Source organism: Aromatoleum evansii (assembly GCF_045689615.1).
GTDB classification, from domain to species: domain Bacteria; phylum Pseudomonadota; class Gammaproteobacteria; order Burkholderiales; family Rhodocyclaceae; genus Aromatoleum; species Aromatoleum evansii.
This window is the reverse complement of sequence record NZ_CP141259.1, coordinates 1,364,963-1,422,633: the sequence shown is the minus strand read 5'-3', so window position 1 is coordinate 1,422,633 and position 57,671 is coordinate 1,364,963. Positions and strand designations below refer to the sequence as shown.

49 protein-coding genes (2 of these 49 running past the window's edge) are annotated in these 57,671 nt (G+C 66.2%); 20 read left to right on the top strand and 29 right to left on the bottom strand.

All coding sequences use genetic code 11. From position 1 onward, the window contains the following. The 7 genes from U5817_RS06500 to U5817_RS06470 form a co-directional block, all read left to right on the top strand. Positions 1-556 carry the 3' portion of a DUF3365 domain-containing protein gene (locus U5817_RS06500; RefSeq protein WP_407280091.1) on the top strand. Its footprint begins 20 nt before the window's first position, so the window shows 556 of its 576 coding nt (coding positions 21-576); its start codon lies off the left edge, out of view; it ends in the stop codon at positions 554-556. A gap of 48 nt (positions 557-604) precedes the next feature. Next, entirely contained in the window at positions 605-1,045 is a 441-nt protein-coding gene (gene trxC, locus U5817_RS06495) for a thioredoxin TrxC (RefSeq protein ID WP_407280090.1), read from the top strand. Positions 1,046-1,114: 69 nt separating this feature from the next. Next, positions 1,115-1,564, top strand: coding sequence for a D-aminoacyl-tRNA deacylase (dtd, locus tag U5817_RS06490; protein ID WP_407280089.1), 450 nt, complete (start codon positions 1,115-1,117; stop codon positions 1,562-1,564). A gap of 91 nt (positions 1,565-1,655) precedes the next feature. Next, positions 1,656-1,970 (top strand): MliC family protein, encoded by a 315-nt coding sequence (locus tag U5817_RS06485; RefSeq protein ID WP_169131609.1) that lies wholly within the window; start codon positions 1,656-1,658, stop codon positions 1,968-1,970. Positions 1,971-2,024: 54 nt separating this feature from the next. Beyond that, complete coding sequence (leuE, locus tag U5817_RS06480; RefSeq protein WP_407281028.1) at positions 2,025-2,678, top strand: leucine efflux protein LeuE; 654 nt, start codon at positions 2,025-2,027, stop codon at positions 2,676-2,678. Positions 2,679-2,825: 147 nt separating this feature from the next. After that, positions 2,826-3,899, top strand: coding sequence for an HD domain-containing phosphohydrolase (locus U5817_RS06475; RefSeq protein ID WP_407280088.1), 1,074 nt, complete (start codon positions 2,826-2,828; stop codon positions 3,897-3,899). Continuing rightward, a complete protein-coding gene (locus U5817_RS06470) occupies positions 3,889-4,227 on the top strand; it encodes an Hpt domain-containing protein (RefSeq protein ID WP_407280087.1) in 339 nt (112 codons plus the stop codon). Before U5817_RS06475 ends, U5817_RS06470 begins: the two co-directional genes overlap by 11 nt. Before the next feature lie 7 nt (positions 4,228-4,234). On the opposite strand, the gene U5817_RS06465 is transcribed toward U5817_RS06470, so the two are convergent. The 4 genes from U5817_RS06465 to U5817_RS06450 form a co-directional block, all read right to left on the bottom strand. Next, positions 4,235-6,454, bottom strand: coding sequence for a response regulator (locus U5817_RS06465; protein ID WP_407280086.1), 2,220 nt, complete (start codon positions 6,452-6,454; stop codon positions 4,235-4,237). A 141-nt stretch (positions 6,455-6,595) separates the two neighbouring features. Then, the gene (locus tag U5817_RS06460) at positions 6,596-8,029 is read right to left on the bottom strand and encodes an NYN domain-containing protein (protein WP_407280085.1); all 1,434 of its coding nucleotides are present in this window, start codon (positions 8,027-8,029) and stop codon (positions 6,596-6,598) included. Between the two features lie 84 nt (positions 8,030-8,113). Beyond that, positions 8,114-8,353, bottom strand: a complete 240-nt coding sequence (locus tag U5817_RS06455; protein WP_407280084.1) for a hypothetical protein — start codon at positions 8,351-8,353, stop codon at positions 8,114-8,116. 10 nt (positions 8,354-8,363) lie between these two features. Then, the gene (locus U5817_RS06450; protein WP_407280083.1) at positions 8,364-9,332 is read right to left on the bottom strand and encodes a 2-hydroxyacid dehydrogenase; all 969 of its coding nucleotides are present in this window, start codon (positions 9,330-9,332) and stop codon (positions 8,364-8,366) included. 288 nt (positions 9,333-9,620) lie between these two features. On the opposite strand from U5817_RS06450, the gene U5817_RS06445 reads away from it, so the two are divergent. Beyond that, positions 9,621-10,445, top strand: a complete 825-nt coding sequence (locus U5817_RS06445) for a hypothetical protein (protein WP_407280082.1) — start codon at positions 9,621-9,623, stop codon at positions 10,443-10,445. A gap of 526 nt (positions 10,446-10,971) precedes the next feature. On the opposite strand, the gene U5817_RS06440 is transcribed toward U5817_RS06445, so the two are convergent. Next, entirely contained in the window at positions 10,972-11,883 is a 912-nt protein-coding gene (locus U5817_RS06440) for a LysR substrate-binding domain-containing protein (protein WP_407280081.1), read from the bottom strand. A 164-nt stretch (positions 11,884-12,047) separates the two neighbouring features. On the opposite strand from U5817_RS06440, the gene aspA reads away from it, so the two are divergent. Beyond that, on the top strand, positions 12,048-13,466 hold the full coding sequence (gene aspA, locus U5817_RS06435) for an aspartate ammonia-lyase (RefSeq protein WP_169131630.1): 1,419 nt from the start codon (positions 12,048-12,050) through the stop codon (positions 13,464-13,466). Positions 13,467-14,297: 831 nt separating this feature from the next. Here the strand turns inward: aspA and U5817_RS06430 are convergent. The 14 genes from U5817_RS06430 to U5817_RS06365 all read right to left on the bottom strand — a co-directional run bounded on the left by U5817_RS06430 (position 14,298) and on the right by U5817_RS06365 (position 32,303). Beyond that, positions 14,298-15,344, bottom strand: a complete 1,047-nt coding sequence (locus tag U5817_RS06430; protein ID WP_407280080.1) for a U32 family peptidase — start codon at positions 15,342-15,344, stop codon at positions 14,298-14,300. A 2-nt stretch (positions 15,345-15,346) separates the two neighbouring features. Beyond that, positions 15,347-16,249, bottom strand: coding sequence for a hypothetical protein (locus U5817_RS06425; protein ID WP_407280079.1), 903 nt, complete (start codon positions 16,247-16,249; stop codon positions 15,347-15,349). After that, positions 16,246-16,941, bottom strand: a complete 696-nt coding sequence (locus tag U5817_RS06420; protein WP_407280078.1) for a S8 family serine peptidase — start codon at positions 16,939-16,941, stop codon at positions 16,246-16,248. Before U5817_RS06420 ends, U5817_RS06425 begins: the two co-directional genes overlap by 4 nt. After that, positions 16,938-18,656, bottom strand: coding sequence for an ABC transporter ATP-binding protein (locus U5817_RS06415; RefSeq protein ID WP_407280077.1), 1,719 nt, complete (start codon positions 18,654-18,656; stop codon positions 16,938-16,940). The genes U5817_RS06420 and U5817_RS06415 overlap by 4 nt, the downstream gene beginning before the upstream one ends. A 284-nt stretch (positions 18,657-18,940) precedes the next feature. Then, complete coding sequence (peaD, locus tag U5817_RS06410; protein ID WP_407280076.1) at positions 18,941-20,029, bottom strand: quinohemoprotein amine dehydrogenase subunit beta; 1,089 nt, start codon at positions 20,027-20,029, stop codon at positions 18,941-18,943. A 3-nt stretch (positions 20,030-20,032) separates the two neighbouring features. Beyond that, complete coding sequence (gene qhpC / locus U5817_RS06405; protein ID WP_050416581.1) at positions 20,033-20,353, bottom strand: quinohemoprotein amine dehydrogenase subunit gamma; 321 nt, start codon at positions 20,351-20,353, stop codon at positions 20,033-20,035. After that, the gene (peaB, locus tag U5817_RS06400; RefSeq protein WP_407280075.1) at positions 20,350-21,777 is read right to left on the bottom strand and encodes a quinohemoprotein amine dehydrogenase maturation protein; all 1,428 of its coding nucleotides are present in this window, start codon (positions 21,775-21,777) and stop codon (positions 20,350-20,352) included. Before peaB ends, qhpC begins: the two co-directional genes overlap by 4 nt. A 184-nt stretch (positions 21,778-21,961) precedes the next feature. Next, positions 21,962-23,569, bottom strand: coding sequence for a quinohemoprotein amine dehydrogenase subunit alpha (gene peaA, locus U5817_RS06395; RefSeq protein ID WP_407280074.1), 1,608 nt, complete (start codon positions 23,567-23,569; stop codon positions 21,962-21,964). Positions 23,570-23,633: 64 nt separating this feature from the next. Continuing rightward, positions 23,634-25,136, bottom strand: coding sequence for an aldehyde dehydrogenase family protein (locus U5817_RS06390; RefSeq protein WP_407280073.1), 1,503 nt, complete (start codon positions 25,134-25,136; stop codon positions 23,634-23,636). Positions 25,137-25,184: 48 nt separating this feature from the next. Beyond that, a complete protein-coding gene (locus tag U5817_RS06385) occupies positions 25,185-25,664 on the bottom strand; it encodes a TerB family tellurite resistance protein (protein ID WP_169131651.1) in 480 nt (159 codons plus the stop codon). 26 nt (positions 25,665-25,690) lie between these two features. Beyond that, on the bottom strand, positions 25,691-26,659 hold the full coding sequence (locus U5817_RS06380; RefSeq protein WP_169131653.1) for a YCF48-related protein: 969 nt from the start codon (positions 26,657-26,659) through the stop codon (positions 25,691-25,693). Positions 26,660-26,671: 12 nt separating this feature from the next. Continuing rightward, on the bottom strand, positions 26,672-29,035 hold the full coding sequence (locus tag U5817_RS06375; protein ID WP_407280072.1) for an efflux RND transporter permease subunit: 2,364 nt from the start codon (positions 29,033-29,035) through the stop codon (positions 26,672-26,674). A gap of 61 nt (positions 29,036-29,096) precedes the next feature. Beyond that, on the bottom strand, positions 29,097-30,899 hold the full coding sequence (locus U5817_RS06370; RefSeq protein WP_407280071.1) for a DUF1302 domain-containing protein: 1,803 nt from the start codon (positions 30,897-30,899) through the stop codon (positions 29,097-29,099). A 27-nt stretch (positions 30,900-30,926) separates the two neighbouring features. Continuing rightward, positions 30,927-32,303: a DUF1329 domain-containing protein gene (locus U5817_RS06365; RefSeq protein WP_407280070.1), complete on the bottom strand. Its 1,377-nt coding sequence runs from the start codon at positions 32,301-32,303 to the stop codon at positions 30,927-30,929. A gap of 298 nt (positions 32,304-32,601) precedes the next feature. Between U5817_RS06365 and U5817_RS06360 the strand changes: the two genes are divergently transcribed. Next, on the top strand, positions 32,602-33,624 hold the full coding sequence (locus tag U5817_RS06360) for a helix-turn-helix domain-containing protein (protein WP_407280069.1): 1,023 nt from the start codon (positions 32,602-32,604) through the stop codon (positions 33,622-33,624). Positions 33,625-33,639: 15 nt separating this feature from the next. Here U5817_RS06360 and U5817_RS06355 read toward each other — a convergent pair whose 3' ends face one another. After that, positions 33,640-35,655: a methyl-accepting chemotaxis protein gene (locus U5817_RS06355; RefSeq protein WP_407280068.1), complete on the bottom strand. Its 2,016-nt coding sequence runs from the start codon at positions 35,653-35,655 to the stop codon at positions 33,640-33,642. Positions 35,656-35,944: 289 nt separating this feature from the next. Between U5817_RS06355 and U5817_RS06350 the strand changes: the two genes are divergently transcribed. From U5817_RS06350 to U5817_RS06310, 9 genes are all read left to right on the top strand, one after another. After that, a complete protein-coding gene (locus U5817_RS06350) occupies positions 35,945-36,358 on the top strand; it encodes a GlcG/HbpS family heme-binding protein (RefSeq protein WP_407280067.1) in 414 nt (137 codons plus the stop codon). 132 nt (positions 36,359-36,490) lie between these two features. Further along, positions 36,491-37,819, top strand: a complete 1,329-nt coding sequence (locus U5817_RS06345; RefSeq protein ID WP_407280066.1) for an HD-GYP domain-containing protein — start codon at positions 36,491-36,493, stop codon at positions 37,817-37,819. Between the two features lie 32 nt (positions 37,820-37,851). Further along, positions 37,852-38,712 (top strand): HDOD domain-containing protein, encoded by an 861-nt coding sequence (locus tag U5817_RS06340; RefSeq protein ID WP_407280065.1) that lies wholly within the window; start codon positions 37,852-37,854, stop codon positions 38,710-38,712. 8 nt (positions 38,713-38,720) lie between these two features. Then, a complete protein-coding gene (locus tag U5817_RS06335) occupies positions 38,721-40,295 on the top strand; it encodes a B12-binding domain-containing radical SAM protein (RefSeq protein ID WP_407280064.1) in 1,575 nt (524 codons plus the stop codon). A gap of 60 nt (positions 40,296-40,355) precedes the next feature. Beyond that, entirely contained in the window at positions 40,356-40,571 is a 216-nt protein-coding gene (locus tag U5817_RS06330; RefSeq protein WP_169131680.1) for a DUF465 domain-containing protein, read from the top strand. 37 nt (positions 40,572-40,608) lie between these two features. Further along, a complete protein-coding gene (locus U5817_RS06325) occupies positions 40,609-41,913 on the top strand; it encodes an O-acetylhomoserine aminocarboxypropyltransferase (RefSeq protein ID WP_407280063.1) in 1,305 nt (434 codons plus the stop codon). A 3-nt stretch (positions 41,914-41,916) separates the two neighbouring features. After that, positions 41,917-42,726 (top strand): alpha/beta fold hydrolase, encoded by an 810-nt coding sequence (locus U5817_RS06320; protein ID WP_407280062.1) that lies wholly within the window; start codon positions 41,917-41,919, stop codon positions 42,724-42,726. Between the two features lie 53 nt (positions 42,727-42,779). After that, positions 42,780-43,592 carry a DUF2189 domain-containing protein gene (locus U5817_RS06315; protein WP_407280061.1) on the top strand — a complete coding sequence of 271 codons (813 nt, stop codon included), beginning with the start codon at positions 42,780-42,782 and terminating at the stop codon, positions 43,590-43,592. A gap of 23 nt (positions 43,593-43,615) precedes the next feature. Beyond that, on the top strand, positions 43,616-44,485 hold the full coding sequence (locus U5817_RS06310) for an HDOD domain-containing protein (protein WP_407280059.1): 870 nt from the start codon (positions 43,616-43,618) through the stop codon (positions 44,483-44,485). On the opposite strand, the gene U5817_RS06305 is transcribed toward U5817_RS06310, so the two are convergent. From U5817_RS06305 to U5817_RS06285, 5 genes are read right to left on the bottom strand one after another with little or no spacing between them, the layout of a single operon-like run. Beyond that, positions 44,434-44,937, bottom strand: a complete 504-nt coding sequence (locus tag U5817_RS06305) for a hydrogenase maturation protease (protein WP_407280058.1) — start codon at positions 44,935-44,937, stop codon at positions 44,434-44,436. The genes U5817_RS06310 and U5817_RS06305 overlap by 52 nt on opposite strands. A gap of 13 nt (positions 44,938-44,950) precedes the next feature. Beyond that, on the bottom strand, positions 44,951-46,411 hold the full coding sequence (locus U5817_RS06300) for a Ni/Fe hydrogenase subunit alpha (protein ID WP_407280057.1): 1,461 nt from the start codon (positions 46,409-46,411) through the stop codon (positions 44,951-44,953). Between the two features lie 8 nt (positions 46,412-46,419). Continuing rightward, positions 46,420-46,962: an NADP oxidoreductase gene (locus U5817_RS06295; RefSeq protein ID WP_407280056.1), complete on the bottom strand. Its 543-nt coding sequence runs from the start codon at positions 46,960-46,962 to the stop codon at positions 46,420-46,422. An 8-nt stretch (positions 46,963-46,970) separates the two neighbouring features. Further along, on the bottom strand, positions 46,971-47,675 hold the full coding sequence (locus U5817_RS06290; protein WP_407280055.1) for a 2Fe-2S iron-sulfur cluster-binding protein: 705 nt from the start codon (positions 47,673-47,675) through the stop codon (positions 46,971-46,973). Positions 47,676-47,677: 2 nt separating this feature from the next. Further along, positions 47,678-49,471: an NAD(P)H-dependent oxidoreductase subunit E gene (locus U5817_RS06285; protein WP_407280054.1), complete on the bottom strand. Its 1,794-nt coding sequence runs from the start codon at positions 49,469-49,471 to the stop codon at positions 47,678-47,680. A gap of 344 nt (positions 49,472-49,815) precedes the next feature. Here U5817_RS06285 and U5817_RS06280 point away from each other — a divergent pair, with 344 nt between their 5' ends. After that, positions 49,816-52,683 (top strand): adenosylcobalamin-dependent ribonucleoside-diphosphate reductase, encoded by a 2,868-nt coding sequence (locus tag U5817_RS06280; protein WP_407280053.1) that lies wholly within the window; start codon positions 49,816-49,818, stop codon positions 52,681-52,683. Between the two features lie 162 nt (positions 52,684-52,845). On the opposite strand, the gene U5817_RS06275 is transcribed toward U5817_RS06280, so the two are convergent. From U5817_RS06275 to nuoL, 4 genes are all read right to left on the bottom strand, one after another. Next, complete coding sequence (locus tag U5817_RS06275; RefSeq protein ID WP_407280052.1) at positions 52,846-53,430, bottom strand: NUDIX domain-containing protein; 585 nt, start codon at positions 53,428-53,430, stop codon at positions 52,846-52,848. Next, entirely contained in the window at positions 53,408-54,976 is a 1,569-nt protein-coding gene (gene nuoN / locus U5817_RS06270) for an NADH-quinone oxidoreductase subunit NuoN (protein WP_407280051.1), read from the bottom strand. The genes U5817_RS06275 and nuoN overlap by 23 nt, the downstream gene beginning before the upstream one ends. A 37-nt stretch (positions 54,977-55,013) precedes the next feature. After that, positions 55,014-56,495, bottom strand: a complete 1,482-nt coding sequence (locus U5817_RS06265) for an NADH-quinone oxidoreductase subunit M (protein WP_407280050.1) — start codon at positions 56,493-56,495, stop codon at positions 55,014-55,016. Between the two features lie 69 nt (positions 56,496-56,564). After that, positions 56,565-57,671 carry the 3' portion of an NADH-quinone oxidoreductase subunit L gene (nuoL, locus tag U5817_RS06260; protein ID WP_169125170.1) on the bottom strand. It continues 915 nt past the right edge of the window, so only the last 1,107 of its 2,022 coding nucleotides appear in the window; its start codon lies off the right edge, out of view; its stop codon occupies positions 56,565-56,567.

Here is a 57,671-nt window from a genome sequence, read left to right as displayed (position 1 = left end):
CGTGGCAGCGACGATTGCGGGGGCAGCCTTGCCTGCCCTGGCGGAGGAACTGGCGCTGATGACCGAGGCGCGCGCCGCTGCGACGAGCCTGCCGCCGCGGCTCGTGACGGCGCTCAACGAGGAGATCGCCAGGAGCGGCCCGGAAGGCGCGGTTCCCGTATGCCGTGACATGGCGCCGAAGATGGCCAAGGAAATCGTCGCGAGCACCGGCTGGCAATTGAAGCGCGTCACCCTGAAGGCACGCAATCCGCAGCGCGCGACGCCTGACGCATGGGAGCGCAAGACACTGGAGGAATTCGACCGCCGCGCCGCGACGGGCGAGAATCCGGCGAAACTGGAGAAGGGTGAACTGGTCGAACAGGCGGACGGCACACGCGCATTCCGCTACGCCAAGGCCCTGCCGACGCAGCCGCTATGCCTCAACTGTCACGGAGCCGAGGACAAGCTGACGCCGGCAGTCAAAGCACGCCTGGCCGAGCATTACCCGCAGGATCGCGCGACAGGCTACAGCGAAGGCCAGATCCGTGGCGCCATCGTCGCGACGAAGCCGCTGTAAGTGCATGTGAACACGCCGGCGGGGATCCAGCCGGCGACGGAGTCGATGATGTCCCCCGATACCCTGACCCTGCCCTGTCCGCACTGCGACGCACTCAACCGGGTGCCGGCGGCACGCATGAGCGACGAGCCGAACTGCGGCAAGTGTCATGCCCCGCTGTTCGCACGCAAGCCGCTGACGCTGGACGCGACGAATTTCGCGCTCCACACCGAGCGTAGCGACCTGCCGGTGCTGGTGGATTTCTGGGCGCCGTGGTGCGGGCCCTGCCGCATGATGGCTCCGGCCTTCGAGGAGGCCGCACGCATGCTCGAACCGCAGATGCGCCTGGCTAAGGTGAATACGGAAGAGGAACAGGCGCTTGCGGCGCGCTTTGGCATCCGCAGCATCCCGACGATGATCCTGTTCCACAATGGACAGGAAGTGGCGCGGCAGTCGGGTGCAATGAACGCGGGTGCCATCGCGCACTGGGCACGCAGCCACGAACTGTAGCGCACGGCGCGTGCAGCCAAGGTGGGGCTTGAGGCGCAGAGGCAGGCCGGGATCAAGGGAGCGAAACTGATGTTGGCAGTGGTGCAGCGCGTCGCGGAAGCGCGCGTGGAGGTGGACGGCAGGATCACCGGCGCGATCGGCCGCGGCCTGCTGGTGCTGGTGTGCGCCGAGCGCGGCGATCGTCGCGCCGAGGCCGACAAGTTATTGGGCAAGCTCCTGAAGCTGCGGATCTTTTCCGACGAAGCCGGCAAGATGAACCGTTCCGTGCAGGACGTGCAGGGCGGGCTGCTGATCGTCAGCCAATTCACGCTTGCGGCCGACACGACGGGCGGAAACCGGCCTAGCTTCACGAACGCGGCGGCGCCGGACGAAGGCCGCACGCTGTACGAGCATTTCGTCGCCGAGGCGCGCAAGGCTCACGCGCAGGTCGGAACCGGAGAATTCGCGGCGGAAATGCAGGTACACCTCGTCAATGACGGGCCGGTCACCATCCCGATGCGCATCGCGCCGGCGACCTGAACCCGGGGCCGCGGCGGGGTGAACGACCGCGACACGCAGCCTCGTTTTTCCATCCTCCACGCCGCCGGCGTGCTCCCCGCAGGAAGTGCTCATGAACACCCGCACGATTGCCCTCCCCGTCCTCCTCATTGCCACCCTGCTTGCTGGTTGCGCCCAGACCCCGCCCGCAGCGCGCCCGGTCGCCTACGCGTGCGACGCGGGGAAGCGCTTTTCGGTGACCTACCATCCGTGGGGCGATGCGAGCATCGAAATCGAGCGGATGCGCTTCGCACTGATGAGAGAGGCGGCCGATGGCGGCGGCGAACGTTACGCCTGCGGGGCCCTGACACTGTGGCGCAGCGGTGATACGGCGCGCGTGGACATGCAGGGAGCCGGCCAGTACGAGAACTGCCGCGCCAGCCGCTGAATACGGCTGCGCGAACGCGTTATGATTGATGATCTACCGGCGGAGACCTGGATCATGTTCTATGGCGTAACCGACCTGACGACTTTCATTCTCGGCACGATCTTCATCGTCCTGCTGCCGGGGCCGAACTCGCTTTACGTGACGGCGGTCGCCTCGCGCCTCGGCGTCGCGGCGGGCTATCGCGGGGCGTGCGGAATCTTCCTCGGCGACACGGTGCTGATGGTTCTGTCGGCCACGGGTGTCGCATCCCTGCTGCAGACGACCCCCGCCCTGTTCATGGTGCTGAAGTACGCCGGAGCTGCCTATCTCGCATGGGTCGGGCTCGCGCTGCTGCGTTCGGCCATCGCCGGCTGGCGCGACAAGACGGCCGGCACGGCGGCGCCCGAGCAACCAGCCTCCGATGCGACGCGCCCCTTCCGCACGGCGCTGGTGATCAGCCTGATGAACCCGAAGGCGATCCTGTTCTTCGTGTCCTTCTTCATCCAGTTCGTCGACCCCGCCTATGCCTACCCCGCACTGTCGTTCGCGATCCTCGGCACGATCGTGCAGGTGTGCAGCGCGATCTACCTGTCGGCGCTGATCTTCGGCGGCGCACACCTCGCGGCGCAGTTCCGCCGGCGCCGCCGCTTGTCGGCGGCGGCAACCGGGGGAGTCGGCGGGCTGTTCATCGGATTCGGCGCAAAGCTGGCGAACGCCACGCTAGGGTGAGGCGCTGACCGGCACCATACGGTGCCGCCCACGCTATTCATAAGGAATCATCCATCCGCCATCGAGCGTGAGGCGCTGCACGGCGGCAGTGACCGGTTCACGGTAGTTTGTAACTTGTTGCAACGCCACTCCACCCAGGATTCCACCATGAACGTCGTCATCGTGGACGACACGCCGACCAACCTCGCGTTGATGCGCATGCTCATCCAGCGACTGGACGGCTGCCAGCCCATCCCCTTCGCCGATTCGGGCTCGGGCCTCGACTGGTGCCTCGAGAATGACCCCGACCTGGTGATCGTGGATTACATGATGCCGAAGCTCGACGGGCTGGAGTTCATCCGTCACGTGAGGCGAGAACCCCGGCATGACAGTCTGCCGATCCTGATGGTGACTGCAGACCATCAGAAGAGCGTCCGTTACGCGGCACTGGATGAAGGCGGCGTGGACTTCCTCAACAAGCCCGTCGACCGCATGGAATTCCTGGCGCGGGTCAGGAACATGCTCGCGCTGCGGCGCAGCCAGAGGGCCTTGGCCGACCGCGCCACGTGGCTGGCCGAAGAAGTGCGGCGCGCCGTCGCGGAGATCCACGACCGCGAGCGCGAGACCATCGTGCGGCTGGCACGCGCGGCGGAGTGTCGCGATCCGGAGACCGGCACGCACATCCTGCGCATGGCCCATTACGCTCAGCGCATCGCGGTGCAGATGGGTCTTCCGGCCGATTTCGCCGAGATGCTGCTGCATGCGGCGCCGATGCATGACGTCGGCAAGCTCGGAACCCCGGACCACATCCTGCTCAAACCCGGTCGACATAGCCCGGAAGAGTTCGAGATCATGAAGCAGCACACGCAAATCGGGTACGAAATCCTGCGTGAAAGCAGCTCGCATGCGATCCAGCTGGCCGCGTCGATCGCGCTGCATCACCATGAGAAGTTCGACGGTTCGGGCTATCCCCGGGGCCTCGCGAAGGAGGCGATCCCCATCGAAGGCAGGATCGTTGCGGTAGCCGACGTGTTCGACGCGCTGACCTCAGCGCGCCCGTACAAGCGTGCGTGGTCACTCGACGAGGCGCGTGACTATCTGAGCGAGAACCGGGGCACGCATTTCGACCCGGCGTGCGTGGATGCCTTCCTCGCCGTCTGGGACGAGGTGCTGGAAATCCGCGTGCGCTACGTTGACGAGGTAGAGCCTGCCTCGGCCCCGGAACCGGATGATGGACAGTGAGCCGCTGTTCGACCTTCGCGCGACGCTCGACAACCTCGACAACGATGTCGAGATCCTGCAGGCCATTGCCGCAACCTTCGTCGCGGATGCACCGCGTCTGCTTGCGGACCTTCGCACCGCCCTCGCCGACCACGACGTCACGGCGGTGATCCGCGCGGGTCACAGCCTCAAGGGGTCGGCGGAAAACTTCGGTGCCGCTGCGCTGATTCGCGCGGTAAAGGCACTGGAGGACGCGTCGAGGACAGAGGACTTCCCGTCTGCAGCCGCGTGGCTGGGCGAGGTCGACCGCCTCCTCGCACAGTTGTGCGCAGAGCTGCGGACCATTTAGCGGCGTCTCAGCCCGTCCAGTTCTGCAGCAGAACGCTCAGCTCGCCCTTGGGGGCACGGCGATGGTCGATCGCGCGCTTGAGCAATGCGTTCAGGGCCTGACGGCGGATGGGCTTCGAGATGTAGTCGTCCATTCCGGCAGCAAGGCAGCGCTCGCGGTCCCCCTGCATCGCGTGAGCAGTCATTGCAGCGATGTAACATTGCCGCGGCCCCTCGCCAACGGCCCAGCTCCGGCTGGCTTCGCGAGCGCGGATCTTCGCGGTGGCTTCCATGCCGTCGATGAGAGGCATCTGCAGGTCCATCAGGATGAGGTCGAACGGCTGCTGCTCGAACCATTCAAGCGCCTCGACACCGTTGTTCGCAACGGTGACGCGGTGCCCGGCCTTGGTCAGCAACTGCACGGCAAGTGCCTGGTTGACGAGCGTGTCTTCGACCAGCAGGACATTGAGCGGCTCGGCAGCATCGAGCCCGAGCACGGCCGCTTCGTCGACCTCGAAGCGCGCCAGTTCCAGCCGCCGCAGGTCCGCGACATCGAACGCGGCGCGCAGTGCATCGAACAGGTTGTCCTCGAACACCGGCTTGACGAGATGGGGGCGCGACGGAACTGCAGCGCTGCGCGCGAGCTCCTGTCTCTGGGCATGATTTGCCAGCAACAACAACACGTTGTCGAACGTCTGCAGGAGCGCGAGACCGCCTGGCGCGGGCATGCCGCCATCGGCCAGGATGAGGTCATAGGGGCGGCCGACACGGGCGCGCTCGGCGACGAGGGCCGGAACGCGGGACGCATCGTCAGTCGTGTCGACCTCCAGCCCGAGCTGCTGCAGCATGCGCGCGATGAGCGCAAGGGCGTGGGGGCAGTCGTCGATGACCAGGACGGCGCGGCCCTGCAACCCAGTCGGCAATTCGAACGACGGCGCGGCGGCATTGGGTTCGGCGGCCACGCGGGCCGTGAAGTAGAAGGTGCTGCCGCCACCCGGCTCGCTCTCGAGCCAGATCTGGCCGTCCATCAGCTTGACCAGCCGGTTCGTGATCGCGAGTCCGAGACCCGTGCCGCCGAAGCGCCGCGCCGTAGACGGGTCGCCCTGCATGAAGGCATCGAATATCTGCTCGTGAAGCTCCGGGGCGATGCCGACGCCGGTGTCGCGCACGACGAACTGCAGGTACAGGGACATGCCGCTGTGCCGCAGCTTGCTGACCTCCACGGCGACCTCACCCCGTTCGGTAAACTTGATCGCGTTGCCGACGAGATTGGAGAGAACCTGGCGCAGACGCGTGGGATCGCCGTAAAGTCGATCGGGAAGGTCGGGTGCGACGTCGAGCAGCACCTCCAGCCCCTTGCGATGGGCCGAGACCGCCAGCCCGCGCATGGTGTCACCCAGGACATTGCGCAGCGAGAACACGACGGATTCGAGTTCGAGACGCCCAGCTTCGATCTTGGAGAGATCCAGGACGTCGTCGATGATCGTAAGCAGCGCGTCTGCGGACGACTTGACGGTTTCCAGGTAGCCGCGCTGCACGTCGTCGAGCGGGGTATCGAGCGCAAGCTCGGTCATGCCGACGACCGCATTCATCGGCGTGCGAATCTCGTGACTCATGTTCGCGAGAAAGGCTCCGCGCGCACGGTTGGCGGTTTCCGCTTCTTCCTTTGCGCGCACGAGGGCCGCCTCGGAGCGCTTCTGGTCGGTGATGTCGCGATGCAGGACAAGAAGTCGTTTGGGCTTGCCCTCGCCGTCCCGCACTGAGACGCGGCAGCGCAGCAGCCACCAGCGCCACCCGTCGTCCGGATCCAGCATGCGGTGTTCGATTTCCATCAGCGGGGCACGCCGCTGCAGCACGGTGTTGAGCCGCTCGCCCACCATCGCACGATCGTCGGGCAGTATCCATTCAAGCCAGTCGTCTATGCTGCGCACCGGCGCACCGCCGATGGTGCCGAAGCGCCTCTGCCACGCGGACGATTGCTTGATCTTGCGCGAAACGAGATCCCATTCGCACAGCACATCGCCCGTCAGATCGAGACAGGCGACGAGTCGCCGCGCCTTCTCGGCCCGCCGTTCGATCTCGGCATGGCGATCGTAGGTATCCTCGATCTCGACCAGGAGATTGACGAGGTTGGCCGCAAGGTCTGAAAGGCCGGCCGACTGCAGCGCATCCAGCGCGCCCTTGAGAGGGGCCTCCTCGCAGGTACCGAACGCGGCGGCAATCTGGCGGTTCAGGAGAACAGATGTCATCGGGATGATCAGCCTCTGCGCAATGGGCAGGTCACCCCGTCGGTCGCCCGCGGGGCGATAGCCATTGTATTTGCCCCGCCCGCGCCATCGCGTGAGGAATTACCGTACGCCGGACGCCCTGGTCGCGGCGGCGGCGCAGGGTCAGTTCTGTTGCGGCTCGGTCTTGCGCGGTCGGCGGCCGCGCGCTGCGGTCTTGCGGAGGGGCTTGGCCGCGCCATCATCCCCGGCGACGCTAGCCGGCTCCGTCGCGGGCACCGCTTCGACTGCTGCCGGAACGGCTTGCGCCGCTTCCGGCATGGCCGCTTCCGGTTTCGCGATCTCGGCCTTCGCGACCTGGGACTTGCCGCGACGCGAACGACGGGCGCCCGCCTTGGCGGGCTCGGCCGGCGACACTTCGGCCGCTTCGACTCTGGGTTCAGCGGCTACGGGTGCGGGAGCGACCACGAACTCCTGCTCGGGCTGAGCCGGTATGCGTGCCGGAGCTTCCGCCTCGACGGTCTTCGGCGCCTCCGCCCTGCCCCCTTCCACCAAGGCCTCGGCCACGGCCTCCGCCTTTTTCGCCGCGGACTTGCGTCCGCCCCGCTTGCGGCGGGGTTCGTGCCGGGCGGAAGGCTCTTCGCCCGTCGGACGCTCTACCGGCGTCGCCGACACCGCTTCACCATGCGCCGCTTCGCCCGCCGCCGTCATGGCCTCGACCGCAGTGCCCAGCTCCGCGGCTGCGGGCGCCTCGGCAATCGCTTCCGTCACGGCCGCACGGTTGCTGCGATAGACGTAGGCGCCCGATTTCTCGTCACGGCCGAACTCGAGCAGGCCGCGCGCCTGAGCCTCCTCGAGCAGGTTGCCGAAGGCGCGGAAGCCGTAGTAGGACTCGTTGAAGTCGGGCTTGCGGCGCTTGATGGCCTCCTTGAGCATCGATGCCCAGATGCGCACGCCGCTGTCGCCGCGCTCTGCCACCAGGGCATCGAAGGTCTCGACGGCGATGTTGATGGCCTTGAGCTTGCGCGCTTCGACCTCGTCCTTGCGGTGCTTTTCCTCTTCGGGCGAGCGCTTCGTCGAGGGCTGGGTTTCGCGCGTTTCGCGCTTGGCGGCGCGCTGGCTCTCGCGCACGAGGTCATCGTAGAAGATGAACTCGTCGCAGTTGGCGATCAGCAGGTCGGAGGTCGATTGCTTCACACCCACGCCGATGACCTGCTTGGCGTTCTCGCGCAGCTTGGACACCAGGGGCGAGAAGTCGGAGTCGCCGCTGATGATGACGAAGGTGTCGACATGCGATTTCGTATAGCACAGGTCGAGCGCATCGACGACGAGGCGGATGTCGGCGGAGTTCTTGCCCGACTGGCGGACGTGCGGGATCTCGATCAGCTCGAAGTTGGCCTCGTGCATCACGGCCTTGAAGCCCTTGTAGCGCTCCCAGTCGCAGTAGGCCTTCTTCACGACGATGCTGCCCTTGAGCAGCAGGCGTTCGAGGACCGGCTTGATGTCGAATTTTTCGTATTTGGCGTCGCGCACGCCGAGGGCGACGTTTTCGAAGTCGCAGAACACCGCCATGCTGACGCTGTCATGGGCTGAGGCCATTAGGTTCTCCGGTGGTGTGTCGGGCGCGGTCGCGGGGACCGCCCAAGGCGCACATGATAGCGATTCCTGCCGCGACGATGCGCGTCACATGCCGCGGCCGCGGGCCCTTTCGTCGCCTGCAGGGGCGTCGTCGCGCACCAGTCGCCATGCGAACCACATCCCGAGCAGCGCGTTCGCGAGGGCAACGCCGGCGAGCACGACAAGGGCCGGCGTACTCAGCGGATAGCTGCGCAGGATCCACGCGAACACCGACGACAGGACGTTCAGCGCGATCATCATCCAGAAGGCGGGGTTGCGCGGCTGGTAGAGGCGCGAGAGTTTCACGGCAGCCTCCTCAGGCGACGCGGTCCGGCGGCGTGCGGCCGGCGAAGAAGGCCTCGACGTTGTCGAGCACGCGCATGCCCATGCCGACGCGCGTCTCGCGCGTGGCGCTGCCGAGGTGCGGCAGCAGGACGACATTTTCCAGGGAAAGCAGCCCCTCGCTGAGCTTGGGTTCGGCTTCGAACACGTCCAGGCCCGCGCCGGCGATCGTGCCGTCGCGCAGCGCATCGACGAGCGCGGCCTCGTCGACCACTTCGCCGCGCGCAGTGTTGATCAGGAAGGCGTCGGGCCCCATCAGGGCGAGGCGTTCGCGGTTGATGAGGTGGCGCGTCGCCGCACCGCCTGGGCAATGCAGGGAGACGAAATCGGCCTGGGCCAGCACTTCCTCGACCGAGTCGCACTGGTGCGCGTCGAGCCCGGCAAGCGCGTCCGCACCCACGCGGCTGCGGTTGAAGAACACGATCTTCATGCCGAAGCCGTGCTGTGCGCGCATCGCGACCGCGCGCGCGATGCGGCCCATGCCGATGAGGCCCAAGGTCTTGCCGCTCAGCTTCGTGCCGATCATGTGCGTCGGGCGCCAGCCGGTCCAGTTGCCGCTGCGCACTTCGCGTTCGCCCTCGCCGGCTCGCCGGGCGACCATGAGCATCAGCGTGATCGCGAGGTCAGCGGTGCAATCGGTGAGGACATCGGGCGTGTTCGTGACGGCGATGCCCCGCGCCCTGGCGGCGTCGATGTCGATGTGGCTGAAGCCGACGCCGTAATTGGCGATCAGCTTCGCGCTCGGGGCGGCGCCGAGCACGTCGGCATCGATGCGGTCGGACACCGTCGGCAGCAGTGCGTCGCACGAGGCGAGCGCCGCGCGCATCTCGTCGCGCGTGAAGGGGTGATCGTCGGCGTTGAGGCGGACGTCGAAGCGCTCGGCGAGCTCACGCTCGACTTCGGCGGGCCAGCGGCGGGTGACGATGAGGCGGGGTCGGGTCATGTTCTTCATCCTGCTCGTGATTCGCGGTGATCTCGGTCCGGCTAAGGGTGCAGCGCGCAGACTGTGCGGACATCTGCGGCGAAGAATGCCGTGGCAATGGGCCAGCCACCACTGCCGCGGACATACCCCGAACGATACCCGCAGGTGGCGCAGGAGGGGATCGGGCGCAACCCCAACGAGACGATCTTTTGTCCTCGGCGGCGTGCTCGCGGGAAACCTCGGGCCGACGCGAGCACTCCAAGGAATGCGATCGACCACGGATCGCAGCCGCGCGCGGGAGTCCGCCACGTGAGCATCCTGCCCCTGAGCTCGACGCTCGGCCTCTTCGGCACGAGCGCCCTTCGCCCCGTTTCGACGAATTTCGCCGCGACGGCGGGCAGTTTGTCGCTCTTCTCCGGCTCGTCGACGATCGTCGATCTGTCGAGTTTCGGCCAACTCCTGTCGGCCGTCGCGACCTTCGGGAACCGCCTCGCCGTGCTGCGCCCCGGGTCGTCCGACAGCGGAATCGGACAAAACTTCGGCACGGACTTCGGCAGCCTCGCAGCCGAGGCGCAGTTTTTCGTCGACAGCTTCAACAGCCTGCAGAGCAGCCTCGGCGAGGTGAATGTCCTGTTCGGTACCGCCCCGGCCTCCTCCCCTGCTGCCCAGCTGTCGGCGGACCTGCGGGCACGCGTCGAAGAGGCTTTCGACAATGGCGATTCGGCCCTCACGCAGTTGTCGGACCTCGGCATCGAACTGCAGCCATCGCTGCTGCCCGGCACCGGCGGCCGCCTGGGCATCGACATGGCGGCATTGCGCGCGGCCTTCGAGGCGGATCCCGAAGGCAGCTTCTCGCTGCTCGCGCGGGCCGCCGAGGCATTCGCGACGGTGGCGACCGAATTCACTTCGTCAAACGGCGACGTGAACTCGCTTCTCGCGACCCAGCTCCGGTTCTCGTCCCTGCAGCTGACGCTCGGCCTCTTCGACAGCGGCAGTGATTCCTCGCAAGGCGGCCTGCAGAACCTCACCGACCTCCTCATGCTGGCCTCGCTCGGCAATGGCGGGCCGGAGTCGCAGACGCGCGTGGTGGCCGCGCTCAATGAGTTCTCGCTCATTTCCGCCCTGCTGCGCTGATCACCGCGCGGTCGGCCATCGACGAGAACCTGGCCGAGTCGGGCTGTAGTTCGCAGATGGGGCCGATCGGGACGATCATCGTCACGACCACGACCGCCGGACCGTCTGCGCGGCGGCGGCCTTCATACGGCATCGCAACATGCCAAACAGATCGCCATGCAATTACAACTCATTGATTAAACTGTTTCATTTATCGTAATAATCGTGATATAAAAAAATTTTCAGGCAGAAGATGTTGCGTTGCACAAGTTCTTCCAATAAAGTTTGAACCGTCTCCTCCACCCTCCTCCTTTGGTGTGGATTTAGCCCGGACCGTCAAACGTCCGGGCTTTTTCTTTTCTGCAGCCCCGCCAGTCCATAGGGGATTCTGATCGCGCGATAAAAACATTTGTAGGACAAACTTATTGCGCCGCATCATACGGTACCGTATGCTTTGAACCGTCTCCTCCACCCTCCTCCTTTGGTGTGGATTTAAGCCCGGGCCTCAGTTGCTCGGGCTTTTTCTTTTCTGCGCCCGCGAGCGACCTCAGGCAGTTCCCCGCGGCGTGTTCAGCAGCGCCCAGATCTTGTCCACCATCGGATTGCTGTTGTCCGCCGCGCGATGCAGGCGGACTTCCAGCGGGCAGGTCCACTGCGCGGGGCCGGCCTCCACCAGCCGACCTTCGGCGAGTTCGCGGCCCACGCAGCTCTCGGGCAACCAGCCGAGCCCGTGCCCTTCGAGCACCATCGCCTTGAGCGCCTCCGACATGTGGGTATCGAAAGAACGGTCGAAATGGCAGCGCTCGTTGGCGCCGAGCAGGATCATCTCGACCACGTGTCCGAGGTAGGTGCCCGACGAGTAGGCGAGGAAGGGCACGACCGCCTCGGCCCGCCCCGGCAGCTTGTAGCGCGGCCGGCCGTCCGTGCGCGGCGCCGACAGGGGCAGCATGCGGTCGGTGGCGAGCGCGATGTAGGGAAAGCGCACGGGGTCGAGCAGCATCGGCAGCTGCGGGTGGTGGTACGCGATGAGGAGATCGGTGGCGCCCTCGATCAGCGCGCTCGCCCCTTCGGGCACGTTCACCGCACCGACGCGCGCGACGACGTTGCCCAGCGCTTCCTTCAGTTGCCCCAGCCAGCGCGGGAAGAAGGTGAGCGACAAGGTATGCGCGACCGAGAAGCGGACGGTGTCGATGTTACCGGGCGACTGTCCGCGTAGCACGGTGCGCATGTCGTAGGTGCGCCGCAGGATGTCGGCCGCGAAGCCGCGGAAGATCCGTCCGGCGGCGGTGAGATGCACGCCCTGCGCGCGGCGGTCGATGAGCTCGACGCCGAGCCAGTCTTCCAGCGCCTGGATGTGGCGGCTGAAGGTCGGCTGGGAGACGTTGCGGCGTTCGGCGGCGCGCGAGAAGGCGCGCGCGTCCGTCAGCGTCAGGAAGTCCTCGATCCACTTGATCTGCATGTTGCACGCTCCTGCGGTGTCCGTGCCGCGGCATCCGGCGAGTTGTCGCGATGCGCGGTCCTATTCGGGTTCCTTGGGGATGTTATGCGTTTTTTGCATGGCGCGGCACGCAATCCGTTTTCGGTCCGTAGCATCCATGCGTCACACCACACATCGGAGGAAACATGACGCAGACGACCGAACGCATCGAACACGATCTCCTGGGGGACCGCTCCCTGCCCGCCGACTCCTACTACGGGGTCCATACGCTGCGCGCGGTGGAGAATTTCCCGATCACCGGCACGCCGATTTCGATCTATCCCGATCTCGTGCGTGCGCTGGCCGCGATCAAGCAGGCCGCCGCACTGACCAACAACGAACTCGGCTTGCTGGATCGCGAACGCACGGACGCGATCGTGCGGGCCTGCGAGGAGATTCGCGCCGGGGCGCTGCACGAGCATTTCGTCGTCGACGTGATCCAGGGCGGCGCCGGCACCTCGACCAACATGAACGCGAACGAGGTGATCGCGAACCGTGCACTGGAGCTGCTCGGTTGCGCGAAGGGCGACTACGCCCGCCTGCACCCGAACGAGCATGTGAACATGAGCCAGAGCACCAACGACGTGTATCCCACGGCGCTGAAGCTCGCGGGCTATGCGGGAATCTTCGAGCTGATCGAAGCGATGGAAGTGCTGAAGGCGGCGTTCCACGAGAAGGCGGTCGAGTTCGCCGACGTGCTGAAGATGGGGCGCACGCAGTTGCAGGACGCGGTGCCGATGACGATGGGGCAGGAGTTCTCGACCTACGTCGTGATGCTGGGCGAGGACATCGAGCGGCTGAAGGAGGCGGTGCTGCTGATCTGCGAGATCAACCTCGGTGCGACGGCGATCGGCACCGGCATCAACGCCCACCCCGACTACGCCGCGCTGGTGCGCCGGCATCTGGCCGAGATCACCGGCATCCCGGTGCTGACGGCGCCGAACCTGGTCGAGGCGACGCAGGACTGCGGCAGCTTCGTGCAGCTGTCGGGCGTGCTCAAGCGCGTCGCGGTGAAGCTCTCCAAGGTGTGCAACGACCTGCGCCTGCTATCCTCGGGGCCGCGTGCAGGCTTCGGCGAGATCAACTTGCCGGCGCGCCAGGCGGGGTCGTCGATCATGCCGGGCAAGGTGAACCCGGTGATTCCGGAAGTGGTGAACCAGATCGCCTACGAGGTGATCGGCAACGACATGACGATCTCGTTCGCCGCCGAGGCCGGCCAGCTGCAGCTGAACGCCTTCGAGCCGATCATCGCCCACAGCCTGTTCAAGAGCGTCACCCACCTGCGCGCGGGCTGCCTGACGCTGGCGGAGCGCTGCGTCAAGGGCATCACCGTGAATCGCGAATTCCTGCGCAGGAGCGTCGAGAATTCGATTGGCCTCGTGACCGCGCTGAATCCCTACATCGGTTACGCCAACGCGACCGGCATCGCCCAGGAGGCGCTGGTCGGCGGACATAGCGTGTATGAGCTGGTGCTCGACAAGGGCCTGCTCACCCGCGAGCAGCTCGACGAGATCCTGCGGCCCGAGGTGCTCACGCAACCGCGCGCGCTGGTCGGCCTGGCCTAAGGCCGAAGGTCCGCGTGAGACCTCGAGATGCTGCAATGCACAATTCCAGTCTTGTATAAGACATGATTAGGAATCCCCTTCACCGCCTGGCCATTCGAAGATCTAATCGCTGGATATAAAAATTTGAAGTGCATTATTATTGCGTCGCACAAGCCGGTTCGATAGTATTTGAACCGTCTCCTCCACCCTCCTCCTTTGGTGTGGATTTAAGCCCGGGCCTCAGTTGCTCGGGCTTTTTCTTTTCCGGCTCTGGCTTTTCGCCGACGGTGCCGGAACACGAGCACCGACCGCCCCCCCCTGGAACATCGCACACCAAACTCGGCGGCTCCCGAGTGCATCGATTGCGCGTATTGCCCGTGCATTGCAGCCCCGGGTCTGCACATTCGGATGCCTGATCGAGCGATAAAAAAATTTGTCGTACAAATTTATTGCAACGCACAAGCGCTGCCATTAAGATTTGAACCGTCTCCTCCACCCTCCTCCTTTGGTGTGGATTTAGCCCGGTCCCTCACAGGTCCGGGCTTTTTTCTTTTGTGCCGGTTCGATGTACTCGTTAGGGTCGCGCGATCCCCGGCTTGCTCGTGCGCGCGGCGCGCAACGGTCTCGGCAACCGGAGGCACATGCAATGGTGTCGGCGCACCAAGAATCTGCATTGCCGGTCATTTGCCGTGTAAATCACCGCATGAGAACTTCTCACAGCGACATTGTTGAATTACTCAACCATTTCGTTTAGTATTTCAACTGTCTCCTCCACTTCCTCCTTTGGTGTGGATTACAGCCCGAGCCCCTCCAGAGCTCGGGCTTTTTTTTGCGAATCCTGCCTGCCTCGCCTCAGACGGCCGTCAGCAGCTGCCCTTCGGTATCGCCAAGCTCCTGCCGGCTCCGCACCTCGGGGTAGTAGCACATGTAGCCGCTCGCGCAATGGCTCGGCGCGTCGCGCAAGCCGACCGCGAACTTGCGCACCGCGTCGGCCGGCTCGCCCGCCTCGATGCGCTCCAGTACGCGAGCGACCAGTTCGACGCTCTTGATCTTGCGTTCGCTCGCGCCCTCGCGGCCGGCGATCTTCACCGAATGCACGCCCGCCGCGTGCATCGCCGGCATCGCGCAGACGCCGCAGGGGCCCCAAGGGTAGCCGTTCGGTGCGGATGTGAAGCCGTTGCCGAAGCGGTACCAAAGCCAGCGTTTGTAATCGAGATCGTTCTGTTCCAACCGGCGCAGCGCGCGCTCCTGCGGTTGGCCGCCGCCGGTCGCCTGATACTCGAACTGGTAGTTGTCGATGCAGATCGGGCCGCCCTTGTTCATCGGCAGATGGACGGTGTGGCAGGCGCCCTCCTCGAACACGCAGCCGTCGTTGAGGACGAAGGCTTCGATGTCGAGTTCGGGCAGCTCCGTCGTGATCGCGGCGATTTCGGCGACCGTCACGTCCCTCGGCAGGATGATGCGATTCGCGCCGAGCGCGGCGAAGAAGCGCGCGGATTCGACGTTGCGGCAGGTCGCCACCGAGCTCACATGGATGTCGAGGTCGGGCACGTTCGCCGCGAGCGAGGCGATCAGCGAGATGTCGGCGACGATCGCGGCCTTGCCGCCGATGCTGCGGAAGCGCGTGCCGATCTCGGTCAGTGCGTCGAGGTGCTGTTCGCCGTACTGCTGCGCGTTGAGGACGAGGAAGACTTCGGCGTCGAGCGCGGTGGCCTTGTCGACGACGCGTTCGAGATCGGCGTAGCCGTTGAGGTTGCCGAACACGCGACGATTGACGCCGGAGGTGTTGAAGCGCTGGATCCAGTCCGGCGGGACGACGCCGCAGTAGAGTTCGCGGGCGCCGGCGAGCACGAGCGGTTCGACTTCGGCGGGGGTGCTGATGGGGGCGGTGATCTTCATGTTCAGGCTCCCGAGAGGACGATGCGGCTGACCCAGCCGTTGTTGACCGCTTCGGCAACCGCCGCGGCCATGCCTTGGGCGTGGCGGTAATACATGGTGTTGCCGCGCTGCGAGGTGGGGAGTTCGTGCGTGCCGGGGCGTGCGCCGACTTCGTTGAAACCGAGGCATTCGCGGCGGCACTTGTGCCCGGGCGAGAACTTCTCGGGCGTGTCGAGCGACAGCGAGCCGAGCTTGCAGATGCGGCCCTTCGCGATGTAGCCGTAGGGCGCGCGCACGCCGACGGGGAAGTCGATGCCGGCGTACATGTCGGCGGCGCCGAAGGGCGGGAAGTCGAGTTCCAGGCGGCCGATGCCAAGCCCGTCAAGGATGTCGCGGAAGGGGCCGGCGCGCAGGCCGTTGGGGTACATGCGCGCCCAGGTCGCGGAGGGCAGGCGCGGGTCCTTCAGCATCTTGCCGAGGAGCCGCCCGGCGACCGGCTTCAGCTCGGGGAACTCGCGTTGCACGAGGCGCGCGACGCCCCAGTCGTTGACGGTGACTTCGGATCCGGCGGGCAGGCGCGCAAGCGCGGCACGCAGCGGATCGAAGAGGCCGTCGCAGGCGATGGGCGTGACGAGGCCGAAGGTGAGGCCCCAGCGTTCGCACAGCGCGACGGCGCGGTCGATGGCTTCTACGCTGGGCAGCAGGTGCTCGCAGAACTCGCTGCCGAGGAAGAAATGCGTGGGTTCGGCGTCGTCGGGCAGCGTGACGCAATCGCGGGCCTCGCCCAGCTGGGCGAGGTAGTCGTCGCGCGTGAGCCGCTCGTGACGCGCAAATCCGGCCAGTTCGCGTTCGTCGACGAGGGCGAAGCCCAGTTCGATGGGTCGGGTGGCGCTGTCGGGGGTGGGGGTGTGCTGCATGCTTGTCATGAATCGATCTCCGCGATTCTCTTGTGTTCCCGCCCATGCCAGGCGGCGCGGGCGGCGAGGTGTTCCACGAGCCCGGGGGGACTCATGGAGGGATGGTCGGCGAGGACGCCGGCGACGATGCCGCTGAAACGGGCCGTCGCCATGCTCGCGCCGCCGGGCGTCCGCCCCGTGCCGGCCGGGGAGCAGCCCCAACCGGCCCCGCCGGAAGTCTCACCCTGGAGCGACGACCACTGCCCCGCCGCGCAGCGCGCATCGCCGCTGATGGCGAGCACGCCGGGATAGGCTGCGGGAAAGACCGGCGTTCCGCGGGCGGGGGCCGCAGCGACGACTACGATGCCGCGGGCGAGGGCCTGCGCGCAGGCGTCGCGCAGCACGCCGCGGTCTTCGAGCAGGCCGAGGCTCAGGTTGATGACGCGGGCGCCCTCCTCCACGCACCACGCGATCGCGGCCGCGACCATGGCGGGCGTCGGCGCATGGCGGTGCGAGGCGATGCGTGCGTCGATGAGGCGGGTTGCCGGCGCGGCGTCGAGCACCAGGGCGGCGACGGTTTCGCCGTGTGGCAGCGGGCGGCCGACCGCAGGGGCGCGCTGCACGTCGCCATCCGCCGAGGGGACGAAGCTCGCAGCGCGATGCAACGAGCGCGTCGGAATGCCGGTGAAGCCGCCGTCGATGATGCCGACCATCACGCTCATACGACCCTCAACAGCGGTGCCGCGGACCGGACCGGATCGGGTTCGACGAGGCGTCCGTCGCGCAGCTCGACAATGCGGTCGACGGCGCCGACGGACGCGAGGTTGTGCGTGATGAGGATGCGCGTGCGGCCGGCGAAGACGCGGTCGACGGCGCCGATGATGGCCTGCGCGACGGGAAGATCCAGCCCGGAGGTGGTCTCGTCGAGGATCAGTACCGCCGGGTCCTGCAGGATCGCGCGCGCCAGCGCGAGGCGCAGGCGCTCGCCTCGCGACAGGGTCGCGGCCATCGCGCCGACCGGCCTGTCCAGCCCGCCCGCATGCGCGAGCTTGCCGAGGCCGGCGAGGTCCAGCGCGCGCATCAATGCCGTTTCGTCGGCATCGGGCGCGACGAAGCGCAGGTTGTCGCGGATGCTGCCGGGCATGAGCACTGGCTCCTGGTCGACGACGACGAGCTGGCGACGCAGTTCGGCGAGATCCACCAGGTCGAGGCGCACGCCGTCGAGCAGCAGGCGCCCGGCCTGCGGGTCGTAATGGCGCTGCAGGAGGTCGATGAGCGTGGATTTTCCGGCGCCCGATGCGCCGACGAGTGCGAGCTTGGTGCCGGACGGGATGTCGAGCGTCGCGCCTTCCAGCACCGCCTCCGTACCGTAGCCGAAGCGCACCGCATCGAGGCGCAGTTCGCCACGAACAGGATGCGCGAGCGGCACGGGCTGGGCGGGCGATTGCACCGTCGGCCGCTCGGCCGCGAGCTCTCGGATGCGCTCGAGGCTCACCTTCGCGCGCTGCCAGCCCATGAACACGCCGGCGAGGGTCTGCAGCGGCCCCGCGGCGCGCGTCGTATAGGCGATGAAGGCGACGACGACGCCGACCGACAAGTCACCTGCCGCCGCGAGTGCCCCCCCGACCGCGAACACCAGCAGCACGCCGAGGCCGGACAGCACGCGCTGCAGCCCGCCTGCGCCGAGGGATGCGAGCTGCGAGCGGCGCAGGGCGGCGAAGTAGTCGCCGTGGTGGGCGCGCAAGCCGGCTTCCTGGCGCCGGGCAGCATTGGACGCCTGGATGAATTTCATCGCGCGCAGCGATTCGACGAAGAAGCTCGACATCGCGGCGCTTTCCTTGCGCATTGCATGCGTGCTCCGTTCGAGCCAGGGACGCGAGAGGATCAGCGCGGCGACCTGCAGCGGGACCAGCGCGAAGACGAGCGCGGTGAGCAGCGGGCTCAGCGACAGCATCAACACCAGCGCGACCGCCAGCGAGAAGACGCCGTTGAGCACCGCCATCGGCGCGTCGAGCGCGAAGCGCTGCACTTCGGCGACGTCGCCGTCGAGCCGCGACAGGATCTCGCCACCGCGGGTGCGCGCGTAATACGTGGGCGCGAGCGTCTGCAGGTGGCGCCACACCTGTTCGCGCAGGCCGAAGAGGAGATGCGCGGAGAGCTTCAGGTAGCTCAGGCGCGACAGCGTCTCGATGAGCACGCCGCCGACCATCAGCACGAGGAAGACAGCGCACAGCTGCAGCACGAGCTCGACCTTCCCGCCGACGATGCCATCGTCGACGAGGCGTTGCGTGAGGTAGGGCGGAAGCAGCGCCGCGGCCGAGCCGAGACAGGACAGGATGACGACGGCGGCGAGGGTCGCGCCGCGCTCGCGCACGAGCGGGAGCGCCCACGCGAGGGCTTGCAGCGGCAGGGAGCGGGTGCGGTCCGGCGTGATCATCGGGAGAGCATCCGAACCCGCAGGTCGGATGAGCGTAAGGTCGCATTTGCGGAATAAGCCGCCGGATGTGCGGCCGAAAGCGGATGCCCGGACGCCGCGTGGCGGGATGCGCTTCGCTCCTCCCGCCCTACGTCCGTCGCCCTACGTCCGCCATCGGCACGGCGCAGCCCCCGACGGGAGGCACTTCGTGCCGAGGCGTCCGCCACGCGTCCAACGAGGCGCGGAGTGCCTCCCCTCGGGGGCGGGTTCGGGGCAAGAAAACGCATATCGATCACGCAACGACGTCAGCGCTTCACCACCCGCATCCAGCCGATAGACTGGTCGGCGCCGCCGGGCATCTGGATCTCGCCCTTCTTCTCGAACGAATCGGCGTCGTAGATCGCGATCTTGTCCAGCGCACCGCCGACGTAGATCTCCTTGCCGTCGCCCGAGATGTTGATCGCATAGAAGGTCTGTTCGAGGTCCTTGCGCTTGAGGAGCTGGCCGGAGTCGACGTCGACCTTGGTGAGCTGGTTCATCACGAGGAAGGCCTCGTTGCGCGCAGCCGGGTTGATCACCGACGAGAACATCGCCGTCGTCGCGTTCTCGAACTCCTTGACCTTCAAGGTTTCGCTGTCGAGGTCGAACACCGCGATGCCCGCCTTGAAGGCTTCGGGCGAGTCGGGCGCAGCGGCGGTGTTGGCGACGAAATACGGCGTCGACAAGGCGCGCGCCTGCTCGAAGGTGCCCCACATCGCGAGCACATCCGGTTCGCCGATGCCGGGACGGTTCCAGTGGCGGATCGGGAAGGTCTTCTCCAGCTTGCCGGTCTTCGTGTTGAAGAGGTACATGTCCCAGCCCAGCGCGATGATGTGGTCCGGGTTGCCGGTGGCGGCCATCAGGCTGATGCGGCGCGGCGCGGGGAAGGTGCGGCGCGGTTTGGCCGTCATGCCGTCGGCGGTGTCGAACACGGCGATGTAGGTATCCTCGACCTTGTACTCGGAGCGGCCGAGCTGCACCGGCGCCTGATGCACGTATAGCTCCTTGCCGTCCTCGCTCACCGCGACGGCAAAGAACCCCTTCACGCGGCGCTGCGGCGTCGAGAAATCGGCGCGGAACACAGTCTTGCCGCTGTCGAGGTCGACGCCGACGACGCTTTCCATGCGGTTCGTCAGCACATAGGCGGTCTTGCCGTCCTTGGGCACGGCTATCGCGCCGGGGATGCCGTCGCCGGGCAGATTGATCGAGCGGACGATCGCCCGCTTGGCCGGATCGACGATGTGCAGGTTGTTCGGTCGCGTAACGGTCAGCAGGTACTCCGCGGCGAGCGCCGGCAGCGACGCGGCGGCGCAGCATAGCGCAACGACCGCCTTCTTGATGGGCAGCATCCTCATCGCTCAGTCTCCCGGGAACAAGGTCTGCAGTTCACGCCAGTCGCGCAGCGCCGAGTTCTTGCCGTCGGTCCAGTCGCGTGCCGTATTGAGGCTGTCGGCGAGCTGCGCGGGCCACCAGCAGGGGTCGGTGCAGCCGTAGAGGTCGGCCTCCATCGGCTGGCACAGGCTCGCCAGCCCGCCGAAGGCATCGACTTCCCAGCCGGGGTCGAAGGTCGTCGTGCAGCCGACGACGCTGCTCATCAGCTGCACTTCCTCGCGGTGGCCGTCGCTGGCGGCCTGTTCGATCAGGTGCGCCTTGTGGTTCAGGGCTCGCAGTCGTTTCATTGCAGGGCACTCCTTTGTTCGATGGCGGCGTTGAAGAACGCCGGATTGGCGAGCGCGATCTCGCCGAAAGCCTCCAGCCCGAAGGCCGTCCATTCGCGAATCTGGTCGCAGTATTCGAAGGTCGGCTGGAAGGGGTCGCCGCTCTGCGAATACGATTCGTGGTAGCAGCCGCCGGCGCACAAGCTGCGCGCCGGGCAGACCTGGCAGGCGCCGTGCGGGGCCTGGGCGCGGGTCATGAAAGCGGACAGCGACTCGCGCGCGATGCCGTTGTCGACGTCACCGAAGGTCTCCAGCTCGGACCCGGTGAAGCGGTGGCACAGCGAAATCTTGCCGCTGGTGCCGACCGCCAGCAGGCCGACGCCTGCGCCACAAGGCAAGACCTTCCTCGTGCCCATCCACAGGTCGGTCATCAGCTGCTGCATGTTGCCGAACCCGTGGCGGCGGCCGCGCTTGGCCTCGCTGATGTACTCGCGGCCCAAGGCCTTGAAGGCTTCGAAGACGATGTCGAGCTCTTCGCGGCTGAGCCCGACCGGGGAGTCGGGGCCAGCGGTCGCCGGTGCGAAGCCAACTTCGAAGAAGCCCAGTTCGTCGTGCAGGTGCTTGTAGATGCCGGCGACGTCGAGGTTGCCGCTTGCGAGCGTGACGCGCGCGCCGACCGGCTTCGACTTGTACTTATCCAGCAGCCGCTTCACGCGCATCGCGACCGTCTTGTAAGTGCCGCCGCCAGCGATCGTGCGACGATGGCGGTCGTGCTGCGCCTGGTCGCCGTCGATACTGACGGTGATGCCGAAGCGATGCACGTCGAGGAAATCGATGATGTCGTCGGTGAGCAGCGTCGCGTTGGTCGTGAGCGAGAATTCGACTTCCTTGCCGGCCGCCGCGGCCTTCTCCTCGGCGTACTCGACGAGGTCGCGGATCACCGCGATGCGCGTGAGCGGTTCGCCACCGAAGAAGACGATGCCGATGCGCTCGTGCCCGCTCGCCTCCTCCATGAGGAGGTCGATCGAGCGAGCGCCGGTCTGGAAGTCCATCACCGAGGAGTTCTTCGGCGAGGTGAGATCCTCGCGGTAGCAGTAGCTGCAGCCGAGGTTGCAGCCGGTGGTCAGCGTCAGCACCAGCGTCTTCAGCGGCGAGCGCTCGACGACGCGCGCCGGGATCTCGTAGTGCTTGGCCTGCGGTGCGACGATGCCGAGATCGATGAAATCGCTCAGGCTGTCACACAACTCGGCCGGCGTGTAGCGGCCGTCGAAGCGGCTCTGGATGTCGTCCGCGCTGACCGCCGGGTTGGCCTCGAACAGGCCGAGCAGGTCGGACGCGGCCGGGTCCAGCTCGAAGATCGAGGTCGTCGGCACGTGCAGCAGCACCTGCCGGTCGCCCTTGCGGATCGCGCGGTAGTTGTGGGGTTGGATCTGGAGTGTGCTCATTGTCTCTCTCCTGGTGCTAGCACTGTGCGGCACGGTGTATGGCGCTCGGGTTGGCACCGCGCAGCTCCCTCCCCTTCAAGGGGAGGGTTGGGGTGGGGATGGGTGGACTCCGGGGCGCCCGTGAAACCCATCCCCATCCTGTCCTTCCCCTTGAAGGGAAAGGGACCTGCTAATCAGCTCCTCTCTAGCGCAGCGGCGGCGTATTCCAGCGCTGCACGGTCACCATCAGCTGGCCCTTCGCGTCGAGCGTGCGCTCGCCGTCCTGCACGGTCGCGAGAACCGCGAGGTTGCCGACGTTGTTGAGGCCGCGGCGGTTGGGGTTGGGGCCGGCGAAGGACGGCAGGAACTGGCCGTGCGGCTCCATGTGGCCGGCGAACTTGAGGTCCTCGTCGTGCTTGGCACGCTCGTCGAAGGGCTCGGTGCTCCACTTCGCCGGCACGCTGCCGAGGCGCACGTCGTCGTCGGTGCCCGGCTTGCCGTCCGCGCCGTTGAGGAAGGCGACGGCGTCGAACTGCGCTGTCATCGGCGGATTCGTGCCGCCACCGACGCGCGCGATGCCGAAGGCCGGCTCGACGCGGACCGAGTCGATCTGGCGATACACGGCGATGGTCTTGTCCGACCCGCGCCCGCCCACCGCCAGCTTGCGCACACCCGGCGCCGCATCCGCCGCCACCTTGACGCGCACCTTCAGCTGCTCCGCGGACTTGCCAAGCCACTCCACCACCTCCACGCCCGCGCCGAGGTCGAGCTTGGCATCGAGACCCGCGCCCGCCACCGTGACGGTCGCGGTCTCACCGGCGCGCAGCATCTGCGGAGTCACCGTCGCGACCGCGTTCTTCGCGGCCTTGTCGGCGCGCACCGCCTCGAAGGTCGCCCCGATCTCGTCGGCATTGCGCAGGAACCAGCGCCCGCTCATGCGCGCGCCGTCCTCGCTCAGCGCGAAGATCGACTGCGTCTGCTCGTTACCGAGGTGTGCCGATCCGCGCCATTCGTAGCCCGTGTAGACGAGCGACTCGCCCTGGCCGCGCACCGTGTTGCCCGGCCCGAAGTGCAATTCGTAGCCCACGTCGTAGCGGTCCTTGCCCTTCGCCGTCACGGTCATCGTGCCGGTATAGGCGCCCCAGCCGGGCCGCTCGCCAGCGACGATCCAGCGCCCGTCCGCCGGGCGGTGCTTCGCGCGGCTCCAGTCGCGCCAGGCGTCGGTGTTCTTCGGGTACATCTCCGCGAGCCGTCCCGGCATCTTGTCGCGCGCGATCTCCCACCAGTTGCGGTCACGCCCGAGCGCCGAATATTCCGCGCTGGGGAACTGGCCGAGGTGGGTATGCATCAGCTTGCGCCACTCGTCCTCGTCGCGCCGCTGCAGCGCGACCCGGCCGTAGCTGTGGCAGCGGCCGCACATCTGCGCCATCTCGTCGTCGGGCGGCGTGTCCTGCATGTTCGGGCGTCGCTCGGTCAGGAAGCGGAAGGGGGCCGCCTCGGACGGCGCCAATCCCTGGCGGTCGGCGAGGTACTTCACCACCGCGCGCCGCTCGTCGGCCGTCAGCTCGACCTTGTGCCAGATGCCCATGCGCACGAGGGTCATGTCCCAGCCTTCGGGGGATTTCCGCATCTCGGGGATGCGCGTGAGCTTGCCGTCCTCCAGGTGACAGCTCGCACACTTCTTGTCGATCACCTCGCGGCCGGGATCCTGCGCCGCCGCGGCCGGCAGCGTGCCCGCCATTCCCAGCGCCAGCGCCACGGCGCCGGCAATGCGCAGTCGTCTGCGCGTGTGTTGTGTGGTCTGCGCCTTCACTTCTGTCTCCACTCTCCGGTGAGGAAAAGCGCCGCTACGGCTACCCCGAAGCGGCGCGCCGCACTCACAAAGCCATGATCACGGACTTCGATTCGGTGTACAGATCGAGCACCGCCCGCCCCATCTCGCGCCCGATGCCGGACTGCTTGAAGCCGCCGAAGGGCATCGCGTTGTCGAGGATGTTGTGGCAGTTCACCCACACGGTGCCGGCCTGGATCTTGGGGATAAGGCGATGCACGCGCGACAGGTCGTTCGACCAGATGCTCGCCGCGAGCCCGTAGGGCGTGTCGTTCGCGCGCCGGGCGACCTCGTCGAGGTCCTCGTAGGGCATCGCGACGACGACCGGCCCGAAGATCTCCTCGCGCACCACCTTCATGTCGTCGGTGGTATCGACCAGCACCGTCGGCTTGACGAAGTAGCCCGCGCCCGCGCCCGCCGCGCCGCCGGTCGCCGCGCGCGCGCCTTCGGCAAAGCCGCTCTCGATGTAGCCCAGCACGCGCTTTTGCTGCGTGGCCGACACCAGCGGACCGATCTGCGTCGTCGGGTCGATGCCGGCGCCGAGCTTCATGCCCGCGGCGATGCCCGACAGGCCTTCGACCACCTCGTCAAAGCGGCTCTTATGCACGAACAGACGCGAACCGGCCGTGCACACCTGCCCCTGGTTGAAGAAGATCGCCTGCGCCGCGCCGGCCGCGGCCGCGCTCACGTCCGCGTCGTCGAGCACGATCACCGGGCTCTTGCCGCCCAGTTCCAGCGACACGCGCGTCATGTTGTCGAGCGCCGCCTTGCCGACCAGCTTGCCGATCTCGGTCGAACCGGTGAAGGCGACCTTCTCGATACCTTGGTGCGACGCGAGCGCCGCGCCCGCGGTGTGGCCGAGGCCGGTCACGACGTTCAGCACGCCCGCCGGATAGCCCGCCTCCAGCGCCAGCTCCGCAAAGCGCAGCGCGGAGAGCGGCGTCTCCTCGGCGGGCTTCAGCACCATCGTGCAGCCGGTGGCGAGCGCCGGCGCCACCTTCCACGCCGCCATCAGCAGCGGGAAGTTCCACGGGATGACTGCGCCGACCACGCCCACCGGCTCGCGGCGCGTGAAGCCGAAAAATTCGCGCTCGCGGATGATGGGCACCGACACGTCCATGGTCGAGCCCTCGATCTTGGTCGCCCAGCCCGCCATGTAGCGCAGGAAATCGACCACCAGCGCCACATCGACGTGGCGCGCCATCGTCACCGGCTTGCCGTTGTCGAGCGACTCGATCTCGGCGAGTTCTTGCCCGTTTGCCTCGACGAGGTCGGCGAACTTCAGCAGCAGCCGCTCGCGATCGACCGGGCGCATCTTCGGCCAGTCGCCCGATTCGAAGGCCCGGCGCGCCGCCGCGACAGCACGGTCGATGTCGGCCGCGCCGCCCGCCGGCACGCTGGCGAATTTCTCGCCATTGGCCGGATCGACCACCGCCAGCGTCTCGCCGCTCGCCGCCTCCACCCACTCGGCGCCGATCAGCATGCGCCGCGGCCGCTCCAGAAAGCGCCGCGTGCCTTCGCTCAGCAGTTGTCCGTGGTAACGCTCCATGTACTTGTCTCCTCTGTCTTATTGGTTGGTTTGTTTATCCATTTGGAATCACGCGTCCGGTCCGCCGTCGATCAGCCCCGCGCGCGCCACCGCCGTCGCACGTGCCGCATCCACGCCTTCCGCATCGATGTCCAGCTGCTGCCCCAGTCGCGACACCAGGCGCTCCTCCAGCCGCTCGAGGTCGCCGTCCGCGTAAGCGACCTCCCACAGCATCGTCAGCACCTCGCGCCGTTCGGCGGCGTTGAAGCCGGTGCGCACCGCTTCGGCGAATTCCCAGTCGTCGAGCACCTCGGCAAAGCGCTCGTCCGCCACTTCGACGAGCTTGCGGGCCTCCTCCTCGGGCAGCGCGAAGTGCTCGCACAGCAGGCGTCGGATAGCCGCCTGCTCGCGCTCGCTCGCGCGGTGGTCGATGTGCATGGCTTCGAGCAGCAGCGCGGCCACCGCGATATGGCGGCGCTCGAACGGGCCCGTATCCAGCCCTTCCGCCTGCAGTTCGCCGGACAGCAGGGCCATCAGTTTGGTCAGCATGCGTCGGTCTCCGGTGTTGTCGTTTCTTATTTGGACGAGCCGAGGCGTTCCACGCCCAGCTGACCGGCCACGACCAGCGCTCCGGTGGGGCCGGCCGCGACTGCGGCGAGGTTCTGCCTGTCCGGGCGGACCTCCAGCTGCAGCGGCGCATTGCCGTCCCCGCGAAGGACCGCGCCGCCAGCGCCCACGACGATGAGCCCGCCGTTCGGCAGCGCGATGCCCGACGTCAGCGACTGCTCGGTCCCGGTTTCGAGCGCGCGCCAGCTCGTGCCCCCGTCGCGGCTGGCGATCACGCGCCCGCTCATGCCGAGCAGCACGACCTCGCCATCCGCGCGCTCCAGCCCGCTCCACAGCGAACCGGTGACGCCCGTCGCGAGCTTCGCCCAGCTCGCGCCGCGGTCCGTCGAGCGGAAGGCGAGGCCGGTTTCTGCGGCAATGAAGAGCTTCCCGTCGCGCGTGCCGAACACATGGTTCAGGTGCAGGTCCGCGTCGTGCCCGCTGCCTACGGCCATCGACTTCCACTCGCGTCCGCCATCGGTCGTCCCGAAGGCCGTCCCGTAGGCACCCACTGCGTAGCCGCGCTTCGCATCGGCGAAGTACACCGACAGCAGCACCGGCTTCTCGTCCAGCGTCGCCTGCACCTGCCAGTTCGCGCCGCCGTCCGTCGTGGCGAGAATCAGCCCGCCATGCCCGACCGCCCAGCCGCGCATCTCATCGACGAAATTCACCGCCGTCAGAAGCGCGCTCACCGGCACCTCGGCCTGCTGCCAGGTCTTGCCCTCGTCGGTCGAACGCACGATCGTGCCGTAGTCGCCCACGGCAACGAGCGCGTTGCCCGCCCGCACCAATCCGGTCACAGGCACCTTCGCGGCCAGACGCGCCTTCATCGCCGGTGCGGGCACTTTGGCCGCGTCGGCCGGGGCGGCCGCGAACACTGCGGCACTTGCCGCCAGGCACAGGCCGACCAGGGTCCGCCTGATCTGCATCGATTTCATCGCGGACTCTCCTCAGTGGGCCATCAGCGGCGCGCGGACCGGACCGCGGCGCGGGATCAGCACGTCGATCGTCACCGCCAGCGCGGGCAGCAGCGTGATCGCCATGATCATGTTCACCATGAACATGAAGGTCAGCAGCATCCCCATGTCGGCCTGGAACTTCAGCGCCGAGAACGACCAGGTCGCCACGCCGATCGACAGCGTCACCGCGGTGAACACCGTCGCCACACCGATCTCGCGCAGCGCCTGCTTGAACGCGGTGACGATGTCCTCGCCGTGCGCCAGATGCATCTGCAACCGGTTGTAGATATAGAACGCGTAATCGACGCCGATCCCCACCGCCAGCACCATCACCGGCAGCGTCGCCACCGTCAGGCCGATGTCCAGTTCCTTCATGAACCAGTAGCCGAGGAAGGTCGCCAGCGTCAGCGGCAGGCAGCACGCGATCATCGCGCGCCAGTCGCGATACACCGCGAACACCAGCACCAGGATCGTCGCATACACATACAGCATCATCGGCAGCTCGGAATGCTCGACCACCTCGTTGGTCGCCGCCTGCACGCCGGCATTGCCGCTGGCGAGCCGCACGGTCACGCCCGGGAAGGGCTGCATCTCGCGGAAGTGCTTCACCGCGGCAACCACCTCCTTGATCGTCGAGGCCTTGTGGTCGGCGAGGTACAGGTTCACCGGCAGCAGCGTGCAGTCCGCGTTGAAGAGCCGCATGCCTTCCGGCACCTGGCGCACCGCCTCGCCCAGGGTCAGTTCCTCCTGCGGCAGCGCGGCCCACTTCGGATTGCCTTCATTCACGCCCGATGCGGCGAGCTTCGTGAGGCTGGGCAGCGACTGCGCCGAGAGCACGCCCGGCACGTTCGCGAGGTACCAGGTCAGCCGGTCGACATGGCTCATGACGTCGTGGCGATAGCAGCCGTCGGCCGGCGACTCGACCACCACGGTCAGCAGATCCAGCCCCAGCGCGTAGCGCGCGACCACGGCTTCGACGTCCTGGTTGTAGCGCGAGTCGTCGTGCAGCTCCGGCGCGCCGGGCAGCACGTGGCCGACATGCCGCCCCTGGCTCTGCCACACGGCGATCGCCAGTAAAGCGAGGCACACCAGCGTGCCGATCGCCGCATTCCTCGGATTCGCGATATGCACGCCCAGCGACGCCATCGTGCGATTGCGCAGCCCCTCCATCTTCGTCGCTCGCAGCACGAAGCGCTCGTCGAAGCGGAAGTAGCTCGCCAGCACCGGCAGCATGATCAGATTCGTCACGATCTTGTACGCAACGCCCACCGACGCGGTGATCGCCAGCTCGCGGATCATCGGGATCGGCACCAGCACCAGCGTCGCGAAACCGACGAAGGCCGTGATCAGCGCCAGCGTCCCCGGCACCAGCAGGCCGGTGAAGCTGCGGCTCGCCGCGGTATAGCCGTCCGCACCGTTGATGACTTCCTTCGCGATGTAATTGACCTGCTGGATGCCATGCGACACCCCGATCGCGAACACCAGGAAGGGCACCAGGATCGCCAGCGGGTCGAGGCCGAAGCCCAGCAGCGTGATCGTGCCGAACTGCCACACCACCGACACCAGCGAGCACGCCAGCGGCAGGAAGGTCAGCAGCCACGAGCGCGTATACCAATAGACGGCCGCGGCGGTCAGCAGGAAGGCCAGCGCGAAGAACTCGATCACGCTCGTCGCCCCCTCCGAGATATCGCCCATCTGCTTCGCGAAGCCGATGATGCGGATCTTCACGTCGGCATCGCTGAAGGTGTTGCGCACCTCGGATTCCAGCCTCTGGCTGAACTCCGCGTAATCGAGCCGCTCGCCGGTCTGCGGATCGGGGTCCGCCAGCTCCGCGACCACCATCGCCGACGACGAGTCGTTCGCGACCAGCGAGCCGATGAAGCCGCCGACGATCGTACGCTCGCGGATCGCGGTGATGTTGTCGGGCGTGAGCGCCTTCACGGTCACGTCGCCGCCAATCACATCCTCGGCCTTCATGCCCTCCTCGGTGATCTGCACCGCACGGGTGTTCGGCGTCCACAAGGACGTGACCGTGCGCCGGTCTACGCCCTTCATGAAGAAGAGCGCCTGCGTCACGTCATAAAGTTTGGTCAGCGCCTTCTCGTTCCAGATGTCGCCCTTGGCGGCCTCGACGGTCACGATGATGCGGTTCGCGCCGAACAGCACCTCGCGATACTGGTTGAAGGTCTGGATGTATTCGTGGTCTTGCGGCAGCTGCTTGTCGAAGCCGGCGCTCATGTGCAGTCGCGACGCGAACAGCGCCATGACCACCGTGAAGCCGAGCAGCGCCAGCAGGATCAGCAGGCGGTGCCTGAAGCACACGCGCTGCATCGCCAGCACGAGTTTCTCGATCATGTCGGGGTATCCATTGGGCCGGCGCCGCGGGAGACTGCCTCCCCCGGCGCCGGCAAGTACATCAGAACGAGTACGAAACGCTCGCCGACAGGAAGTCGCGGTCGCGCATCAGGTTGTTGGCGCCGCCGCCGTAGAAGGTCACCCACTGGATCGCGCCCTTCCACGCGTCGCGGTAGTTCGCGAACAGGGACAGCGTCAGCGCCTTGCGACCCTCAACGAAGGGCAGCCCGTTCGGCGTCGTGCCATGGACGTCGTGATACCAGTCGATCTGAGGCGTCAGCGTCACACCCGTGCCCCACACGTTCGGGTAGTTCAGCGCCCCTTCCACCACGTAACCCCACGAGGTCTTGTCCGGCAGCGCATAGTTCGGCAGGAAGTACGGCGTCACGCCGCTGGTATCCAGCCCCGGGTAATGCGCCACCGCAGCTTCCGCGAGGATGAAACCGTCCGTCGCCCCCAGCGCCTTCGCGACCCCGCCCAGCGGGTCGTTGTGCGAGAAGGTGTAGAAGCCCGTCAGGTGGAACTGGTACTTCTCCTCCTCGACGAATCCCGGGTTGCTGCCGTGCTCGTAGATGCTGTACTTGCTCGACGGCCCACCGAAGATGTTGCCGAAAGGCACGGTGGGGTCGATGCCGACGCTGTCGTTCGGGCGGTACGACAGCTCCGCGCCGACCGCGACGTTCGCGATCTTCGTGTTCGCCGAGATCGCGTACAGGTCCTTGTCCTCGCCGTAGGCAATGAAATAACCCGTCACCGCGCCAGCGGCGTTTCCCGTGAAGCCGAGGAAAGGCAGCTTGTCGTGATAGCGCTGATAGGTGAAGGCGAACTCGGTGTCGATCTCCTCCGCGTTGTAGCGGAAGTTCACCCCGTACTGGCCGGTGTTCTTGGGCGCATCCGTGCGCAGGTAAGGCACCGCGATGCCGGCGGCGATCGCGTCCGCATCGGAGATGCCCGGATTGTCGCCGCAACGCCCGTTCGGCAATCCCGCACAGGCTCCCGGCCCGGCGAAGTCCTCGATGATGCTGGTCGGCACGTACGCCACCCGCCGCCCCTTGCCCAGCACGTCCGCGGCCGAGAAGAAGGTCCCCACCGGGTCGAACTTGAAGCCGTTCCAGCCGAACTGGTAGTAGGCCTCCGCGCCGAGGTTCTCGGTCAGGCCCAGCGAAGCCGACAGCATCGGCGCCGGGATGAAGATCTCCTTCAGCTGCGTGCCCGGCACGTGGAACTTCTGCAGGTCGATCGCGTTGATCTGGTTCACGCCGCCGATGATGAAAATGTCCTCGCCCCAGGAGATCACCTGATTGCCGAGCTTCACCTTGCCGCGCCGCTCGCCGACGTTGAATTCCTTGGCGATCCACAGATCCAGCAGTGTCGTCTCACCCGAGGCCTCGCTCGCGACATCCGTACGGCGCGTATCGTCCGACTTCGTATCGACGAACCAGTTGAAGCGCGCCAGCGCGCTCCAGCCACCCGGATACTTCAGCGACAGGTCGTGCGTGCCCTTCAGTACCGCCGAAACGATGTCACCCTTCTTGTAGTTCAGGTTGCCGTCATCGAAGTTCGTGTAGTTGAAGTCCGCGTTCGCATAGCCCAGGCCGTTGCCCAGGTTGTACACCTGCGACAGCTCGTTGTTCGTGCCGTTGTTGCAACCGCCGCTGTCGTTGCCGACCGTCTTGCAGCCAGCCGACTGCAACCGGCTCATCACGCCGTACGACACTGTGCTGTCGAAGCTGCCCGACAGCCCCTCTTCCGAACCGAAACGGAACGCATGGCTCGCTGGCGACCAGCACGCCGCCGCAACCGCAACTGCCAGGATCGAAGGCGCGAGCGTGCCCCGACGATCCGAAATCGTCCTTTTCTTCATGGAGATTCTCCCTGGGTGGAGTGCGGATCAGCGCTCGCCGCGGCGGCGCATCTCGTCCTGCGTGAAGTTGGCCGCCGTGACCCGGCCGTCCTTGGCGGCGGTCAGGTCCAGCACCTCGCCTTCGGCCGTCCAGTTGTCGACCACGTAGCGGCGCGCGACCAGGTCGTACATCTGCGTTTCGTACGTGATGCACGCCCCGACGTCCGGTGCCGCCCACACGCTGCCTTCCTGCACGCGCCACAGGTTGCCCTTGGCGTCGTACATATCCACCTGCAGCAGCGCCCACGAATCCTCGTCGAAGTGGAACACCCGCTTGGCGAAGGAATGGCGCTTGTCCGCCTTCACCGTCGCCTCGACGACCCACACGCGATGCGGCTCGTAGCGCATCAGGTCGCGATTGACGTACTCGGGGCCGAGCATGTCCTTGAATTTCTGCTTCTTGTCGATCAGCTTGTAGGAGTTGTACGGCACGTACATCTCCTTCTTGCCCACCAGCTTGTAGTCGTAGCGGTCCAGCGCCCCGGTGAACATGTTGATCTGGTCGACGAAGTACAGGTTGTCGAAGCCCGCGATCGGGTTGTCATAGGCGAAGGTCGGCGAGCGGCGCACGCGGCGCTGGCCCGGGAAGTAGATCCACGCATCCTGCGGCTTGTCGATGTAAGCGTGGATCAGGTAGCCCTCGCCCGCACGCGACGGCGGCGTCAGCACGTCGTACAGCAGCTTCGACTCCACCCCGCCCACGTCAGCCGGCCCGGAGACCTTCGGATCGTTGAACGGATACATCTCGTACGCCCACTGCTTGTTCTCGACGTAGCTGCCATCCTTCTCGGGCATCAGCGCCGAGATCTGCGCGCGGCGCCCCAGGCCCGTATAGCGCAGCTTGTAGTTCCACATCGCCTCCGCGCCCGTCTTCGGGATCGGGAAGGGCACTCCCGCGCCGAACACCTGCTCGAGTTGCCAGCCGTCGGCACCCAGCTTCGCGGCGGTCGCGTTCTTCTTCGTTTGCGCGGCGACGAAATCCGGCACCGGACAGCTGCGCCGGCTCGGATACACGTCCATGCGGTAACCCTTGTACGCCTTGATCAGCGCAATCTGGCCCGCCGAGAGCTTGTCCGCGTACTTGTCGACGTTGGCCGCGTCGATCGAGAACAGCGGCTTGTCGTCCTTGAAGGGATCGAGGTGTCCCGGCTTCCAGCCGGCGGGCGCCTGGGTCATCCCGCCCGTCCATGCCGGAATGGCGCCATCCTTGCTCGCAGCCGCCTCGCCCCCCACCGGCGTCAGGCTCTTGCCCAGCGCGGCCGCTTCCGCCTCGGTCGCTGCCGCACGCGCGCCACCGCTGCCCAGCACCGCCGCGAGCATGATGCAGATAAGCGCGCGGCGAGGCGAGCTCGTCGTCTTGGTCATGTTGTCGTCTCCTCACTTGATGTGATGTGCCGTTCGGTTCGGCTTTTTTTCCGGCTGCCGCCAGCCGCGTCCTCACGCGGCGGCACAACCGATGGAGGCGATTGTAGGAAGCGGGCTCCGGAGGCGTTATCCGAAATCGGCAATCCGCCGCGAGGTGCCCGGAGCAGCTTCAGGCAGGACAAACGACGCGTTCATTAGAAAGATTTCACTGTTCGGCGTGCGACTTTTGTATTAGTTTTGAAAAACAATCAAAGCGATAACTACAAACGGCCCATTCCGGTCAGGAGACAATCGGAAAATGGATGCTCACACCCTCGCCGGACGCGACGGCATCACGCGCACCGCCGGCGACGACGCGTATTCCGTCGTCCATCTCGACACACGCGACGCAGACGACCACGCAGCCTGCCTGCAACACTGGCGACAGCGCTACGACCAGCTTTCCGCCGGCACCTTCACGGGACGCTTCGACGAATTCTGGTTCGACAACGTGCAGGTCTTCCGCGAACGGACCAATCAGGTCGTGCATGAAATCGGCATGTCGTGGGAAGGCTCCCGCACGATCGGCGTGCCGGTCGAGATCGACGGCACCGGCTGGTACTGCGGCGAAACGTGCGAACTCGATTCCATCATCACGCTAAAGGGCGGGGACGATCTCGACTACCGCACGCCACGCCTGCACGACATCGTCGCCGTGACGACCGACATCGAAGCCTTCACCGATTACGCCTTCCGCGTCGAACACCGGGATGTGGAAGCCGAAATCGGCAAGCGGCGCATCATCCCGGCAACGGCCGACCAGGCCGCCACCTTGCGCAGCTTCCTGCTCACCGTGCTCGCCAGCCTCGAGGCCACCCCAGACCTGCTGCGCCACCCGCAGATGCGCAAGGGGTTGGAACAGGCGATCTACGCCAGCATCGTCGCCGCCATCACGCCGCGCGACGACACTCCCCGCCCGGCCACGCCCTGCCGCACACGCCAGCTCATCGTGGAGCGCGCGCGCGAGTACATGCGCGCGCACATCGACGCACCGATCACCGTCGCCGACCTATGCACCGAGCTGCGCGTCTCCCGCCGCACGCTGCAGTACAGCTTCCAGGACATCCTCAACCTGAACCCCGTCAGCTTCCTGCGCGCCTTGCGCCTCAACGGCGTGCGCCGCGAACTCAAGAGTGCAGACCCCGCCAGCCACCAGATCGCCGACATCGCCGCGCGCTGGGGGTTCTGGCACCTGTCCCACTTCGCGTCGGACTACCGCGCGATGTTCGGCGAACTGCCTTCCGAAACGCTGCGCCAGACGGCTCCCGCGGCCCTGGCCTAGGCGGGCCCCACGCCCTCAGGCCACCTTGAAGCGGCTCACGTCGGCAAGTAGCTGCTCCGCCAGGCTCTCCAGCCGATCCGCCGTGCGGTGACTGTCGACGGCGACTGCGCTGTTCTCCTCTGCCATGCGCGCAATCGTCTCCACGTTGCGCGCAATCTCCGTGGACGCCACGCTCTGCTCGCGCAGGGCCTCCGATATCTCCGCCACGGTTTCCACCACCCGGCCGGCCTCGTCGCGGATGCTCGACATCGCCGCGCCCGCCTCCTGCGCCCGCGTGACACCCGCATTCACCTGCGTCACGCCGCCCTGCATGCTGCCCACCGCCCCACGCGCATCGCGCTGAATCGCGCCCACCATCTGCGCGATCTCCTGCGTCGAATGCGTCGTGCGCTCGGCCAGCTTGCGCACCTCATCGGCCACCACGGCAAAGCCTCGCCCCTGCTCGCCCGCCCGGGCAGCCTCGATCGCCGCATTGAGCGCCAGCAGGTTGGTCTGATCGGCGATCTCCTTGATCACGTTCACGATCGCCGAAATCCGCTCCGAACTGCGGTCGAGCTCGGCAATCGTATCGGCCGACGCTGACACCGCCCGCGCGATCTCTCCGATATCCGCGACCACCGACTCGACGATCTCACCGCCCTCGCCCGACAGCTTGCCCGAGCGGCGTGCAAGCTCATTGGCACTGTTCGCGTTGCTCGCGATGTGATCGATACCCACCGTCATCTCCTCCACCGCCGCCGCCATGCTCGACGCCGCCTCGCTCTGGCGTTGCGAGGCCGTATCGATCTGGCGCGCCGACTCCACCATGCCGCGGGCCGTCTCCGCCACCTGGCCCGAATTGCCCTGGATGCTCGTAATCAGGCGGCACATCGTCGACGCCATGTCGTTGAAGCTGTCGGCGATCACATGCAACTCGTCGCGCGCCTGCAGCTGGATCGCCGTCGTCAGGTCGCCGGCCGCCAGCCGGTGGCTCCCCTCGGCGAGCCGTTTCACGCTTCCCATGATCGACAGATACACCCCGATCGACAGGTAGGCGATCGCGATGGCGACGACCACTAGCACGGCGACGTTGAAATGCAGCACGCGCTGAGCCTCCGCAATCCGTTGCCGCAGCAGTTCATCCAGCGTCGGCAACAGGATCTCGTTCATCTGTCGGTAGCCGACGGAAATCGTCTCGGTGGCCATCCCGAAATAGGCCGACGAAAGCGTGCTCTGCAGGTCGCCGCTTACGATCTCGCTCACCACCCCATTCACCGCGGAGAGCTTCTGCTTCAGTTCGGCGACCGATGACTCCAGCCGTTGCTTGAGATCGGGCCGCTGGACGACGATCTTGCCGATGTTGGTCTCCAGGTCGCCCAGCGCCTCGGCCACGTCGCCTGCGAGCACACTCACCTTGAGCTTTGCCGCATCGTCGATGGTGCCACGCGCCAGCGCGGCAGACCCCCTGGCACGCAACTGCCCCATGCGCTCCAGCAGATAGGGCATGCGGATCACCGCCGTCGACATCAGGTAATAGCTGTCCTGCTGCGGATCGAAGGTCAGGCCGTACTCGTCCGCAACCGAGATCTGGAAATCCAGCACCTGGTCGATCAATCGCGTATGCGCCTCGAAATTCTCGGGCTGGCTCAGCTTCAGCCCCTCCTGCTTCAACGCCCCCCAACGCGAACGGATGTCGCCCCACTCGCTGTTGCGCACCGACTGCGGAAGCGCCACCTCAAGCGTCTCGATGGCCCGATCGACTTCCACGGCCTTGTCCGCACGCGTCGCCTTGGCGCTCTCCAGACCTCCGAGCAGCGCCGACGACAAACCGCGGTGCTGCTGCATCAGCTCCACCACCCGGGAAATCGGGCGGGAGAGCTCCGACGCCACGAGCTCGCGCTCGGTCCGTTCGATCGTCGCGTTCAGCTGGCGCGCCAGCGTCAGCATCAGGCTGGCAAAGGCCACCAGGATGATGAGCCCCAGCAGGCCGAACTTCAGCGGATAGCTGCAACGATTCATCAGACCCACTGCAGGTGCAAAAATCAGTTTCACGATTCACTCCACGAACGAGCCCGCACACATTTCCGGCATCACCGGACATCCGTTGCACATCCTCCGGGCATCCGGATGTGCGGTATATGTCAGCGTTGTCGTCAGGGTATGGGGATTCGCCGAGAAAATACGTGATCCGCATCAAGAACACAGCCGCACACCATACATTCGCCGCATGACCGGGCCGTGGCATTCCCGCCCCCTCGCCTCCGCCCCCCCGCGCGAGCTTTTCCAAATGGGCCGCACACTGCACAATTGCGCCCTTTTTTGCCCAATGGAGAGCCCCAAGATGAAGACCCGCCAGGTCCTGACCCTCGACGATGCACGCAAGATCGCAAGCGCGGCGGAAAGCGAAGCCCTGCGCAACGGCTGGGCCGTCACCATTGCGATCTGCGATGAAGGGGGCCACCTGCTGTGGCTGCAGCGTCTGGACAACGCGCCCCCGTCGAGCGCCTATGTCGCGCCCGAGAAGGCCCGCACCTGCGTGATGATGCGCAAACCCAGCAAGGCCATCGAAGACATGGTCAACAACGGCCGCTTCGCCGGCCTCGGCCTGCCCGTCACCCCGCTCGAAGGCGGCGAGATGATCGTCGTCGGCGGCGAAGTGATCGGCGCCGTGGGTGTCTCCGGCGTCAAATCCTCCGACGACGCGCTGATCGCGCGCGCCGGCATCGCGGCCATCGGAGCCTCAATCAGCCTCTGATCCCCCTATCGGTCGGTACGCCGCGGGGGGCAAAATTACCTATTGATCCCTCCGCTACAAGCGCCCAAAATCCCGCTGGTATCGTGCCGGTCGCATGTGTGCCGCCGGCATCGCCGCCAGGAAGAGCACATCATGCTATTCAATTCGGTCAACCAGCACTGCCTTGGACGCATCGTAGAACTCGCCGAAACCCAAACGGTGGAGGCCGCGGAAGACATCTACGATGAGCGCGGGATGAAACTCTGGGCCAAGGGCAAGCCCGTTTCCGCCGATCTGCAGGAGAAGCTCCTCCGCCGCAAACTGGCGAAGCCGCTCGAAGCCACCCTGGCGGTCGACGGCGCCATCGCATTCAGTGACGTCGCCAGCGCCTGCGTCGCGCACATCGAACAGAATCCGCTGCTTGCCCGCATCGTCAACCGCGACGCGATCGGGCTCATCAACAACATGCGCAACGTGCCGCTCCCGCCGCCACTGCGGTTGCTGCTCACCGCCGCACATGCAAAGGGCAGCAGCAGCTTCAAGCATGCGCTTAGCGCTGTCGTCATATGCGCCGGGATTGCCGCACGCCTGAACGCGAGCGATCACGACGCACAACTCCTGCTGGTCGCGGCCCTGGTGCACGACCTCGGGGAGATGTACATCAACCCCGACTTCCTGCGCGACAGTTACCGCCTTCAGCCGGGGGAATGGAAGCACGTGGCCAGCCATCCCCGCGTCGGCCAGCTCCTCATCGCCGAACTCACCACGCTGCCCGCCGCCGTCGGCCAGTGCGTCGCGCACCATCATGAACGCCTCGACGGCAGCGGCTACCCGAATCAGGTGGGCGGCAGCAATCACAGCCGCCTCGGTTCGTGGCTCGCGGTCGCCGACTCCGTAGGGGCCATCCTCGCACGCGGCGACGACGGGGCCGCCCTGCGCGCCTCGCTGGCGCTGCGCATCGTTCCCGAAGAATTCGACCACGACGCGGTTGCGGTCGTGACACAGGCCCTGCGCAACGGCGAAGACGCGTTCGGAACGACGCCCGAGGGCGACTTCGGCGCGCGCATCCAGGAAAGCTGGCGGCACATGAACGCCGCGATGGCCGAGGCAGAGCTCCTGATCGCCAAGGGTCAGACGCCCTTCTTGCGGCAAACTGCCGGCAACGCGCTCGCCCTGCTGCACAACCTGCTCAAGTCGCTGCGCTCCACCGGCGTCATGGAGGCCAACTCCCTCGGCGCCGGCAACCTCGACGGCGAACTCATCGCGGAAATCAATCTCGTGATCCGCGAAATCGAATGGCGCATGCGCAACCTCGCGCGCAACCTGCACCTTCGCGCCGAAGCCCAAACCGAAGGCACCCCGCTCGAACGGCTCGCCCCGCTGATTCGCGAACTCGACGGCAGCAACGTCGCCGCGGCAACCAGCCCGCAGGCGGTTCCCGCGAGCTACCAAGCCCCGGCAGCAGCCGCGCAGGCAGGGTAAACTCTCACGAACAACATTCATCCGGGGGCGTGATGCAGGATTTCGAATCTCAGGCACGGGCATTCGGCGAGCAGATCGAGGCCGAGATCGCCGAAGGGCATCTCAGCTTCCCCACGTCCCTCGATGTCTCCCTGCGCATCAAGCGGCTCGCCGACAGCCCCGCATCCTCGCTGGAAGAGATCGCCGCAGCGGTGAAGACCGAGCCGGTCCTCAGCGCCAAGACGGTGCGCATGGCCAACGCCGTCGCGCTCAACCCGCAAGCCACCCCCATCACCAACGTCGCCGATGCCGTGCGTCGCATCGGCCTCTCGTCACTGCGCTGCCTGGCCTTCGCAGTGGCCGCCGAACAGCTCGCCCAGGATCACCGCTCGCCCAAGATGCGCGCCATCGCCTCCGGACTGTGGATGCACTCGGTGGATGTCGCCGCGTGGTCCTCCGCCCTCGCCCGCGAACTGCGCGTCGTCAATCCCGACACCGCGATGTTCGCAGGCATGCTGGCCGACATCGGGCAATTCCTGCTGCTCGCCCGTGCCGCCGAATACCCCGCGCTGGAAGACGACCTGCCGCGTTTTGCCGAGTTCGTGACCACCTGGAGCCAACCCGTCAGCGAGGCAGTGCTCGACGTCTTCGAACTGCCCGAATCGATCCTGGACGCATTCGAGTGCAGTAACCCCTACGGCGGCTCCTGGCCCCCCGCGAACCTCGCCGACATCCTTTTCGTCGCGGAACTTGCGGCCGAGACGCCCAACCCCTTCGACAAACTCCTCGGACTGGATCACCGTGCCAGCCTCCTCGATGCGGCCACGCACGGGATCGACCAGCAGGACCTCGATCATCTGCTCGAATCGACCCGGGAAAACCGCCAGCTGATCCTAGCTGCGCTCTGCAGCTGACGCCCCCCGTGCGCGTCACCCTCGTCCATCCGGCCGGCTTCAACTTCGTCCCCGGACAGCCCGATTTCTCGGTGCTGGCCAACCGCATGGCGCCGATCGGCATCCTGTCGCTCGCCGCCTGGCTGGACAAGCACGGTCACGAAACGGCCGTCCACGACTGCCTCGGACCCTTCGCGCCGCCCGGCATCGAAGCCAACGTCGACGCCATCCTCGCCACCGAACCCGAACTCGTCGGCTTCTCCGCGACGACCTCGGCGTTCATGGACGCCGTCGACATGGCAACGAGCATCCGACGCCGCCGACCCGCCATCCGCATCGTGCTCGGCAACGTCCACGCCTCGTCCATCGGCGCACCGCTGCTCGAGCACTTCCCCGAGATCGACTACCTGTGCATCGGCGAGGGCGAAGGCCCCCTGCTCGACCTCGCCGACGGCAAGCCCCCTGCCGCGATCGACAACCTCGTGTGGCGCGACGGCGCGCGCATCGTCGCCAACCCGCGGCGGCCGCGCATCCTGGACCTCGACGAACTGCCCTTCCCCGCCTATGAGAAGCTCGCCGGCTTCCCCGCCGGCTACCACCTGCCGCTCTTCTCCTACGCCAAGCGCCACGGCGCCACGATGATCACCTCGCGCGGCTGCCCCTACACCTGCTCGTTCTGCGACCGCACCGTGTTCGAGCGCCTCTACAAGGTGAACTCCGCCGCTTACATCTACGCGCACATGAAGCACCTGCGCGACAAATTCGGCGTGCATCACATCAACTTCTACGACGACCTGTTCACCGCCAGCCGCAAGCGCGTCGACGAACTGTGCCGCCTGCTCATCGAGAAGCCCCTGGGCATGCAGTTCAACTGCGCGATCCGCACCGGCCACACCTCGGAGGAGATGCTGCACCAGTTGAAGCGCGCCGGTGCGCTGATGGTCTCGCTCGGCATCGAGTCCGCCGACCCGGCGATGATGGAACGCCACAAGGCCGGCGTCACCCTCGACGCCGTGCGCGACACCGTCCGCAAGATCCACGCCGCGGGGCTGCGTGCCAAGGGCCTCTTCATCTTCGGCCTGCCCGGCGAGACGCCGCAGACGCTGCGCGCCACCAGCGACTTCATCCTCTCGCTCGATCTCGACGAGATGAACATGACCAAGTTCAGCCCCATGTACGGCGCGCCGATCTGGGACGAATGCGTCGACGGCAGCAGCGGTGACTTCCGCGAGGACTGGCGCCTGATGAACTGCCTCAACTTCGTCTACCGCCCCGCAGGCTTCGCCTCGCGCGAGGAGATGGACGCCCTCTACAACTGGCACGTCCGCCGCTTCTACGACAGCAAGGGCTACCGCCGCCGCTTCGCCCGCCGCCTGCGGGAACACCGCTGGAGCCTCTGGCACCTGGTGCGCAACCTCCCGCGTGCGGTCAAGGCCGCGCGCTACTTCAGCGCCAACCGCGCACAGCTCGAAGCCGCGCGCCGCGACTTCCCCGTGCACGCGCGCCAGCCGGCGGGACTGAAGGCCCATCTCGGCGCGGAACTGCTGGCCGACAAGGCACGCTCTGCGGCGCAGCAAGTTGTCATCGCCCTGCGCGGCGCATAAGATTGATAATCTTGACCTCCCTCCAACGGCGTACATACGCCCAGCCCGAGCAGGTACCCGATGACAGAGGAAGCCTTCGATCACGTCACCAGCCTGCAGATCCGGCTCACGGAGCTCCGCAACGAGCACCGCGACCTCGATGACGCCATCACGCGTCTGCAGGGCTCCCCGCAGGAAGACGAACTGCTGCTGCGCCGCCTGAAGAAGCGCAAGCTCGCCCTCAAGGACCGCATCGCCGTCATCCAGCGCATGCTCGACCCCGACGAACTGGCGTGAGCCCCGCTCGCGCCGAGGACAACCAGCCGCCCCGCCGATGACCCAACCCAAGACCTTCGGACCCGAAACCCTCGCGCTCCACGCCGGCCAGTCCCCCGACCCCGCCTTCGGCGCCCGCGCCGCCCCCATCTACTTCACCACCAGCTACGTCTTCCCGGACACCGACCACGCCGCAGCGCTGTTCAACCTCGAACGCCCCGGCCACGTCTATACGCGCATCTCCAACCCGACCAACGCGATGCTGGAAGAACGCATCGCCGCCCTCGAAGGCGGGGTCGGAGCGATCGCCGTCGCGAGCGGACAGGCCGCACTGCATCTGGCGATCACCACCCTGATGGGCGCCGGCGGCCACATCGTCGCCTCGCACGCGCTGTACGGCGGCTCGCACAACCTGCTCGCCTACACCCTGCCGCGCTTCGGTATCACCACCACCTTCGTCGATCCGCACGTCCCGGACGCCTGGCGCGCCGCCGTGCGTCCCGAGACGCGCCTGTTCTTCGGCGAATCGCTCGGCAACCCCGGCCTCGACGTGCTCGACATCCCCGCGGTCGCCGACATCGCGCACGCCCATCGCGTCCCCCTGCTGGTCGACGCGACCCTCGTCACCCCCTGCCTGCAACGCCCGCTGGCGCTCGGCGCCGACCTCGTGCTGCACTCGGCAACCAAATTCCTCGGCGGCCACGGCGTCGCGGTCGGCGGCCTGCTCGTGGATGGCGGGCGCTTCGACTGGGAAGCCTCCGGCCTCTTCCCCACGCTCACCGAAGCCTACGACGGCTTCCACGGCATGGATTTCGCCGAGGAATCCCCCATCGCGGCCTTCCTGCTGCGCGCGCGGCGCGAAGGCCTGCGCGACTTCGGCGCCTGCCTGTCGCCGATGAACGCCTTCCAGATCCTGCAGGGCATGGAAACCCTGCCGCTGCGCATGCGAGCCCACGTCGCCAACGCACGCCGGGTCGCGGAGCACCTCGCGGCCCATCCGCTCGTCGCACAGGTCGCCTGGCCCGGCCTCGCCAGCCATCGCGACCACGCGCTTGCCGCCCGCCTGCTGCCCGACGGTGCGGGCTCGGTGCTGTCCTTCGAGCTCAAGGGCGGCCGCGCCGCCGGCCGCGCATTCATCGAGGGCCTGCGGGTGTTCTCGCATCTGGCCAACGTCGGCGACGCCAAGTCCCTGGTCATCCACCACGCCAGCACCACCCACTTCCGCATGTCCGCGCAGGATCTCGCCGCCGCAGGCATCGGAGAAGGCACCGTGCGCCTGTCGGTGGGGCTCGAGAGCGCCGACGACCTCATCGAAGACCTCGACCGCGGCCTCTACGCCGCCGGCCGCGTCGTGCAGGGTTAAGCCATGGAACTGAGCATCAGCGACACCCCCGTCTACCTCTACACCGGCGGCCGCCCCTTCGACCGGCAACAGCCTGTCGTCGTCCTCATCCACGGCGCCGGCCACGACCACAGCGTGTGGAACTTCCAGGCCCGCCAGCTCGCTCACCACGGCTTTGCCGTGCTTGCACCGGATCTCCCCGGCCACGGCCGCTCGCAGGGCAGCCCGCTGCCCACCATCGAGGCCCTTGCGGACTGGGTCGAGGCCCTGCTCGACGGAGCGGGCGTCGTCCACGCCGCCCTCGCCGGCCACAGCATGGGTTCGCTCGTCGCCCTCCAGGCCGCCGCGCAGGCTCCCGAACGCATCCGGAAGCTCATCCTCATCGGCAGCGTCGCCCCGATGCCCGTCGCGCCTCCGCTCCTCGAAGCCGCTGCGAACGCACGCGCTGTTGCGCACGGGATGATCAACCAGTGGTCCTACACCCCCGCCTCGCAGCTCGGCGCGAGCCCCATTCCCGGCGTCTCCCTCACCGGTCTCAACCAGCGCCTCATGGAACGCCAGCGCGAAGGCGTGCTCGCTAATGATCTCGCCGCCTGCAATGCCTACCAGGGCGGCCTTGACGCCGCATCGCGCATCGCCGTGCCATGCGCGATGCTGTGCGGCGAACGCGACCAGATGACGCCGCGCAAAGCCGTCAAACCCCTGCAGGAAGCGCTCGCCAAGGTTCCCGGCGGCGCGCGTATGATAGTGATCAAAGGCGCCGGTCATGCGATGATGGCTGAAGCGCCCGATGCGGTCGGCGATGCCATGCGAGGCTTCCTCACCAGCACATAACAACATGGAAGCCCCGTTCGCTGCCGCACGACAAGCCCCAACAGGAGAGAACCATGTCGCTGCAGAACGATACGGGTACGACAGCTGAAGAACCTGTCTTTCCGACCGTCCGCGAAGTCGATGCGGGCGCCCCCCTGCGCTGGATCGCGCGCGGCGTAAGCGACCTGCGCGCATGCCCGATTCCCAGCCTGTTCTACGGCTTCTGCTTTGCGGCGATGGGCCTGCTCGTCACGATGGTGTTCGAGCACGCCTACCAATACACCGCCGCGATGACCTCCGGATTCCTCCTGCTCGGCCCCTTCCTCGCCATGGGCCTGTACGAGATCAGCCGCCAGCACGAACAAGGGCTGGCCTGCGCACTGCGGCCGACACTCACAGTCTGGCGGCGCAACGCCGGCAACATCGGCATCTTCGCGGTCGTCCTCGGGGTGGTGTTCCTCGTCTGGGCGCGTGCATCGCTGGTCATCTTTGCCCTCTTCTACACCAACGAGCTGCCCAACCTCAGCGGCTTTCTCAACCAGCTGCTGGCGCTCGAGAACCTCGAGTTCCTGCTGGTGTATTTCAGCGTCGGACTACTGTTCGCCTGCATCGTGTTCGCTGCCAGCGTGATCTCCGTCCCCCTCATGCTCGACCGCAACCAGGACGCCATCTCCTCGATGCTCGCGAGCATCGGCGCCCTCGCCCGCAACCCCGGCGCGATGATCGTCTGGGCCTTGCTCATAGTCACAATGACTATAATCGGCTTCCTCAGCTTCCATCTCGGACTTGTCGTATTGATGCCCATCGTCGGTCATGCCAGCTGGCACGCCTACCGCGACCTCGTCGCTCCCACAGGCGACGGCCCGCCACCGACGGCTGCACATTGAACACGCCTCATCGGAACATCGTCATGCACTCCGCCCAGGAACTCGTCGCCAATGTCACCACGCTCGCCACGCTGCCGAGCGTCTATCTGCGCATCCGCGATGAACTCGATGCCCCAGCCGGATCGGCCGCGAGCGTCGCCCACGCCATCAGCGCCGACCCTGCAATCGCCTCCAGCCTGCTGCGCCTTGCGAACAGTGCCTTCTACGGCTACGGCGGAAGGATCGAAACGATCTCCCGCGCCGTCACCGTTCTCGGCATCCAGCAGGTGCACGACCTCGTGCTGGCCATCTCCGTGAGCGGTGCGTTTTCCCTCTTCGCGCCGCGCCACCTCAACATGCCGCGCTTCTGGCGCGGAGGCGTCATGTGCGGACTCGCCGCACGCGAGATCGGCCGCAGCCAGGGCATGATCGGGGTCGAGCGCTTGTTCGTCATCGGCCTGCTATCCGACATCGGTCACCTGGTGATGTACCAGACGATCCCCGAGCTCGCGCATGAAGCGCGCAGCGTCGCAACCGTCGGCCGCGAACCGCTGCACCTGGCCGAACGCCGCATCGTCGGTTGTGACCACGCCGAGGTCGGCGCTGCGCTGATGGCACACTGGCGCCTGCCGACGAGTTTCGTGGACATCATCGGCGCGCAGACCGTGCCGCGCCTCGGCGGGGACTACGTCTATGAGGCTGCGATGGTGCACGTGGCCGCGCGCATTGCCGAGGCGGACCAGGAGAACGAATCGAGCACCGCAGCCGCCGAGCGCATCGACCCCACGATCTGGGCCCTGCTCGAAATGGAACCCGCCAACCTGCGCCGCATCCGCGAAAGCGCCGAACTCGACCTGGCGAGCTACACCGCACTCTTCTTCCCGAACCTCGGCAACGAGCGCGCGCGCGCCTGAGCCAGCGCACGCCAGCGCTCCGGCCGCGGCAACGCGAACAGCGTCCGGGCAAACGCAAGAGCCTCCCCGAGCGCCTCCTCGGCCGGCACGGACAAACCCTCGCCCAACTCGAAGCGGACGGCGCGCAGCCCCAGGATGAAGGTCGGGGGAGGCGCCGCCCCCTCGATGCGGCGGAACACGTCCAGCACCGCCGCAGGCGACAGCGCATGGGAAAAACTCGACACCGACGCCCCGCCGTCCGTTTCAGCAAACGCGAAAGGCGCCTCCAGGCCGCAGGCCGCATCGATGAACAGCGCCAGGTTCGCGCCGCACAGCTCCAACGCATGCTCCACCTGGAGCTGAAACTCGCACACGACCCGCACACCAGCCGGCAGTTCGTCCTCCAGCCGCCGCAATAACAGCGGCCCTGCCGCATCGTCCCCGCGCGACTCGTTGCCGATGACGAAGATCACCAGCCGGCCGGAATCAGTCACGCACCACCCGATCCACGACCTCGCCGCCCGCATCGGCGAGTTCAAGCACCAGCGGCATCTTGCCCAGCGCGTGCGTCGCACACGACAGGCAGGGATCGTAAGCCCGGATCGCGACCTCGATATGATTGAGCAGTCCCTCGGTCAGCTTGCGCCCATCCAGATAGCGACGCGCCACTTCCCGCACCGCGGTGTTCATCGCCTGATTGTTGTGCGTCGTCGACACGATCAGGTTGCACATCGTCACGAGGTCGTCGTCCCCCACCTGATAATGGTGGATCAGCGTGCCGCGCGGCGCCTCGATGATCCCGACCCCCTCGTTGCCGCGCTCCCCGTCCGCCAGCAGAGCCCCTTCCAGGAGGTCGCCATCGCCGAGCAGATCGCGGATCACTTCAGCCGCATGCAGCAGCTCGATCATCCGCGCCCAGTGATAGGCCAGCGTCGCCCTGACCGGCTCCCCCCGCCCGTGATCGATGAACTCGCGGCGCTCGGCCTCGGCCAGCGGCGTCGGGATGAAGTCGCAGTTCTGCACCCGTGCGAGCGGCCCCACCTGGTACCACCCCTCGTCCGGCCCCAGCTGCTGCAGGTAAGGGAACTTCATGTAGCTCCAGGGCTTGACCTGCTCCCGGATGAGGCTGCGATAGGACTGATCCGGCACCTTGTCGACCAGGATCCTGCCGTCCGCATCGCGAAAGCGCAACGCGCCGTGATACAGGTCCATCGCCCCGTCGGCCCGCACCAGGCTCATCACGTTGGCGCGGAAGCGCCCGAACTCGTCGTACAAGGCAGGATCGGCCCGATGCAGCCGTTTCACCAGCTCGACCGCCGCGCGGCTCCACTCGACCATGTGGTCGATTTCCGCGCGCAGCGCGTCCCGGTCCTCCACAGCGAGAGGCCGGTTCATCCCGCCGGGCACCGAACCGGTACCGTGGATGCGCTTGCCGGCCGTCGCGCGGATCACCTCCTGCCCGAACTTGCGTAGCAGCACCCCCTGCCGCGCCACCTCCGGGTAAGCCGCGGCAACCCCGACGATGTTGCGCTTGCCGACCTCCGACTCGAAGCCGAACAGCAGGTCCGGCGACGACAGGTGGAAGAAGTGCAGCGCGTGCGATTGCAGGATCTGCCCGTAATGCATCAGGCGCCGGAGCTTCTCCGCCGAGCGCGTGATCGGGATGCCCAGCACCCGGTCCATCGCCTTCGACGCTGCCAGGTGATGACTGACGGGACAGATCCCGCACAGGCGCTGCACCATCACCGGCACCTCCCAGTACGGGCGCCCCTGGATGAACACCTCGAAGCCGCGGAACTCCACGATGTGGAGGCGCGCCTCGCGGACATGGTCGTCCTCGTCGAGCAGCAAGGTCACCTTGCCATGCCCTTCGACCCGCGACACCGGGTCGATCACCACCCGGCGCAATTGCTCCCTGCCGGCAGCCGTTTCAAGCGACGAATCCATGCGATGCCTCAATCGAAACGCAACAAGGGATGCGCCAGGCGCGGCGTGCGACCGCCGATCAGGTCCGTCAGGAACTTCCAGATCGCGTCGCCCGACGGCGGACATCCCGGGATGAAGTAATCGACCCGGACCACCTCATGGATCGGGTGCACGCGGTCGAGGAGCAAGGGCAGCTCGGGATCGTCCGGCACGCCCCCCTCCTCGATGCCGTCGCGTTTCACATACACCTGCTGCAGGCAATCACCGAGATCGAGATGATTGCGCTGCGCCGGCAGACCACCATTGATCGCGCACGCACCGACCGCAACCAGTGTCTTGCAGTTGCGGCGGAACTCGCGCAGCACGTGCACATTCTCCGCGTTGCACACGCCCCCCTCGATCAGGCCGATGTCGCAGGGCCCGCAATGCTTGATGTCGGTGAGCGGCGAACGATCGAATTCCACCACCTTGGCCAGCTCGAGCAGGCGCTCGTCCATGTCCAGGAAGGACATGTGACAGCCGAAACAGCCCGCAAGCGAGGTCGTCGCAACACGCACGCGGGGCAAACTCATGCTGTCGCTCATTCGCCCTTCTCCATCGCAACGCTGCTGATCGAGGCCTCGTCGTACTTGCGCTCGCCGATCGGCACGGCGAAGCCCACCCGCTTGCGCAGGATCACGCCCACCGGGCAGATGTCCGCAGCCCTATCACTCACCGCGAAATCCGTATCGGCCAGCCGCCCCGACTCCGCATTCACCACCAGATGCTTGCGGATCCCGCGCTCCGTCAGCGCGAACACGCCCTTGTGATCCACGTCGCGCGACGCCCGCACGCACAGCTCGCAAAAGATGCAGCGATTGAAGTCCAGCAGCACGTCCGGGTGCGACGCATCCACCGGCCGGTCAGGATAAAAGTGCGCGAAGCGCGCGCTGCTCATGTCCAGCTCGTAGGCCAGCGCCTGCAACTGGCAGTTGCCGCTCTTCTCGCACGACGGGCAGAAATGGTTGCCCTCCACGAACAGCATCTGCAGGAGAGCCCGCCGCTCGCCGTTGATCTCCGGCGTATTGCTCTCCACCTCCATCCCGTCCCGCGCCGGCAGCGCGCAGGACGAAACGTGGCGCCCGCCAACTTTCACGATGCACAGCTTGCATGAGCCGTGCGGCGGGAAATCCGGGTGCCAGCACAGGTGCGGAATATAGTGGCCGGCCGCGCGTGCGGCCTCGAGTATCGTCTGGCCTTCCTCGAACGGCACCGGCCGGCCGTCGAACAGGAACTTCCCGCCCATCGCTACACCTCCTCCCGCCAATCCAGGTGCGCGCCCGGATCGTCGCGACCGGTCATGCGCCGCGCCGTTTCGAGCGCTGCGTCGAGATCGAACGCCGGCTTGAAGTCGAGCGACACGAGCCGCCGCTCGTAGGCCGGGCGGAACTTGATCAGCGTGTCGATCACCGGATTCGGCGCGCTCGACCCGAGCCCGCAATGGCTCGCGTTCTTCAGCAGGCGGTCCAGCCACTCGATGTCGGCCAGATCCATCTTCGCCCCCTTCCCGCTCGCGAGCTTGTCCATGTAGCCCTTGAGCAGGGCCGTCCCGACACGGCACGGCGTGCAGAACCCGCAACTCTCGTGCGCGAAGAAATGCACGAAATTGCGCGCCATCTCGAACGGGTCGCGGCGCCCGTCGAACACCATGAAGGCCCCGGCCGTCGGCACGTCCTCGAACGCGATGCGCCGGTGGAACTCGTGGCCCGCGATCGTCACCCCCGACGCGCCGCCCACCTGCACGACCTGCGGATCGTGTGCACCGCAATCCTCGAGCACATGCGCTATCGTCACCCCGAAGGGATACTCATACACCCCGGGATAGGCGCAGTCCCCCGAGATCGACAGGAGTTTCGTGCCGGTGGACTGCGGCGTCCCCGTCGCCGCGAAAGCCGCGCCGCCTTGCAGGGCGATCAGCGTGGTCTTCGCCAGCGTCTCGACGTTGTTCACCACCGTCGGTCGTCCCAGATAGCCATGCGTGACCGGGAATGGCGGCCGGATCCGCGGCGTGCCGCGCTTGCCTTCGAGCGACTCGAGGAGCGCCGTCTCCTCGCCGCACACGTAGGCCCCGGCGCCCAGGTGAATGTCGATGTCGAAATCGAACCCCGCTTCGCCGAGGATCCGCGGCCCGAGAAGTCCCGCTGCGCGCCGCAGGGCCAGCACCGCCCGCAAGTGCTTCAGCAGGTAGCGATACTCCCCCCGCAGGTACAGCAGGCCCTGCCGCGCCCCGGTCGCCCAGGCCGCAAGGGTCATCCCTTCGAAGACTCGCTCAGCCTGGCTCGCCAGCAGCACCCGATCCTTGAAGGTGCCCGGCTCGCCTTCGTCCGCGTTGCACACCACCACCTTGTCGGCGCCCGGCGCATCGCGGCAGGCCATCCATTTCACCGCCGTCGTGAAGCCCGCTCCACCACGCCCACGCAGCCCCGACAGGCGCACCTCCTCAAGCCAGCCCGTCCGCCCGCGCACCATCGCCGCCTGCAGCGCCGCCCCGGGAACGAAGTCGTCTCCGAGCAGCGCCCCGCGCCGGCGGATGTTGTCATCGACGCGGAAATATTCGGCCGGCCACTCGGCCAGCGGTGTGCCGGCACGCACCAGCGATGCGATGCGCTCCACCCGCGTCTCGTCGAGCCGCGTCACGGCAAGGCCGTTGACCAGCACCGCCGGCCCCTGATCGCCCATTCCCGTGCATGAGGTTACATCGACGCTCACCTCTCCGCCGGGCGAGACCTGCCCCGGCGAGACCTCCAACCGTCGACAGAGGCTTTCCATCAACACCCGGGTGCCCAGCATCCGATCGATGATGTTGTCGGAAAAAAGGATGCGGTAACGGCCGACCGGCTCGGTGTAGAGAAAACTGTAGAACCCGGCGACGCCTTCGACGCGCGCCCGCGGCAACTCGAGCAGATCGGCAATGCGGGTCAGCGCCGCCGCAGGCAGATAGCCGATGCCGTCCTGGGTTTCGACAAGGATCTGGAGCAGTTGCGACGGTTCCCGTCGATGGCGCTCGACCGCCTGTGCTGCTATCCGCTCGGCATCTTGCATGGGCAAACTCCGGAGCTGCGCTATGCAAGGATTCTAGCAGCAAGCGATGCTGCGTTGCATCGTAGGCAGCGCCGCAAATATTTTCGTCGCGCCCGTGCGACGAACACCGCCGACCGCACAGCGATGGCCCCGCCGAAACCCTTGGCGGACGCGACTTTCAGCGTCGCAGATCACCCAAAAGCACTACTAGATCTAGTGAGCACTGAAAGCTTGACATACCGCAAAAACAATTAACATATTGTTTTTAGGTGTTTTTATTTTTTTGCAAAATCAACTTTCGCGAGCTATTCTTCACGCCGAAATACACACCATCGAACGGACTCACACACGGACTCAAAAAGACCATGAGCACGACGATCAATTCGCAGGCCAAAGGCAAGGCAGACGCCTCCACCCTCGCCCCGCAGGAAATCGCGGGCGAAGTTCTCCTCGAAAAATATGCCAAGGACGACGAACAGACCGTCGCCGAAGTCCGCACGCGCGTGGCGCGTGCCCTCGCAGCCGTGGAAGCCGAGGAAAAGCGCGCCCACTGGGAAGCGAAGTTCCTCGAAGCCCAGGAGAAAGGCTTCGTCCCCGCAGGCCGCATCAACAGCGCTGCCGGCACCAAGCTGCAGGCAACCCTGATCAACTGCTTTGTCCAGCCGGTCGGCGATTCCGTGTCGGAAGCCGTCGACGGCCGCCCCGGCATCTATACCGCGCTCGCCCAGGCCGCCGAGACCATGCGCCGCGGCGGTGGTGTCGGCTACGATTTCTCCAGCATCCGTCCGAAGGGCGCCCTGGTGAAGGGCACCCTCTCGAACGCCTCCGGCCCCGTGTCCTACATGCGCGTCTTCGACCGCTCGTGCGAGACCGTCGAGTCCGCCGGTGCGCGCCGCGGAGCCCAGATGGGCGTGCTGCGCTGCGACCACCCCGACATCGAGGAGTTCATCCACGCCAAGGACCATGGCGACCTGACGAACTTCAACATCTCGGTGGGCGTCACCGACGCCTTCATGAAGGCCGTCGACACCGACACCGATGTCGAACTCTTCCACAAGGCCGAACCGATCGACGAGCTCAAGGCCACCGGTGCATATCAGCGCGACGACGGCCTGTGGGTGTATCGCAAGCTGCGTGCACGCGAGCTGTGGGACCAGATCATGCGCTCGACGTACGACCACGCCGAGCCGGGCATCCTCTTCCTCGACCGCATGAACCAGGACAACAACCTGTACTACTGCGAAACGATCGAGGCGACCAACCCCTGCGCCGAACAGCCCCTGCCCCCCTACGGCTGCTGCGACCTCGGCTCGATCAACCTCACGCCCTTCGTGAAGAACCCCTTCACCGACAAGGCCGACTTCGACTACGCGGCCTTCGGCAAGATCGTCGACATCGCCATCCGCATGCTCGACAACGTGCTCGACGTAACGCACTGGCCGCTCGAGCAGCAGGAGAACGAGGCACAGTCCAAGCGTCGTGTCGGCCTCGGCTTTACCGGCCTCGGCGACGCCCTGATCATGCTCGGCAAACGCTATGACAGCCCCGAGGCCCGCAGCGTCGCCGCGAAGATCTCCGAATACATGCGCGACCGCGCCTACCTCGCCTCGGTCGAACTGGCCAAGGAACGCGGCGCCTTCCCGCTGTTCAATGCCGATCTCTACCTCTCCGGCGGCAACTTCGCCTCGCGCCTGCCTGCCGAGGTCAAGGACAAGATCCGCAAGCACGGCCTGCGCAACTCGCACCTGCTGTCGATCGCTCCGACCGGCACGATCTCGCTCGCCTTCGCGGACAACGCCTCGAACGGCATCGAACCCCCCTTCTCCTACACCTACACGCGCCGCAAGCGCATGGCCGACGGCACCTACAAGGAATACGCCGTCGAAGACTACGCATGGCGCCTGTACAAGCACGTCGGCGGCAACGTCGCGAGCCTGCCGTCCTACTTCGTCACCGCGCTCGAGATCTCCGCGCAGGCGCACAAGGACATGGTGGCCGCAGTCGCTCCGTTCATCGACACCTCGATCTCCAAGACCGTAAACGTCCCCGAGGACTACCCCTACACGGAGTTCGAGGATCTCTATCTCTCCGCCTGGAAGGCCGGCCTCAAGGGGCTCGCAACCTATCGCCCCAACTCCGTGCTGGGCTCGGTGCTCTCCGTCACCCCGTCGTCGGAGCAGAAGCAGCCGCAGGACGTCGAGCTTTCCGGCCCGAACAAGCGCCTGTCGATCAACAGCCTGCCTGCCCCCGTCCTCTCCAGCCTGCGCTGGCCCGGCCGCCCCGAGCTGCCCGACGGCAACATGGCGTGGACCTACATGCTCGGCACCCCGACCGGCGACTTCGCCCTCTTCGTCGGCCAGGTCGGCAATAACGGCGGCTCCTTCCCGTTCGAAGTGTGGGTCAACGGCGCGGACCAGCCGCGCGGCCTCGGCGCCGTCGCCAAGACTTTGTCGATGGACATGCGCGCGAACGACCGCGGCTGGCTCAAGCTCAAGCTCGAGACCCTGGCGCGCACGATCGGCGAGAAGTCCTTCGAGATGCCCTTCCCGCCGCACGGCGAGAAGACCATGTTCCCGGGCGTGGTCTCCGCTTTCGCCCAGGTGGTCCGCTATCGCTGCGAGAAGCTCGGTGCCCTTGAGGTGAACGACACCCCGACGCCGGTGCTGGACACCCTCTTCAGCCTGCAGGAGCCCAAGACCGGCACCGACGGCACGCTGTCCTGGACCGTAGATATCTCCAACCCGGCAACCGGCGAAGACTTCGTCCTCGGCCTGAAGGAAATCACGCTGCCCGACGGCGTGACCCGCCCCTACTCGGTATGGCTGTCGGGCAACTATCCGCGCGCCCTCGACGGACTCACCCGCATCCTGTCGCTCGACATGCGCGTCATGGATCCGGCCTGGGTCGGCATGAAGCTGCGCAAGCTGCTCAACTACCCCGAGCCGCTCGGCGACTTCATGGCCTTCGTCCCCGGCACCCGTCGTCAGCAGAACTACCCGAGCACCGTAGCCTACATGGCGCAACTCATCATCCACCGCTACGCGATGCTCGGTGTGCTCGACGAGCAAGGCTATCCGGTGCGCGAGATGGGCATTCTCGAGGCTCCGCGCGAGACCAGCGATCCGAAGGTCATGCAGGGCGGACTCTGCTCCGAGTGCGGCAACCACTCCGTGATCCGCAAGGACGGCTGCGACTTCTGCACCGCCTGCGGCGCGGTCGGCACCTGCGGCTGATCTGCTCCGGGGGCGTCCGCAAGGACGCCCCAAAACAAAACAAAAAGCGAACCATAAGGTTCGCTTTTTTTTGCCTTCGACCAGCCCGCCACGGACTCTCCCCCGGCGCAAGGCCTTCCGGGGGCCGACGTTCGCATCGTCCCGCGATGCGTCACTGCACCGCTATCGTGCAGCAGGTGAAATCGCCGTTCCCAGCAGGGGCAAGGCACGGAACAGGGCGGTGATCGTCTTCGCGTCGGTGATCACGCCCTCCATCACCGCACGAACCGCCTCATCGACCGTAAACGTCAGGATTTCGAGAAACTCCCCATCATCGAGCGCATCGCCAACGTGGGTCAGATCACGAGCCAGGAACATCTCGATGCGCTCATCCGAGTAGCCAATACAGGGATGCATGACTCCGAGGTACTGCCACGCAGCGGCCTCGTAGCCCGTCTCCTCGCGCAACTCGCGCCGGGCGCAAGCAAGCAGCTCCTCGCCAGCGTCGATCTTGCCGGCGGGCAACTCCAGAAATGCGCGTCGCAGCGGATAGCGGAACTGCCGTTCAAACACGAGGCGCCCGTCGGGCAGGACCGCGATGACGACGACAGCACCCGGGTGGGTGATGTACTCACGAACCGATTCGCTCCCGTCCGGGAGCGAAACCCGGTCCCGACGGACCTTCAGCAGGACGCCGTCGTAGACCGGGGAGGATTCGAGCTCAGACTCTTCGAGCGGATCCCGCTCAGAGGGATGCAAGGAGCGCATAGGCGCAGAGCGACATCAGCCCCTGCGGAAGCAGGCCGAGCACGGCGATGGCGAGGCCGTTCGCCGACAACAGGAAGCGCACTTCACCCTGAGCACGGATAGGGGCGGAATCGACCGGCTCGTCGAAGTACATGACCTTCACGACGCGCAGATAGTAGTAAGCACCGATCACCGACATCAGCACCGCCACCACGGCCAGCCAGACGTAGCCCGCCGCGACGACAGCCTGCAGGACCGAAAGCTTCGCGAAGAATCCGATGAAGAACGGGATGCCCGCCATCGAGAACATCACGATCATCATCAGCGCAGCAAACCACGAATTGCGCTTGTTCAGGCCCTTGAAGTCCTCGATGGTTTCAGCCTCGAAGCCGGCACGCGACAGCAGGATCACCATACCGAACGACGCGAGGCTCATGATCACGTAGGACACGGCATAGAACATCGCCGAGCTGTATGCATTGAGGGCGAAGTTGCGATCCCCGTCCACCACTCCGGCGAGCAGGCCGAGCAGCACGAAACCCATGTGCGAAATGCCGGAGTACGCCAGCATGCGCTTGATGTTCGACTGCGCAATCGCGGCCAGGTTGCCCAGGACGATCGACAGCACCGAGAGGAACATCAGCATCGTCTGCCACTGATCGGCGAGCTCGAACAGACCGTAGACCAGCAGCCGCATGGTCATCGCGAAGGCGGCCAGCTTGGGAGCTGCCGAGATCATCAAGGTGACGGCCGTCGGAGCCCCCTGATACACATCAGGCACCCACATGTGGAACGGGACCACGCCCAGCTTGAACGCCAGACCGGCAACGATGAACACCAGGCCGAAGACCAGGACCGTCTTGTTCGCGGCCTGATGATAGATCGACTGCGCGATGCCCGACAGTTCGAGGCTGCCCGTCGCACCATAGAGCATCGACATGCCGTACAGCAGGAGACCCGAAGCGAGCGCACCGAGCACGAAGTACTTCATCGCGGCTTCAGTCGCGCGCGGCGAGTCGCGGTCGAAGGCGACCATACCGTACAGCGACAGCGACATCATCTCGAGGCCCATGTACAGCGACAGCAAGTGGTTCGCGCTGATCATCACCATCATGCCGAGGCTCATCAGGAGCGACAGCAGATAGTATTCCGGACGATCGATCTTGCGGTCGGCAAGGTAACCGCGGCCGTACAACAGCGCGACCGAAACCGCCAGCAGGGAGAACACCTTGAGCAGACCGCCCAGCATGTCGCCGATGAACATCCCGCTGAAGGTCGCGACCACCTCGTTCGCTGCGTAGCCCTCGGCCAGGCTCATCAGCAGCTCGGCAAGGCGAACGCCAAACAACGGCAGCTCGGAAACGACCGCCGCAACGGCCGCGAGGAGGTTGGGACTCACGAGCACGCTCACCAGCGCGGCAAACACGAGCGTGAGCTGCGTCAGGCCGTATGCGAGGTCGCTGGCCACGCGGCGTGCGAACGTGGAAGCCAACATGATCACCAGCGCCATCACGGCGACCAGGATCTCTGCCGCGGCGGGGTAGAAGTCGGGAATGACGAAATTCATCTTCTGACCAATCCGAAAAAGTGTCTCGCCCGCTCGCTCAGAGCTTGCTCACGGCAACATGCCGCAGGAGTTCATTAACCGACGCATGCATCACTTCCGTAAACGGGAAGGGATACAGGCCCATGGCCAGCACGCACAGCGCAAGAATGCCGAGGAAAGCGAACTCGCGCGCACCGATGTCCTCCAGTTCGGCAACATGGCTGTTGCCGACCACGCCGAACACCACGCGCTTGTACATCCACAGCGTGTAGGCGGCCCCCAGGATCAACGTCGTCGCAGCGGCGAACGCTACCCAGAAGTTGAACTGCACCGCACCCAGCACGACCATGAACTCGCCGATGAAACCGCTCGTGCCCGGGAGACCTGCGTTGGCCATCGCGAACAGCATGAAGAAGGCCGCGAACTTGGGCATGGTCTTCACCACGCCGCCGTAGTCGGCGATGTTGCGGGTATGCATGCGGTCGTACAGCACCCCGATGCAAAGGAACATCGCACCCGAAACGAAGCCGTGCGAAATCATCTGCACCAGCGCCCCTTCGAGGCCGATCGCATTGAACATGAAGAAGCCGAGGGTCACGAAACCCATGTGCGAAATCGACGAGTACGCCACCAGCTTCTTCATGTCGGTCTGGACCAGTGCGACGAAGCCGATATAGATCACCGCGATGAGGGAGAGCGCGATCATCATCGGCGCCATGGCCTGCGACGCATCAGGCACGATCGGGAGCGAGAACCGCAGGAAACCGTACGCGCCCAGCTTCAGCGCAATCGCGGCCAGGACCACCGACCCGCCCGTAGGCGCCTCGACGTGGGCGTCCGGCAGCCAGGTGTGCACCGGCCACATCGGCACCTTCACCGCAAACGCGATCAGGAAGGCCCAGAAAATCAGCGTCTGTGCCGGCATCGCGAGCGGCAGCTTGTGCCAGTCGAGGATGGAGAAGCTGCCGCCTGCCTGCATGAACAGGTACAGGAGCGCGATCAGCATCAGCAGCGAACCGAGAAGCGTGTAGAGAAAGAACTTGATCGCGGCGTAAACCCGATTCGCTCCGCCCCAGATACCGATGACGAGGTAAAGCGGAATCAGCGACGCCTCGAAGAACACATAGAACAGGATGCCGTCGAGCGCGGAAAAGATTCCGTTCATCAGGCCCGACATGATCAGGAACGCCGCCATGTATTGCGCGACCTTTTCCTGGATCACCTGCCAGCCCGCCATCACAACCATGATCGTGATGAACGCGTTGAGCAGCACGAACAGCACCGAGATGCCGTCCACGCCGAGGTGGTAGTTGATGTTGAAGCGCGGAATCCACGGAAGGAATTCGGAGAACTGCATCGCACTGCTGCTTGCATCGAACTGGGTGAACAGCGGGATCGTCACCGCGAATCCGACCAGTGCAACCAGCATGGAAAGGGACCGCGCAAGCGGGGCGTTGCGGTCCGAACCGGTTGCTAGCACGAGCAACCCACCCAGGATCGGTATCCAGATCGCGAGGCTGAGGAATGGCATACCCGTCATCGTTACTTTCCGTTCAGTGCGCCGAAAACTGACGCGTGTTTATCGTTATTCACAGACCGACCTGTTGGCTCAAATCAGGTTGAACCAGAAGGTGAGGAGAATGAAGACCCCGATGATCATTGCGAAGGCGTACTGGTACAGATGCCCCGTCTGGAACAGACGGCTGATCTGTGCAACCCAACCCACCAGTTTCGCCGTGCCGTTAACCGCGATGCCATCGATGATGGCCTGATCGCCAGCCTTCCACAGTCCCTTGCCGATCAGTCGCGAACCACCCGCAAACACGATCTCGTTGAAACGATCGAAGAAGTACTTGTTCTCGAGCAAGGCGTGCACCGGGCGGAAGGTACGCTGGATCGCGGCCGGGATATCCGGACGAACCATGTAGAAGAACCACGCCAGCACCACACCGCCCATCGCCAGCCAGAACGGCGCCGTCTGCACGCCATGCAGTGCCATCGCGACCGGGCCGTGGAAATTGGCTGCGAGCTCGGAAAGACCGACGTGATTGCTGCCGACGTGAATCACGCCCTTGAACCAGTCGCCGAAGAGCATCGGTTCGATCGTGAAGAAACCGATGACGACGGACGGAATCGCGAGGAGCACCAGCGGCAGTGTCACCACCCACGGCGACTCATGCGGCTTCTGGCCCGGGGCGAGACCGTGATGGTGATCCGCCGACACCTCTTCGTCGTCATGGTCACCCTCGTGGTCGTGATGACCATGGTTGTTGCCGAAGCGCTCCTTGCCGTGGAAGACGAGGAAGTACATGCGGAACGAATAGAAGGCCGTCACGAACACGCCCGCCAGCACGCAGAACAGCGCATAGCCGGCACCCGGGATGCTCGAGGCATGCACCGCTTCGATGATCGAGTCCTTGGAGTAGAAGCCCGCGAAGAACGGGAAACCGATCAGCGCCAGCGATCCGAGCAGCGAGGTGATCCAGGTGATCGGCATGTACTTCCACAGCCCGCCCATGTTGCGCATGTCCTGATCATGGTGCATGCCGATAATCACGGAACCGGCGCCGAGGAACAGCAGCGCCTTGAAAAACGCATGCGTCATCAGGTGGAACACCGCAGCCGAGTATGCCGACACGCCGAGCGCGACGGTCATGTAACCGAGCTGGGAAAGCGTCGAATAGGCGACCACGCGCTTAACGTCGTTCTGCACGAT

What these genes read in the sequence shown, in the direction of transcription:
- trxC (WP_407280090.1), top strand. Translation starts at nt 605, where the DNA reads ATGTCCCCCGATACCCTGACCCTGCCCTGTCCGCACTGCGACGCACTC.
- dtd (WP_407280089.1), top strand. Translation starts at nt 1,115, where the DNA reads ATGTTGGCAGTGGTGCAGCGCGTCGCGGAAGCGCGCGTGGAGGTGGAC.
- U5817_RS06485 (WP_169131609.1), top strand. Translation starts at nt 1,656, where the DNA reads ATGAACACCCGCACGATTGCCCTCCCCGTCCTCCTCATTGCCACCCTG.
- leuE (WP_407281028.1), top strand. Translation starts at nt 2,025, where the DNA reads ATGTTCTATGGCGTAACCGACCTGACGACTTTCATTCTCGGCACGATC.
- U5817_RS06475 (WP_407280088.1), top strand. Translation starts at nt 2,826, where the DNA reads ATGAACGTCGTCATCGTGGACGACACGCCGACCAACCTCGCGTTGATG.
- U5817_RS06470 (WP_407280087.1), top strand. Translation starts at nt 3,889, where the DNA reads ATGGACAGTGAGCCGCTGTTCGACCTTCGCGCGACGCTCGACAACCTC.
- U5817_RS06465 (WP_407280086.1), bottom strand. Translation starts at nt 6,454, where the DNA reads ATGACATCTGTTCTCCTGAACCGCCAGATTGCCGCCGCGTTCGGTACC.
- U5817_RS06460 (WP_407280085.1), bottom strand. Translation starts at nt 8,029, where the DNA reads ATGGCCTCAGCCCATGACAGCGTCAGCATGGCGGTGTTCTGCGACTTC.
- U5817_RS06450 (WP_407280083.1), bottom strand. Translation starts at nt 9,332, where the DNA reads ATGACCCGACCCCGCCTCATCGTCACCCGCCGCTGGCCCGCCGAAGTC.
- U5817_RS06440 (WP_407280081.1), bottom strand. Translation starts at nt 11,883, where the DNA reads ATGCAGATCAAGTGGATCGAGGACTTCCTGACGCTGACGGACGCGCGC.
- aspA (WP_169131630.1), top strand. Translation starts at nt 12,048, where the DNA reads ATGACGCAGACGACCGAACGCATCGAACACGATCTCCTGGGGGACCGC.
- U5817_RS06430 (WP_407280080.1), bottom strand. Translation starts at nt 15,344, where the DNA reads ATGAAGATCACCGCCCCCATCAGCACCCCCGCCGAAGTCGAACCGCTC.
- U5817_RS06425 (WP_407280079.1), bottom strand. Translation starts at nt 16,249, where the DNA reads ATGACAAGCATGCAGCACACCCCCACCCCCGACAGCGCCACCCGACCC.
- U5817_RS06420 (WP_407280078.1), bottom strand. Translation starts at nt 16,941, where the DNA reads ATGAGCGTGATGGTCGGCATCATCGACGGCGGCTTCACCGGCATTCCG.
- U5817_RS06415 (WP_407280077.1), bottom strand. Translation starts at nt 18,656, where the DNA reads ATGATCACGCCGGACCGCACCCGCTCCCTGCCGCTGCAAGCCCTCGCG.
- peaD (WP_407280076.1), bottom strand. Translation starts at nt 20,029, where the DNA reads ATGAGGATGCTGCCCATCAAGAAGGCGGTCGTTGCGCTATGCTGCGCC.
- qhpC (WP_050416581.1), bottom strand. Translation starts at nt 20,353, where the DNA reads ATGAAACGACTGCGAGCCCTGAACCACAAGGCGCACCTGATCGAACAG.
- peaB (WP_407280075.1), bottom strand. Translation starts at nt 21,777, where the DNA reads ATGAGCACACTCCAGATCCAACCCCACAACTACCGCGCGATCCGCAAG.
- U5817_RS06390 (WP_407280073.1), bottom strand. Translation starts at nt 25,136, where the DNA reads ATGGAGCGTTACCACGGACAACTGCTGAGCGAAGGCACGCGGCGCTTT.
- U5817_RS06385 (WP_169131651.1), bottom strand. Translation starts at nt 25,664, where the DNA reads ATGCTGACCAAACTGATGGCCCTGCTGTCCGGCGAACTGCAGGCGGAA.
- U5817_RS06380 (WP_169131653.1), bottom strand. Translation starts at nt 26,659, where the DNA reads ATGAAATCGATGCAGATCAGGCGGACCCTGGTCGGCCTGTGCCTGGCG.
- U5817_RS06375 (WP_407280072.1), bottom strand. Translation starts at nt 29,035, where the DNA reads ATGATCGAGAAACTCGTGCTGGCGATGCAGCGCGTGTGCTTCAGGCAC.
- U5817_RS06370 (WP_407280071.1), bottom strand. Translation starts at nt 30,899, where the DNA reads ATGAAGAAAAGGACGATTTCGGATCGTCGGGGCACGCTCGCGCCTTCG.
- U5817_RS06365 (WP_407280070.1), bottom strand. Translation starts at nt 32,303, where the DNA reads ATGACCAAGACGACGAGCTCGCCTCGCCGCGCGCTTATCTGCATCATG.
- U5817_RS06360 (WP_407280069.1), top strand. Translation starts at nt 32,602, where the DNA reads ATGGATGCTCACACCCTCGCCGGACGCGACGGCATCACGCGCACCGCC.
- U5817_RS06350 (WP_407280067.1), top strand. Translation starts at nt 35,945, where the DNA reads ATGAAGACCCGCCAGGTCCTGACCCTCGACGATGCACGCAAGATCGCA.
- U5817_RS06345 (WP_407280066.1), top strand. Translation starts at nt 36,491, where the DNA reads ATGCTATTCAATTCGGTCAACCAGCACTGCCTTGGACGCATCGTAGAA.
- U5817_RS06340 (WP_407280065.1), top strand. Translation starts at nt 37,852, where the DNA reads ATGCAGGATTTCGAATCTCAGGCACGGGCATTCGGCGAGCAGATCGAG.
- U5817_RS06330 (WP_169131680.1), top strand. Translation starts at nt 40,356, where the DNA reads ATGACAGAGGAAGCCTTCGATCACGTCACCAGCCTGCAGATCCGGCTC.
- U5817_RS06325 (WP_407280063.1), top strand. Translation starts at nt 40,609, where the DNA reads ATGACCCAACCCAAGACCTTCGGACCCGAAACCCTCGCGCTCCACGCC.
- U5817_RS06320 (WP_407280062.1), top strand. Translation starts at nt 41,917, where the DNA reads ATGGAACTGAGCATCAGCGACACCCCCGTCTACCTCTACACCGGCGGC.
- U5817_RS06315 (WP_407280061.1), top strand. Translation starts at nt 42,780, where the DNA reads ATGTCGCTGCAGAACGATACGGGTACGACAGCTGAAGAACCTGTCTTT.
- U5817_RS06310 (WP_407280059.1), top strand. Translation starts at nt 43,616, where the DNA reads ATGCACTCCGCCCAGGAACTCGTCGCCAATGTCACCACGCTCGCCACG.
- U5817_RS06300 (WP_407280057.1), bottom strand. Translation starts at nt 46,411, where the DNA reads ATGGATTCGTCGCTTGAAACGGCTGCCGGCAGGGAGCAATTGCGCCGG.
- U5817_RS06295 (WP_407280056.1), bottom strand. Translation starts at nt 46,962, where the DNA reads ATGAGTTTGCCCCGCGTGCGTGTTGCGACGACCTCGCTTGCGGGCTGT.
- U5817_RS06290 (WP_407280055.1), bottom strand. Translation starts at nt 47,675, where the DNA reads ATGGGCGGGAAGTTCCTGTTCGACGGCCGGCCGGTGCCGTTCGAGGAA.
- U5817_RS06285 (WP_407280054.1), bottom strand. Translation starts at nt 49,471, where the DNA reads ATGCAAGATGCCGAGCGGATAGCAGCACAGGCGGTCGAGCGCCATCGA.
- U5817_RS06280 (WP_407280053.1), top strand. Translation starts at nt 49,816, where the DNA reads ATGAGCACGACGATCAATTCGCAGGCCAAAGGCAAGGCAGACGCCTCC.
- U5817_RS06275 (WP_407280052.1), bottom strand. Translation starts at nt 53,430, where the DNA reads ATGCGCTCCTTGCATCCCTCTGAGCGGGATCCGCTCGAAGAGTCTGAG.
- nuoN (WP_407280051.1), bottom strand. Translation starts at nt 54,976, where the DNA reads ATGAATTTCGTCATTCCCGACTTCTACCCCGCCGCGGCAGAGATCCTG.
- U5817_RS06265 (WP_407280050.1), bottom strand. Translation starts at nt 56,495, where the DNA reads ATGACGGGTATGCCATTCCTCAGCCTCGCGATCTGGATACCGATCCTG.